Annotated in this window: 69 protein-coding genes and 3 tRNA genes (1 of these 72 cut by a window edge); 55 read left to right on the top strand and 17 right to left on the bottom strand. The window is 27.5% G+C overall.

Annotation, left to right across the window (positions count from 1 at the left end; translation table 11 throughout):
* The 33 genes in view from rpsL to H0H68_RS01890 are tightly spaced (at most 43 nt apart) and all read left to right on the top strand, a layout consistent with a single transcriptional unit that may run on beyond the window.
* Positions 1–145, top strand: the 3' portion of a protein-coding gene (rpsL, locus tag H0H68_RS02050) for a 30S ribosomal protein S12 (RefSeq protein ID WP_185853157.1). Its footprint begins 233 nt before the window's first position; only the last 145 of its 378 coding nucleotides appear in the window; its start codon lies off the left edge, out of view; its stop codon occupies positions 143–145.
* A 4-nt stretch (positions 146–149) separates the two neighbouring features.
* A complete protein-coding gene (rpsG, locus tag H0H68_RS02045) occupies positions 150–626 on the top strand; it encodes a 30S ribosomal protein S7 (protein ID WP_185853156.1) in 477 nt (158 codons plus the stop codon).
* Between the two features lie 9 nt (positions 627–635).
* Complete coding sequence (gene fusA / locus H0H68_RS02040; protein ID WP_185853155.1) at positions 636–2,741, top strand: elongation factor G; 2,106 nt, start codon at positions 636–638, stop codon at positions 2,739–2,741.
* A gap of 5 nt (positions 2,742–2,746) precedes the next feature.
* A complete protein-coding gene (gene rpsJ / locus H0H68_RS02035; RefSeq protein WP_012840772.1) occupies positions 2,747–3,052 on the top strand; it encodes a 30S ribosomal protein S10 in 306 nt (101 codons plus the stop codon).
* A 5-nt stretch (positions 3,053–3,057) separates the two neighbouring features.
* Entirely contained in the window at positions 3,058–3,690 is a 633-nt protein-coding gene (gene rplC, locus H0H68_RS02030; protein WP_185853154.1) for a 50S ribosomal protein L3, read from the top strand.
* Complete coding sequence (rplD, locus tag H0H68_RS02025) at positions 3,681–4,310, top strand: 50S ribosomal protein L4 (protein ID WP_185853153.1); 630 nt, start codon at positions 3,681–3,683, stop codon at positions 4,308–4,310. The genes rplC and rplD overlap by 10 nt, the downstream gene beginning before the upstream one ends.
* A gap of 4 nt (positions 4,311–4,314) precedes the next feature.
* On the top strand, positions 4,315–4,605 hold the full coding sequence (gene rplW / locus H0H68_RS02020) for a 50S ribosomal protein L23 (RefSeq protein WP_185853152.1): 291 nt from the start codon (positions 4,315–4,317) through the stop codon (positions 4,603–4,605).
* Positions 4,605–5,429 carry a 50S ribosomal protein L2 gene (gene rplB / locus H0H68_RS02015; protein ID WP_185853151.1) on the top strand — a complete coding sequence of 275 codons (825 nt, stop codon included), beginning with the start codon at positions 4,605–4,607 and terminating at the stop codon, positions 5,427–5,429. The genes rplW and rplB overlap by 1 nt, the downstream gene beginning before the upstream one ends.
* A gap of 11 nt (positions 5,430–5,440) precedes the next feature.
* Positions 5,441–5,725, top strand: a complete 285-nt coding sequence (rpsS, locus tag H0H68_RS02010) for a 30S ribosomal protein S19 (protein ID WP_185853150.1) — start codon at positions 5,441–5,443, stop codon at positions 5,723–5,725.
* Positions 5,726–5,732: 7 nt separating this feature from the next.
* A complete protein-coding gene (gene rplV, locus H0H68_RS02005; RefSeq protein WP_185853149.1) occupies positions 5,733–6,101 on the top strand; it encodes a 50S ribosomal protein L22 in 369 nt (122 codons plus the stop codon).
* A 7-nt stretch (positions 6,102–6,108) separates the two neighbouring features.
* Positions 6,109–6,801 (top strand): 30S ribosomal protein S3, encoded by a 693-nt coding sequence (gene rpsC / locus H0H68_RS02000; RefSeq protein WP_185853148.1) that lies wholly within the window; start codon positions 6,109–6,111, stop codon positions 6,799–6,801.
* An 18-nt stretch (positions 6,802–6,819) separates the two neighbouring features.
* The gene (gene rplP, locus H0H68_RS01995) at positions 6,820–7,239 is read left to right on the top strand and encodes a 50S ribosomal protein L16 (RefSeq protein ID WP_185853147.1); all 420 of its coding nucleotides are present in this window, start codon (positions 6,820–6,822) and stop codon (positions 7,237–7,239) included.
* Complete coding sequence (rpmC, locus tag H0H68_RS01990) at positions 7,236–7,436, top strand: 50S ribosomal protein L29 (RefSeq protein ID WP_185853146.1); 201 nt, start codon at positions 7,236–7,238, stop codon at positions 7,434–7,436. The genes rplP and rpmC overlap by 4 nt, the downstream gene beginning before the upstream one ends.
* Complete coding sequence (gene rpsQ / locus H0H68_RS01985; RefSeq protein ID WP_185853145.1) at positions 7,420–7,698, top strand: 30S ribosomal protein S17; 279 nt, start codon at positions 7,420–7,422, stop codon at positions 7,696–7,698. Before rpmC ends, rpsQ begins: the two co-directional genes overlap by 17 nt.
* A 9-nt stretch (positions 7,699–7,707) precedes the next feature.
* Complete coding sequence (gene rplN, locus H0H68_RS01980; RefSeq protein WP_185853144.1) at positions 7,708–8,079, top strand: 50S ribosomal protein L14; 372 nt, start codon at positions 7,708–7,710, stop codon at positions 8,077–8,079.
* 2 nt (positions 8,080–8,081) lie between these two features.
* A complete protein-coding gene (gene rplX / locus H0H68_RS01975; RefSeq protein WP_185853143.1) occupies positions 8,082–8,333 on the top strand; it encodes a 50S ribosomal protein L24 in 252 nt (83 codons plus the stop codon).
* Complete coding sequence (rplE, locus tag H0H68_RS01970) at positions 8,317–8,877, top strand: 50S ribosomal protein L5 (RefSeq protein ID WP_185853142.1); 561 nt, start codon at positions 8,317–8,319, stop codon at positions 8,875–8,877. Before rplX ends, rplE begins: the two co-directional genes overlap by 17 nt.
* On the top strand, positions 8,870–9,139 hold the full coding sequence (gene rpsN, locus H0H68_RS01965) for a 30S ribosomal protein S14 (RefSeq protein ID WP_185853141.1): 270 nt from the start codon (positions 8,870–8,872) through the stop codon (positions 9,137–9,139). The genes rplE and rpsN overlap by 8 nt, the downstream gene beginning before the upstream one ends.
* 9 nt (positions 9,140–9,148) lie before the next feature.
* Positions 9,149–9,538, top strand: coding sequence for a 30S ribosomal protein S8 (gene rpsH, locus H0H68_RS01960; RefSeq protein ID WP_317168035.1), 390 nt, complete (start codon positions 9,149–9,151; stop codon positions 9,536–9,538).
* Between the two features lie 15 nt (positions 9,539–9,553).
* The gene (rplF, locus tag H0H68_RS01955; protein ID WP_185853140.1) at positions 9,554–10,105 is read left to right on the top strand and encodes a 50S ribosomal protein L6; all 552 of its coding nucleotides are present in this window, start codon (positions 9,554–9,556) and stop codon (positions 10,103–10,105) included.
* A 12-nt stretch (positions 10,106–10,117) separates the two neighbouring features.
* Positions 10,118–10,441 carry a 50S ribosomal protein L18 gene (rplR, locus tag H0H68_RS01950; RefSeq protein WP_185853139.1) on the top strand — a complete coding sequence of 108 codons (324 nt, stop codon included), beginning with the start codon at positions 10,118–10,120 and terminating at the stop codon, positions 10,439–10,441.
* 18 nt (positions 10,442–10,459) lie between these two features.
* Positions 10,460–10,966, top strand: a complete 507-nt coding sequence (gene rpsE, locus H0H68_RS01945; RefSeq protein ID WP_185853138.1) for a 30S ribosomal protein S5 — start codon at positions 10,460–10,462, stop codon at positions 10,964–10,966.
* 13 nt (positions 10,967–10,979) lie between these two features.
* Complete coding sequence (gene rplO, locus H0H68_RS01940) at positions 10,980–11,432, top strand: 50S ribosomal protein L15 (RefSeq protein WP_185853636.1); 453 nt, start codon at positions 10,980–10,982, stop codon at positions 11,430–11,432.
* Positions 11,433–11,444: 12 nt separating this feature from the next.
* Positions 11,445–12,836 carry a preprotein translocase subunit SecY gene (gene secY, locus H0H68_RS01935; protein WP_185853137.1) on the top strand — a complete coding sequence of 464 codons (1,392 nt, stop codon included), beginning with the start codon at positions 11,445–11,447 and terminating at the stop codon, positions 12,834–12,836.
* A 43-nt stretch (positions 12,837–12,879) separates the two neighbouring features.
* Positions 12,880–13,095, top strand: a complete 216-nt coding sequence (gene infA / locus H0H68_RS01930) for a translation initiation factor IF-1 (RefSeq protein WP_014726678.1) — start codon at positions 12,880–12,882, stop codon at positions 13,093–13,095.
* 14 nt (positions 13,096–13,109) lie between these two features.
* Positions 13,110–13,226 (top strand): 50S ribosomal protein L36, encoded by a 117-nt coding sequence (rpmJ, locus tag H0H68_RS01925; RefSeq protein ID WP_185853136.1) that lies wholly within the window; start codon positions 13,110–13,112, stop codon positions 13,224–13,226.
* A gap of 3 nt (positions 13,227–13,229) precedes the next feature.
* Entirely contained in the window at positions 13,230–13,610 is a 381-nt protein-coding gene (gene rpsM / locus H0H68_RS01920) for a 30S ribosomal protein S13 (RefSeq protein ID WP_185853135.1), read from the top strand.
* 13 nt (positions 13,611–13,623) lie between these two features.
* Positions 13,624–14,010 (top strand): 30S ribosomal protein S11, encoded by a 387-nt coding sequence (rpsK, locus tag H0H68_RS01915; RefSeq protein ID WP_185853134.1) that lies wholly within the window; start codon positions 13,624–13,626, stop codon positions 14,008–14,010.
* Positions 14,011–14,033: 23 nt separating this feature from the next.
* A complete protein-coding gene (rpsD, locus tag H0H68_RS01910; protein WP_185853133.1) occupies positions 14,034–14,642 on the top strand; it encodes a 30S ribosomal protein S4 in 609 nt (202 codons plus the stop codon).
* Between the two features lie 40 nt (positions 14,643–14,682).
* Positions 14,683–15,684 (top strand): DNA-directed RNA polymerase subunit alpha, encoded by a 1,002-nt coding sequence (locus H0H68_RS01905; protein WP_185853132.1) that lies wholly within the window; start codon positions 14,683–14,685, stop codon positions 15,682–15,684.
* On the top strand, positions 15,685–16,107 hold the full coding sequence (gene rplQ, locus H0H68_RS01900) for a 50S ribosomal protein L17 (RefSeq protein WP_185853131.1): 423 nt from the start codon (positions 15,685–15,687) through the stop codon (positions 16,105–16,107).
* 11 nt (positions 16,108–16,118) lie between these two features.
* The gene (gene eno, locus H0H68_RS01895) at positions 16,119–17,405 is read left to right on the top strand and encodes a phosphopyruvate hydratase (protein WP_185853130.1); all 1,287 of its coding nucleotides are present in this window, start codon (positions 16,119–16,121) and stop codon (positions 17,403–17,405) included.
* Between the two features lie 34 nt (positions 17,406–17,439).
* On the top strand, positions 17,440–18,708 hold the full coding sequence (locus tag H0H68_RS01890) for an SLC13 family permease (RefSeq protein ID WP_185853129.1): 1,269 nt from the start codon (positions 17,440–17,442) through the stop codon (positions 18,706–18,708).
* On the opposite strand, the gene H0H68_RS01885 is transcribed toward H0H68_RS01890, so the two are convergent.
* Positions 18,682–19,146, bottom strand: a complete 465-nt coding sequence (locus H0H68_RS01885) for a hypothetical protein (RefSeq protein WP_238783935.1) — start codon at positions 19,144–19,146, stop codon at positions 18,682–18,684. The two genes, H0H68_RS01890 and H0H68_RS01885, sit on opposite strands and share 27 nt — an antisense overlap.
* A gap of 21 nt (positions 19,147–19,167) precedes the next feature.
* On the opposite strand from H0H68_RS01885, the gene menB reads away from it, so the two are divergent.
* From menB to H0H68_RS01860, 5 genes are all read left to right on the top strand, one after another.
* Positions 19,168–19,998, top strand: coding sequence for a 1,4-dihydroxy-2-naphthoyl-CoA synthase (menB, locus tag H0H68_RS01880; protein WP_185853128.1), 831 nt, complete (start codon positions 19,168–19,170; stop codon positions 19,996–19,998).
* Entirely contained in the window at positions 19,995–20,900 is a 906-nt protein-coding gene (gene menA / locus H0H68_RS01875) for a 1,4-dihydroxy-2-naphthoate octaprenyltransferase (RefSeq protein WP_185853127.1), read from the top strand. The genes menB and menA overlap by 4 nt, the downstream gene beginning before the upstream one ends.
* A gap of 5 nt (positions 20,901–20,905) precedes the next feature.
* Positions 20,906–21,601, top strand: coding sequence for a metal-dependent hydrolase (locus H0H68_RS01870; protein WP_185853126.1), 696 nt, complete (start codon positions 20,906–20,908; stop codon positions 21,599–21,601).
* Between the two features lie 104 nt (positions 21,602–21,705).
* A complete protein-coding gene (locus tag H0H68_RS01865) occupies positions 21,706–22,686 on the top strand; it encodes an enolase C-terminal domain-like protein (RefSeq protein ID WP_317168021.1) in 981 nt (326 codons plus the stop codon).
* The gene (locus tag H0H68_RS01860; RefSeq protein WP_238783933.1) at positions 22,665–23,750 is read left to right on the top strand and encodes an acyl-CoA synthetase family protein; all 1,086 of its coding nucleotides are present in this window, start codon (positions 22,665–22,667) and stop codon (positions 23,748–23,750) included. The genes H0H68_RS01865 and H0H68_RS01860 overlap by 22 nt, the downstream gene beginning before the upstream one ends.
* A gap of 9 nt (positions 23,751–23,759) precedes the next feature.
* Here the strand turns inward: H0H68_RS01860 and H0H68_RS01855 are convergent, their stop codons facing one another.
* Positions 23,760–24,989 (bottom strand): NADP-dependent isocitrate dehydrogenase, encoded by a 1,230-nt coding sequence (locus tag H0H68_RS01855; protein WP_185853632.1) that lies wholly within the window; start codon positions 24,987–24,989, stop codon positions 23,760–23,762.
* Between the two features lie 158 nt (positions 24,990–25,147).
* Here H0H68_RS01855 and H0H68_RS01850 point away from each other — a divergent pair, with 158 nt between their 5' ends.
* Genes H0H68_RS01850 through H0H68_RS01810 form a run of 9 tightly spaced genes read left to right on the top strand, consistent with a single transcriptional unit; the run spans position 25,148 to position 35,535 of the window.
* A complete protein-coding gene (locus H0H68_RS01850; protein ID WP_185853125.1) occupies positions 25,148–25,882 on the top strand; it encodes a phosphoadenylyl-sulfate reductase in 735 nt (244 codons plus the stop codon).
* Positions 25,883–25,916: 34 nt separating this feature from the next.
* A complete protein-coding gene (gene cysD / locus H0H68_RS01845; RefSeq protein ID WP_185853124.1) occupies positions 25,917–26,825 on the top strand; it encodes a sulfate adenylyltransferase subunit CysD in 909 nt (302 codons plus the stop codon).
* Between the two features lie 10 nt (positions 26,826–26,835).
* The gene (locus H0H68_RS01840; RefSeq protein WP_185853123.1) at positions 26,836–28,089 is read left to right on the top strand and encodes a sulfate adenylyltransferase subunit 1; all 1,254 of its coding nucleotides are present in this window, start codon (positions 26,836–26,838) and stop codon (positions 28,087–28,089) included.
* A 14-nt stretch (positions 28,090–28,103) separates the two neighbouring features.
* Positions 28,104–28,928: a serine O-acetyltransferase gene (locus H0H68_RS01835; RefSeq protein ID WP_185853122.1), complete on the top strand. Its 825-nt coding sequence runs from the start codon at positions 28,104–28,106 to the stop codon at positions 28,926–28,928.
* Between the two features lie 21 nt (positions 28,929–28,949).
* Positions 28,950–29,861, top strand: a complete 912-nt coding sequence (gene cysK / locus H0H68_RS01830) for a cysteine synthase A (protein WP_185853121.1) — start codon at positions 28,950–28,952, stop codon at positions 29,859–29,861.
* Entirely contained in the window at positions 29,858–30,649 is a 792-nt protein-coding gene (cobA, locus tag H0H68_RS01825) for a uroporphyrinogen-III C-methyltransferase (RefSeq protein WP_185853120.1), read from the top strand. Before cysK ends, cobA begins: the two co-directional genes overlap by 4 nt.
* 40 nt (positions 30,650–30,689) lie before the next feature.
* Entirely contained in the window at positions 30,690–32,357 is a 1,668-nt protein-coding gene (locus H0H68_RS01820) for a diflavin oxidoreductase (protein WP_185853631.1), read from the top strand.
* A gap of 31 nt (positions 32,358–32,388) precedes the next feature.
* Positions 32,389–34,062 (top strand): NADPH-dependent assimilatory sulfite reductase hemoprotein subunit, encoded by a 1,674-nt coding sequence (locus H0H68_RS01815; protein WP_185853119.1) that lies wholly within the window; start codon positions 32,389–32,391, stop codon positions 34,060–34,062.
* A gap of 9 nt (positions 34,063–34,071) precedes the next feature.
* On the top strand, positions 34,072–35,535 hold the full coding sequence (locus H0H68_RS01810; protein WP_185853118.1) for a TSUP family transporter: 1,464 nt from the start codon (positions 34,072–34,074) through the stop codon (positions 35,533–35,535).
* Here H0H68_RS01810 and H0H68_RS01805 read toward each other — a convergent pair.
* From H0H68_RS01805 to H0H68_RS01795, 3 genes are read right to left on the bottom strand one after another with little or no spacing between them, the layout of a single operon-like run.
* The gene (locus tag H0H68_RS01805; RefSeq protein ID WP_185853117.1) at positions 35,532–36,485 is read right to left on the bottom strand and encodes a 2-hydroxyacid dehydrogenase; all 954 of its coding nucleotides are present in this window, start codon (positions 36,483–36,485) and stop codon (positions 35,532–35,534) included. The two genes, H0H68_RS01810 and H0H68_RS01805, sit on opposite strands and share 4 nt — an antisense overlap.
* A 3-nt stretch (positions 36,486–36,488) precedes the next feature.
* On the bottom strand, positions 36,489–38,783 hold the full coding sequence (locus H0H68_RS01800) for a transglycosylase domain-containing protein (RefSeq protein WP_185853116.1): 2,295 nt from the start codon (positions 38,781–38,783) through the stop codon (positions 36,489–36,491).
* Between the two features lie 37 nt (positions 38,784–38,820).
* Positions 38,821–39,879, bottom strand: a complete 1,059-nt coding sequence (locus tag H0H68_RS01795; RefSeq protein WP_185853115.1) for a PSP1 domain-containing protein — start codon at positions 39,877–39,879, stop codon at positions 38,821–38,823.
* A gap of 69 nt (positions 39,880–39,948) precedes the next feature.
* On the opposite strand from H0H68_RS01795, the gene coaD reads away from it, so the two are divergent.
* Positions 39,949–40,434 (top strand): pantetheine-phosphate adenylyltransferase, encoded by a 486-nt coding sequence (gene coaD, locus H0H68_RS01790; protein ID WP_185853114.1) that lies wholly within the window; start codon positions 39,949–39,951, stop codon positions 40,432–40,434.
* A 7-nt stretch (positions 40,435–40,441) separates the two neighbouring features.
* Here the strand turns inward: coaD and rnr are convergent, their stop codons facing one another.
* Positions 40,442–42,436 carry a ribonuclease R gene (rnr, locus tag H0H68_RS01785; RefSeq protein ID WP_185853113.1) on the bottom strand — a complete coding sequence of 665 codons (1,995 nt, stop codon included), beginning with the start codon at positions 42,434–42,436 and terminating at the stop codon, positions 40,442–40,444.
* Between the two features lie 187 nt (positions 42,437–42,623).
* On the opposite strand from rnr, the gene H0H68_RS01780 reads away from it, so the two are divergent.
* Both H0H68_RS01780 and glmS read left to right on the top strand, forming a co-directional pair.
* Complete coding sequence (locus tag H0H68_RS01780; protein ID WP_185853112.1) at positions 42,624–43,442, top strand: glycogen/starch synthase; 819 nt, start codon at positions 42,624–42,626, stop codon at positions 43,440–43,442.
* A 43-nt stretch (positions 43,443–43,485) separates the two neighbouring features.
* The gene (gene glmS / locus H0H68_RS01775; RefSeq protein WP_185853111.1) at positions 43,486–45,336 is read left to right on the top strand and encodes a glutamine--fructose-6-phosphate transaminase (isomerizing); all 1,851 of its coding nucleotides are present in this window, start codon (positions 43,486–43,488) and stop codon (positions 45,334–45,336) included.
* Between the two features lie 153 nt (positions 45,337–45,489).
* On the opposite strand, the gene H0H68_RS01770 is transcribed toward glmS, so the two are convergent.
* From H0H68_RS01770 to H0H68_RS01750, 5 genes are all read right to left on the bottom strand, one after another.
* A complete protein-coding gene (locus tag H0H68_RS01770) occupies positions 45,490–46,242 on the bottom strand; it encodes a uroporphyrinogen-III synthase (protein ID WP_185853110.1) in 753 nt (250 codons plus the stop codon).
* 103 nt (positions 46,243–46,345) lie between these two features.
* Positions 46,346–46,416, bottom strand: a tRNA-Cys gene (locus tag H0H68_RS01765).
* Between the two features lie 10 nt (positions 46,417–46,426).
* On the bottom strand, positions 46,427–46,783 hold the full coding sequence (gene folB / locus H0H68_RS01760; protein ID WP_185853109.1) for a dihydroneopterin aldolase: 357 nt from the start codon (positions 46,781–46,783) through the stop codon (positions 46,427–46,429).
* Complete coding sequence (locus H0H68_RS01755; protein WP_185853108.1) at positions 46,776–47,402, bottom strand: superoxide dismutase; 627 nt, start codon at positions 47,400–47,402, stop codon at positions 46,776–46,778. The genes folB and H0H68_RS01755 overlap by 8 nt, the downstream gene beginning before the upstream one ends.
* 64 nt (positions 47,403–47,466) lie before the next feature.
* Positions 47,467–48,693: a phosphoglycerate kinase gene (locus H0H68_RS01750; RefSeq protein ID WP_185853107.1), complete on the bottom strand. Its 1,227-nt coding sequence runs from the start codon at positions 48,691–48,693 to the stop codon at positions 47,467–47,469.
* A gap of 101 nt (positions 48,694–48,794) precedes the next feature.
* On the opposite strand from H0H68_RS01750, the gene H0H68_RS01745 reads away from it, so the two are divergent.
* From H0H68_RS01745 to H0H68_RS01735, 3 genes are all read left to right on the top strand, one after another.
* Positions 48,795–49,232, top strand: a complete 438-nt coding sequence (locus H0H68_RS01745) for an RpiB/LacA/LacB family sugar-phosphate isomerase (RefSeq protein WP_185853106.1) — start codon at positions 48,795–48,797, stop codon at positions 49,230–49,232.
* Positions 49,223–49,296 (top strand) — tRNA-Asn (locus H0H68_RS01740). The genes H0H68_RS01745 and H0H68_RS01740 overlap by 10 nt, the downstream gene beginning before the upstream one ends.
* Before the next feature lie 10 nt (positions 49,297–49,306).
* Positions 49,307–49,381: transfer RNA gene (locus tag H0H68_RS01735), tRNA-Pro, on the top strand.
* Here H0H68_RS01735 and gmk read toward each other — a convergent pair.
* Positions 49,363–49,953 (bottom strand): guanylate kinase, encoded by a 591-nt coding sequence (gene gmk / locus H0H68_RS01730; RefSeq protein ID WP_185853105.1) that lies wholly within the window; start codon positions 49,951–49,953, stop codon positions 49,363–49,365. The genes H0H68_RS01735 and gmk overlap by 19 nt on opposite strands.
* A 71-nt stretch (positions 49,954–50,024) precedes the next feature.
* On the opposite strand from gmk, the gene H0H68_RS01725 reads away from it, so the two are divergent.
* Positions 50,025–51,017 carry an aspartate-semialdehyde dehydrogenase gene (locus H0H68_RS01725; RefSeq protein WP_185853630.1) on the top strand — a complete coding sequence of 331 codons (993 nt, stop codon included), beginning with the start codon at positions 50,025–50,027 and terminating at the stop codon, positions 51,015–51,017.
* On the opposite strand, the gene rsmI is transcribed toward H0H68_RS01725, so the two are convergent.
* The gene (gene rsmI, locus H0H68_RS01720; RefSeq protein WP_185853104.1) at positions 51,014–51,679 is read right to left on the bottom strand and encodes a 16S rRNA (cytidine(1402)-2'-O)-methyltransferase; all 666 of its coding nucleotides are present in this window, start codon (positions 51,677–51,679) and stop codon (positions 51,014–51,016) included. The two genes, H0H68_RS01725 and rsmI, sit on opposite strands and share 4 nt — an antisense overlap.
* 271 nt (positions 51,680–51,950) lie before the next feature.
* On the opposite strand from rsmI, the gene H0H68_RS01715 reads away from it, so the two are divergent.
* Positions 51,951–52,373: a hypothetical protein gene (locus H0H68_RS01715; RefSeq protein WP_185853103.1), complete on the top strand. Its 423-nt coding sequence runs from the start codon at positions 51,951–51,953 to the stop codon at positions 52,371–52,373.
* Positions 52,374–52,383: 10 nt separating this feature from the next.
* Here the strand turns inward: H0H68_RS01715 and H0H68_RS03220 are convergent, their stop codons facing one another.
* The 4 genes from H0H68_RS03220 to queA are packed head-to-tail and all read right to left on the bottom strand — an operon-like array spanning position 52,384 to position 56,565.
* Entirely contained in the window at positions 52,384–54,273 is a 1,890-nt protein-coding gene (locus H0H68_RS03220; protein WP_394366747.1) for a DNA topoisomerase, read from the bottom strand.
* Between the two features lie 38 nt (positions 54,274–54,311).
* Positions 54,312–54,500 (bottom strand): toprim domain-containing protein, encoded by a 189-nt coding sequence (locus H0H68_RS03215; protein WP_394366737.1) that lies wholly within the window; start codon positions 54,498–54,500, stop codon positions 54,312–54,314.
* Positions 54,501–54,515: 15 nt separating this feature from the next.
* A complete protein-coding gene (locus H0H68_RS01705; protein WP_185853102.1) occupies positions 54,516–55,493 on the bottom strand; it encodes a polyprenyl synthetase family protein in 978 nt (325 codons plus the stop codon).
* A 28-nt stretch (positions 55,494–55,521) separates the two neighbouring features.
* Entirely contained in the window at positions 55,522–56,565 is a 1,044-nt protein-coding gene (queA, locus tag H0H68_RS01700) for a tRNA preQ1(34) S-adenosylmethionine ribosyltransferase-isomerase QueA (protein ID WP_185853101.1), read from the bottom strand.
* Positions 56,566–56,666: the final 101 nt, after the last annotated feature.

The following is a 56,666-nucleotide window of genomic DNA, read 5'->3' as shown; positions in this document are numbered from 1 at the left end:
AATCGTATTAGTTAAAGGAGGTAGAGTGAAAGATTTGCCAGGAGTAAAGTATAAAATCGTGCGAGGCGCTCGTGATACAGCTGGAGTGAGTGGGAGAAAAAAAAGCAGAAGTAAATATGGAGCTAAAATAACTAAAAAAGGTTGAATTAATGAGAAAAGTGAAAAAAAAAGCGAAAATATATTTGCCAGACCCAAAATTCAATGATGCACTTGTTGCACGTTTTGTTAATCATTTAATGAAAAATGGAAAAAAAAACGTGGCATATAAAATATTTTATAATGCTATGCAAAAAATAGATTTAATAAAAGAAAAAGAAGAAAAATCAGCATTAGAAATATGGAAAGAGGGATTAAAAAATGTAACGCCTCATGTAGAAGTAAGAAGTCGACGGATGGGTGGATCAAATATACAAGTTCCGGTTCCTATTTCTTCTAATAGTAAAATAACAAAAGCAATGAAATTGTTGATATCTTGCGCATCTATTAGAAACGAGAAAACTATGGCAAATAAATTAGCTTCTGAAATATGGGATGCTTTCCAAGAACAAGGAGAAGCTATTAAAAGGAAAGAAAACATTCACAAAATGGCAGAAGCCAATAAAGCCTTTTCGCATTTTAGATTTTAGTTATTTATTATGGAAAAAGACTTAAGGTATACAAGAAATATAGGAATTGCGGCACATATTGATGCAGGAAAAACGACTACCACAGAAAGAATTTTGTTTTATACAGGAATTAATCATAAGATAGGAGAAGTTCACGATGGAGCTGCCACTATGGATTGGATGCAACAAGAGCAAGAACGTGGAATAACTATAACTTCAGCAGCTACATGTTGCGAATGGATATATAATAATAAAAAATATCAGATTAATATTATAGATACTCCCGGCCATGTAGATTTTACTGTAGAAGTAGAACGATCAATGAGAGTTTTGGATGGGATGGTCGTTTTATTCAGTGCGGTTGATGGTGTTGAGCCTCAATCTGAAACTGTGTGGAGACAAGCGGATAAATACGGAATACCTAGGATAGCTTTTGTCAATAAAATGGATAGACAAGGAGCTGATTTTTTTCATGTTTGTTCTCAAATAAAAAAAATTTTAGGAGCTAATTCAGTTCCGTTGCAACTTCCTATTGGAAGTGGAGATAACTTTATAGGAGTAGTAGATTTGATAGCGAGTAAAGCTATAATATGGGATGAAAAAAATTATGGTATGACGTATCAAAAGCATCCTATTCCAGAAGAAATGAAAAGTCTAGTTAATGATTACCACAATCAACTTATTGAAACTTTATCCGAACATGATGATGTCATAATGGAAAAGTTTTTGTACGATAATTATACTATATCAGAAGATGATATTATTCATTCTTTGCAAAAGAATACAATAAAAATGAAAGTAATTCCTATTCTATGTGGTTCTTCTTTTAAAAATAAAGGAGTACAGGCTATATTAGATTCTATATGCAGATACTTGCCTTCTCCTCTAGAAGTTAAAGACATAGTAGGGACTCACCCTATTAGTCAAAAACAAGAGATAAGAAAACCCAATGAAAATGAGCCTTTTTCTGCTTTAGCATTCAAAATAGCAAGTGATCCTTTTGTAGGCCGTCTAGCTTTTTTCAGGGTTTATTCTGGAAAAATAGAATCCGGATCTTATAGTTTTAATGCAAGATCTGGTAATAAAGAACGCATTTCTAGAATATATCAAATGCATGCAAATAAACAAAATCCAATAGAAAAAATTGGAGCTGGAGATATAGCTGCTGTAGTCGGTTTTAAAGATATTAAAACAGGTGATACTTTATGTGATGAAAAATATCCAATTTTATTAGAAAATATATTGTTTCCTGATCCAGTTATTGGTTTAGCTATTGAACCTAAATTCAAGTCTGATATTGATAAAATGACTTTTGCTTTATCTAAATTAATGGAAGAAGATCCTACTTTTCAAGTTAGAACAGATCATTATACAGGTCAAACAATTATTTCAGGAATGGGAGAACTCCATTTGGAAGTCATTGTAGATCGGATGAAAAGAGAATTCAAAGTTGAAGTCAACCAAGGAAAACCTCAAGTAGAGTATAAAGAAGCTCTAACAGATTTGGTAAAACATCGAGAAATTTATAAAAAACAAACAGGAGGTAGAGGAAAATATGCGGATATATTGTTTAGATTAGAACCTGGAAATATAGGAAAATCTGGATTGGTATTTATTAATAAAGTCAAAGGAGGAAATATCCCAAAAGAATACATTCCTTCTATAGAAAAGGGATGTAAAGAAATGATGAAAAATGGACCTTTATCTGGATATGAAATAGATAGTGCCAAAGTAACTATTTTAGATGGATCTTATCATTCTGTTGATTCAGATCAACTTTCTTTCGAAATAGCAGGTAAATTAGGTTTTAAGGAAGCAGCTAAAAAAGCTAAGCCTGTTTTGTTAGAACCAATTATGAAATTAGAAGTAATTGTTCCAGAAGAAAACATGGGGGAAGTAATAGGAGATTTGAATCGCAGAAGAGGAATAGTTCAAAATATGAACACTCGAAATAATATAAAGGTAATTCAAGCTTTAGTTCCATTATCTGAAATGTTTGGATATGTAACAGTTCTACGAACACTTTCTTCTGGAAGGGGAACTTCTGTTATGGAATTTTCTCATTACGATACGGTTCCTGCTAATGTAGTAGATGGTATTATTATAGAAAACCGTAATAAGAAAACAAAAAAATAAGTGCTATGGGTCATGATATAAAAATTAAATTAAAATCTTATGATTATAATTTGTTAGATAAATCAGCTGAAAGAATTGTTAATTCGGTGCTTCCTACTGGAGTTGTGTTGAATGGACCTGTCCCTTTACCTACTGAAAAAAAAATATTTACAGTATTACGTTCTCCACATGTAAACAAAAAATCAAGAGAACAATTCTTTCTCCCTACTCATAAAAGACTTTTACAAATTCATAATGCCTCATCTAAAACAGTAGATGCATTGATGAAACTAGAGTTGCCCAGTGGAGTTGAAGCGGAAATAAAAGTGTAAAAAAAATGTCTGGATTAATAGGAAAAAATATAGGGATGACAAGTCTTTTCATGGAAGATGGAAAAAATGTTCCTTGTACTGTTGTACAAGTAGATCCTTGTTATGTAATCCAAATAAAAACAATAGAAAACGATGGTTATTTTTCTGTTCAATTTGGAGTTGATGAAAAAAAAATTAAAAGAACTAATAAACCTTTGTTAGGTCATTTTAAGAAAGCTGGATTATCTCCGAAAAAAAAACTATTAGAATTTAAAGGTAATTCAATTTCTAATTTTACTTTGGGAAGTAAAGTTACTGTAGATTTTTTTCGAGAAGGGGAGTTAGTTCATATCAAAGGGATTTCTAAAGGAAAAGGATTTCAAGGAGTGGTTAAAAGACATAATTTTTCAGGTGTAGGAGAAAGGACTCATGGTCAACATAATCGCTTAAGAGCTCCGGGATCAATAGGTGCTGGGTCTGATCCTTCGCGTGTTTTTAAAGGAAAGAAAATGGCCGGAAAAATGGGAAAAAAAAGTGTAACCATTAAAAACTTAAAAATACTGAAAATAGATGCTCATCAAAATTTGATAATTTTGAAAGGATCAGTTCCAGGAAATAAAAATTCATATTTGATGATTAATAAAAAAAAATGGAATTAAGAGTTTTAGATATCAATGGAAATTTGACTGAAAAAAAAGTAGAATTTAATGAAAAATTTTTTTCTAAAAAATCTTATGATCATTCTATGTATTTAGAAGTAAAGAGATATTTGTTTGCCCAACGTCAAGGAACGCATAAATCCAAAGAAAGAGGGGAAGTATCCGGAAGTACTAGAAAATTACATAGACAAAAGGGAACAGGAGGTTCTAGAAAAGGAGACATTAAGAACCCTATTTTTAGAGGAGGAGGAAGAGTATTTGGCCCCAAACCAAGAAAATATTCAATTAAATTAAATAAAAATACAAAAAATAGGGTAAAAAAATTCATTATTGAACAAAAACTAATACAAAATAGAATCAAAATTGTAGAAAATATTGAATTGAATATTCCAAAAACAAAATTTATTTCAGAATTATTAAAATCCCTACAGTTAAAAAATAAAAAATTATTAATGGTACTTGGAGAAAAAAATAAAAATTTATATTTATCATCTCGTAATTTAGAAAAATTTAAACTATTAAATGTGAATGAACTGGATTGTTTTTCTCTATTAAATTTTCCATATATTGTTTTTTCTGAAAATTCAATAAAAAAAATTCACGAATTTTTGTCTATATAAAATTATGATTTTGATTAAACCTTTTGTTACAGAAAAATTAACCAAAAAAGATAAAAATAATTGTTATGCTTTATCTGTAGATGTAAATTGTAATAAAATTCAAATCAAGAAAGAAATTAAAAAAAAGTTTGGAATTTCTGTAAAAAATATTAGAACTATGATTTATCCCAGAAAAGATAAATCAAAATACACTAAAAAAGGATTTCTTTATGGAAAAACTAGTAAAATGAAAAAAGCTGTTATTCAACTTGAAGAAAATCAGAAAATTGATTTTATCAATAAAAAAGAAGTCTAATGTCAATCAGAAAATTAAAACCTATTACACCTGGTCAACGTTTCAGAATAGTAAATTGTTTTGATCAAATAACAAATCATAATCCTGAAAAAACTTTAGTTAAAGGAAAATGTAAGTCTGGAGGACGAAATAATACTGGACGAATGACTATACGCTATTCTGGAGGTGGTCATAAAAGAAAGTATAGAATAATTGATTTCAAAAGAAGAAAATTTGGAATTCATGCTGTTATAAAATCTATAGAATACGATCCAAATCGATCTTCTTTTATCGCCTTGCTTCATTACAAAGATGGAGAAAAGAGATATATTGTAGCTATGGATGGATTTAAAATAGGTCAAAAAGTTATTTCTGGTAAAAATGTACCTTTTCATATAGGAAATTCTACTTTTTTGAGTGAAATACCATTAGGTACTAATGTGTCTTGTATAGAACTTAGGCCTGGTCAGGGTGCAAAAATAGCTAGAACTGCAGGTTCTTTTGCTCAATTGTTCGCAAAAGATAAAAAATATGCTACAATTAAACTTCCATCTGGAGAAATGAGAACAATTATGACGACTTGCATGGCAACAATTGGAGTTGTTTCTAATCTTGATCATCAATTAGAAACGTATGGTAAAGCAGGAAAAAAAAGACATTTTGGAAGAAGGCCTAGAACTAGAGGAGTGGCAATGAATCCTGTCGATCATCCAATGGGAGGGGGAGAAGGAAAAGCTTCTGGAGGGATACCTAGAAGTAGAACAGGAAAGCCATCTAAAGGTTTTAGAACTCGTTCTAAAAAAAGATATTCTAATAAATATATTTTACAAAGAAGAAAAAAATAAATTTTTTTATTATGGCAAGATCTTTAAAGAAAGGCCCATATGTATCTCTAAAGTTGCATAAAAAAGTATTGATCAACCTAAAATCAGAAAAAAAAACTGTTATTAAAACTTGGTCCAGACCGTCTACTATTTTACCGGATTTTGTTGGACAAACATTTGCTGTTCATAATGGAAAACAATTTGTCAGTGTATATGTTACTGAAAATATGATTGGACATAAATTGGGAGAATTTGCTCCAACTCGCACTTTTAGAGGACATTCTGGATCCAAAAATAAATTGAAAGTGAAAAATTAAAAACACAATGAAACAAGAAACTGGTGTAGCTTCAGCTTCTTTGAAAAGAGTGAGAACCTCTCCAAGAAAGATGAGAATGGTAGTAAATTTAATTCGAAATAAAGAAATCCAAAGTGCTTTAGATATATTAACATATAGTCATAAAAGAAGAATATCTATTTTTTTAAAGAAATTACTTCTTTCTTTATTGTCTAATTGGAAAAAAAAGTATGATGAATCTTATTCTAAAAAAGAATATTTATATATAAAGGAAATTAGAGTTAATCAAGGAAAAACCTTAAAAAGGTTACGTCCTGTCCCTCAAGGGAGAGGGCACAGGATCCGAAAAAGGTCAAGTAATGTTGTAGTTTTTTTAGAAAAAAGAAAAGAAATGTGATTTTTATATGGGACAAAAAACAAATCCAATTGTTAACCGTCTTGGAATCATTACAGGATGGCAATCTAGCTGGTGCAATAATTATAAAGATAGAATACAGGAAGATTTTAAAGTAAGAAGATATATAGAAGCCAGATTACCAAAAGGTATAGTTTCTCGTATTTTCATTGAAAGAACTTTAAAATTTATTACTATTACTATTCGTACATCGCGACCAGCTCTTGTTATAGGAAAAGGAGGAGATGAAGTAGATACGATTAGAAAAGAATTAAAAAAACTTACTAAAAAAGAAGTTCAAATTAATATATCAGAAGTTAAACGTCCTGAATTAGATGCACCATTAGTAGCTAAAAGTTTAGTAAGACAATTAGAAAATCGAATATCTTATAAAAAAGCAATTAAATTATCTATCCTTTCTGCTATGAGAATGAATGCTCAAGGGATAAGGGTTCAGATTTCAGGCAGACTCAATGGCTCAGAAATGGCTAGATGTGAAACCTATAAAGAAGGTAGAATTTCTCTCGGAACTTTTCGTGCTGATGTCGATTATCATATGGCAGTAGCTCATACTGTTTATGGAAGTATAGGGATTAAAGTATGGATTATGAAAGGAGAAGTGTATGGAAAAAGAGAATTATCTCCTTTATTAGGAATACAAAAAAAACAAAGAGGAAATAAACTCTCTCACAGAAAAAAATAAATAGGACATATTTTAACCATGTTGCAACCAAAAAAAACAAAATATAAAAAAAAACAAAAAGGAAGAATTCGTGGAAATTCAAAAAAAGGAATTTTTCTTTCCAGAGGTTTGTATGGGATAAAAGCTTTAGAAAGCGCTTGGATTACTTCAAGGCAATTAGAAGCAGCACGAGTAGCTGCTACAAGGTATATGAAAAGAGAGGGTAAACTATGGATTAATATATTTCCAGATAAACCTGCTACTAAAAAACCACAAGAAGTACGTATGGGAAAAGGAAAAGGTCCTGTTGAATTTTGGGTTTCTGTTGTTAAACCCGGAAGAATTTTGTTCGAAATCGATGGAGTGGAAATGAATGAGGCTAAAGAAGCTTTAAGACTAGCTGCCCAAAAGCTTCCTATTAAAATGAAATTTATTTTTTCTAATGAAGTTAAATTATGAAAGATTCAGATATCAAAATTTTATCAATTGATGATTTGATTCAAGAAATTAAAGTTCTTGAAAATAATTATCAAAATGTAAAGTTTTACCATTCTGTAAGAATAAATAAAAATCCTATGATAATCAGAATTATGAGAAGAAAAATTGCTAAATTGAAAACGGAATTAAATAAAAAAATAAATGGCAGGAGAAGATAAAAAATCCATTATTCGGAATAGGAGAAAACAAAAACAAGGAACTGTCATAAGTGATAAAATGGATAAAACAATTGTAGTGTCTGAAGTAAAAAAAATAAAACACAGATATTATGGGAAAAGTGTAATAAAGAAAAAAAAATACATGGTTCATGATGAAAAAAATATTTCTAAAAATGGAGACAAAGTTAGTATTATGGAAATGCGTCCTATAAGCAGAAAAAAATGTTGGAGATTAGTATCCATATTAGAAAAATCCAAATAATATTTTTTTATGTTGCAACAAGAGTCTATTTGTAAAGTATCGGATAATACAGGAGCTAAAGAAGCGTTGATTATTAGAGTATTAGGTGGAACCAAAAAAAGATATGCTTCTCTAGGGGATTCTATAGTTGTTACTATAAAAATAGCTGTCCCCGGAGGAGGGACAGTTAAAAAAGGACAAGTATCTAAAGCTGTGGTTATTAGAACGAAAAATAGAACAAAAAGAAAAGATGGATCTTATATAAGTTTTGATGATAATGCCTGTGTTTTAATTAATGCCTCTGGTGAAATGATAGGAACAAGGGTTTTTGGTCCTGTAGCAAGAGAACTTAGAGAAAAAGAATACATGAAAATTATATCTTTAGCACAAGAAGTTTTGTGATTATGACAAGAATAAAAAAAGAAGATAAGGTATTGGTTTTATCAGGAAATCATAAAGGAAATGAAGGAATTGTTTTAAAAGTTGTTCCTAAAAAAAATAAAGTTATTGTACGTGGTTTGAATATAGTAAAAAGACATTCAAAACCCAGTATGAAAAATCCTAAAGGAGGAATCATAGAAAAAGAAGCTCTCATCCATATATCTAATTTAAAAAAAGTGGTGAAAGAAAAAGAAAAGAATGATTTATCAATCTAGATTGCAAAAATTATATAAGAAAGAAATAGTACCGGGGTTAATAAAAAAATTCGGATATAAATCTATTATGGAAGTTCCTAGATTAAAAAAAATTTTGATCCATCAAGGAGTTGGATTATCTGTTATAGATAAAAAAATGATAGATTTTTCTATAAAAGAAATAACAGACATAACAGGACAAAAAGCTGTTTTTTGTTATTCTAAACATGATGAGTCCGGGTTTAAACTCAGAAAAGGAATGCCTATAGGAGTAAAAGTAACTTTGCGTAGAATAAAAATGTTTGAATTCTTAGAAAGACTTATTGTTGTCTCTCTCCCCAGAGTAAGAGATTTTAATGGAGTAAAAGAAAGTAGTTTTGATGGTCGTGGAAATTACAATATGGGAATCACAGAACAAGTTATTTTTCCTGAAATAAATATTGATAAAATTAAAAAAAATATGGGAATGAATATTACATTCGTTACTTCTGCTAAGAATGATGTAGAAGCTAAAAGCCTTTTGTCTTTTTTCGGGATCCCTTTTAAAAATAAAAAAAATGGCTAAGGAGTCAGTTAAAGCAAGACAAAAAAAAAGAGAAAAGATGGTAATGAAATATGCAAATAAAAGAAGAATTTTAAAAAAATCCAAAAATTATGAATTATTGCAAAAATTACCTAGAGATGCATCTCCCGTACGTTTAAGAAATAGATGTTCTATATCTGGAAGATGCAGAGGATATATGCGCCAATTTGGTGTTTCTCGTATTGTTTTTAGAAATTTAGTTTCTCAGGGACTTATACCTGGTGTTAAAAAAGCTAGTTGGTAGATTAAAATAATTTGTATGGATCCAATTGCCGATTTCTTAACTAGAATTAGAAATGCTAGTTTAGCAAAACATGAACTTTTAGAAGTGACTTCTTCTAAAATAAAAAAAGAAATTGCTAGTGTTTTGTTAGAAAATGGATATATTTTAGGTTACAAGATAGAAAAGAATAAAAAAACTATTAAAATAGCTTTGAAATACTATCAAGAAAAAACTTCTGTTATTCAACAAATAATCAGAATAAGCAAACCAGGGCTTAGAAAATATTGTAAATATAAAAATTTACCTCGTGTATTAAATGGATTAGGAATTGCTATAATTTCCACTTCTAATGGAGTAATAACAGATAAACAAGCAAGAATAAAAAGAATAGGGGGAGAAATTTTGTGTTATGTGTATTAATAAATAATTTTCAAAATGTCTAGAATTGGAAAGAAACCTATTTTTATTCCGGAAAATGTAGATGTAAAAATACTTGATAATAAAATATTAGTAAAAGGAATTTTAGGATCTTTGAGTCAAGAAATTTCTAATAAACTGCAATTGAATCTGCATAAAAATCAATTAATAATTATTAGGAATCAAAAGGATAAGGATAAAGACTCTAAATCTTTGCATGGATTGTATCGTGTTTTAATTAACAATATGATTATAGGTGTGACAAAAGGATTTATAAAAGAATTAGAATTAGTAGGAATTGGATACAGAGCTACTTATAACGAAAATATTTTGGATTTAAATTTAGGTTTTTCTCATAATATTATGATGCAAATCCCTGAAGAAGTTCATATAAATATAAAATCGGAAAAAGGAAAAAATTCTATTCTGATTTTAAAATCTCATGATAAACAACTTTTGGGAATGATAGCTGCTAAAATTAGATCTTTTAGAGTACCAGATCCTTATAAAGGTAAAGGAATTAGATATTTAAAAGAAAAAGTTCGTAAAAAAGCAGGAAAATCAGCTTAATTTTTAACAAAAATGAAAAAAAAAAAATCAAGAAGAGTTTTTGGAGAATCAGGCAGACCTAGAATTTCTGTTTTTAGAAGTAACAAAGAAATTTATGCACAGATCATAGATGATGAAATTGGGAAAACTTTGGTTTCATCATCATCAAAAGAAAAAATATTTCGTCATTTTCAAAAAACAAAAATAGAATTGTCTAGTGAAGTAGGTAAATTATTAGGAAATAGAGCTAAAAAATTGAAAATAAAAAAATTAGTTTTTGATAAAGGAAGATATTTATATCATGGAAGAGTGAAATCTTTAGCTGAAGGAATTAGAGAGGTGGGGTTGGAATTTTAGATAAAAAATTGTGATAGAATGTCTGATAAAAAAAAATATACAGGATTAGAATTAAAGGAAAAATTAGTTGGTGTCACAAGAGTATGTAAAGTGACTAAAGGAAGAAGATATTTTAGTTTTAGTGCTATTGTTATTAAAGGAAATGAGAATGGAATAGTTGGTTATGGTTTTGGAAAATCCAAGGAGGCACCTGATGCTATTCACAAAGCTGGAGAACAAGCTAAAAGAAATCTTTGTAAAGTTTGCATCTCTAATGGAACAATTCCTCATGAACAAGAAGCTAAATATGGAGGTGCCCGTGTTCTTCTTCGACCAGCTTCTGATGGAACTGGAATTATAGCAGGAGGACCTTTAAAAGCTGTTCTTGAAGCTTCAGGGTTGAGAAATGTTTTGTCAAAATCCAAAGGATCCTCTAATCATCATAATATTATTAAAGCTACTATTAAAGCTTTGAGTAAAATGAGGGATGTTCACATTATTGCAAAACAGAGAGGAATCACCATCAAAAAAGTATATAATGGATGAAAAAAATATTTCAATAGATATCAATCGATTATCTCCAAAAAATGGATCCAATAAAAAAAAATTAAGATTGGGAAGAGGTCAAGGATCTGGGAAAGGTGGAACTTGTGGGCGAGGACATAAAGGTGCAAAATCACGATCTGGATTTTCCAAAAAAAGAGGGTTTGAAGGAGGACAAATGCCTCTTCAAAGAAGAATCCCTAAATTTGGATTCAGAAGACATTTTTTGAGAAAGAAATTTTCTTTGATTAATTTAGATACAATTCAAAATTGTGTAAATCGAGGAAAAATTAAAGATTTTGTTGATCAAGAAGTTTTATTAAAAAATAATTTGGCAAGAAAAAATAATCTTATCAAGATATTGGGTAGGGGGGAACTACGTTCTTCATTAAAAATATATGCATCTAAATTTAGCAAAAAAGCTTTGTTATCTATTAAAAAAACAGGAGGGGAAGCTTTATCTATATGATAAAAAATTATTATGGATAATTTTTTAACATTTTTTCATAACATTTGGAATATTAAAGAATTACGAAGAAAAATAATAATAACTCTGAGTTTATTATTGGTATATCGTTTTGGTGCTTATGTCCCACTTCCAGGAATTAATCCTTTGGGAATTAGTGATTTTATGGAAAAATTTAATTCAGGATCTAAAGGATTAATGCAAATATTATCCTCTTTTACTGGAGGTGCTTTTAATCGTGCTTCAGTTTTAGCTTTAGGGATTATGCCTTATATATCTGCTTCTATTATTATTCAATTAATGTGCATTATTATTCCCTACTTACAAAAATTGCAAAGAGATGGAGAAAGTGGAAGAAAACAAATTAGTTTCATCACAAGATGGTTGACTGTAGGAATATGTTTAATACAAGCGCCTGTATATCTCGTTTCTTTAACTCAGCAATTTATTCCTTTTTCATCCAATTCTTCTGTTAATACTTATTTAATTGACATAAGTACTTTTTATGGAAAAAGTATGTTTTGGATTATAGGAATAACAATTTTGACATCTGGAACTTTATTTACTATGTGGTTAGGAGATAAAATTACAGATAAGGGAATAGGAAATGGAATATCCTTAATAATTATGTCCGGAATAATAGCACGTTTACCAGATGCTATAGCTAAAGAAATTTTTAGAAAATTGGAAATTGGAAATGGAGGATTAATAGTATTATTTCTCGAATTTTTATTATGGTTATTGGTCATTTTATTTTCCATTGTAATTATTCAAGCCATTAGAAAAATTCCGGTTCAATATGTTTCCCATTATAAATCTTTAGGATTAGGATCTCAATTAATTCACAAAAAACATCAGTATCTACCGCTTAAAATGACTGCTGCTGGGGTTATGCCTATTATATTTTCTCAAGCTATAATGCTTTTTCCCTTAACTTTTTCTGATTATGTAAAAAATGTCAAAATTAAGAATTTTTTTCATCTTTTTCAAGATATTTATGGTTTTTGGTACAATTTGACTATTTCTGTATTGGTAATAGTGTTTACTTTTTTTTATACAGCCATTACCATTCCAGTAAATCAAATGGCTGATGATTTGAAAAGAAATGGAGGTCACATTCCAAGAATTAAACCCGGAAAAGAAACTGCCGAATACATAGATAGTGTTTTGTCTAAAATAACGTTACCCGGAGCTATTTTGTTAGCTTTAATAGCTATTTTACCATCTATAGTTTTTCGAATAGGAATAACTCAAAATTTTGCATTGTTTTATGGAGGAACTTCATTGTTAATTGTAGTAGGAGTTATTTTGGATATTTCACAACAAGTGAATATTCATTTATTAAATTATCATTATGATGGATTGATGATGATGAAAAATCGTAGTGGTAGATATACTAGATTATAATTTTTTTTGTATATTATTTTATAACTAAAATTAATTATTTATTATGGCTAAACAGAAGCATATTGAAGTTGATGGGACCATTATAGAATCGTCTCCAAATGCAATGTTTCGTGTTGAATTGGAAAACGGATGTATTGTTAAAGCTCATATATCCGGTAAAATGAGAATGCATTATATAAAAATATTACCAGGAGATAAAGTGAGGTTAGAAATGTCTTCTTATGATTTAGAAAGAGGTAGAATTACTTATAGATATTAATCAAAATTTATATTATGAAAGTCAGAGCTTCTTTAAAAAAAAGAACTGAGAATTGTAAGATAGTTAGACGTAAAGGACGTTTGCGGATTATTAATAAAAAAAATCCTAGATTTAAACAGAAACAGGGTTAATATATGGCTGTTCGAATTTCAGGAGTGGATATTCCTATATCTAAAAGAGGATTGATAGGTCTTACTTGTCTATATGGGATAGGAAGGAGTTTATCTAAAATAATCTTGCATTCTGTTGGCATAGATGAAAGTAAAAAAGTAAAAAATTGGTCTGATGATGACATTAGTAAAATTAGAAAATATATATCTAATAATGTAAAAATTGAAGGAGAATTAAGGTCTGATATTCAGATCAATATTAAACGATTGATGGACATTGGTTGTTATATAGGGACAAGACATAGAAAAGGATTGCCACTAAGAGGTCAAAAAACAAAAAATAATTGCAGAACTAGAAAGGGAAGAAAAAAAACTGTAGCAAATAAAAAGAAAGTTACAAAGTGATAAAATAATCTTTATGGCAAAATCATCATTTGGTAAAAAAAGATCAGTAGTTGTTGATCCTTTGGGAGAGGCTCATATTCAATCCACTTTTAATAATATTATTATAACGTTAACAAATAAAAAAGGGGAGGTTATAGCATGGTCTTCTGCTGGTAAAATGAATTTTAAGGGATCTAAGAAAAACACACCATATGCAGCTCAAATGGCCGCAGAAAATGTAGCAAAAGAAGCTATCAACGCTGGAATCAAAAAAGTAGAAGTAAAAGTGAAGGGGCCTGGAGCTGGTAGAGATGCAGCTATACGAGCTTTGAGTAATTCTGGAATTGTGGTAACAATGATAAAAGATATAACTCCATTGCCACATAATGGTTGTCGTCCTCCTAAAAGAAGAAGAGTTTAATGTCTCAATACTTATAAGAAATTATGGCAAAATATATAGGACCTAAAACTAAAATTTCTAGAAGATTTGGTGAATGCATTTATGGAGAAGATAAATATTTTGAAAGAAGAAAGTATCCATCTGGGCAACATGGGAATAGTCGTCGCAGAGTAAAACGTTCAGAATATTTCATACAGTTGATAGAAAAACAAAAAGCAAAATATACTTATGGTATATTAGAACATCAATTTGAAAGATTATTTTTTGAAGCTGCAAGAAAAAAAGGAATTACTGGAGAATTGTTATTGCAAGGATGTGAAAGTCGTCTAGACAACATAGTTTTTAGACTCAAATTTGCGCCATCTCGATCTTCTGCACGTCAGATTGTTTCGCATAGGCATATTGTTGTGAACGATCATATAGTTAATATTCCATCTTTTAGATTAAAACCAGGAGATAAAATACAAGTAAAAGAAAAATCTAAAAAACATCCAGTTATATTAGATTCTATCCAAAAAAAATCAGGACCATTGGTAGAATGGTTAATTTTGGATGAGAAAAATATGTTTGGTATATTTAGAGTGATACCGAAAAGAACACAAATTCCTGAAAATATTAAAGAACAACTTATTGTTGAATTATATTCAAAATAATAGAAGTTAATCATACATTCATTATATTATATTATTATATATGGCTATTCTAGATTTTGTTAAACCTGATAGAATTGCAATGTCTGAGTTTTCAGATAATAAAGGTGTTTTTCATTTAAGACCCTTAGAACCTGGATATGGAATAACTTTGGGAAATGCATTGAGAAGAGTATTATTAGGATCTTTGAAAGGTTTTGCGGTTACTTCTATTCGGATTAAAGGAGTTAAATATGAATTCTCTACTATAGAAGGGGTAGTTGAAGATGTGACTGAAATAGTTTTAAATTTCAAAAAAATTCGTTTAAAACGAAAAGTTCCAGAAGTTCATAAAGAAATAGTTAATGCATCTATTCATCATGGTAAACAGATAACGGGAGTAATTCTAAATAAATTTATTTCTGGATTTCAAATTTTAAACGATGATTTGATTATTTGTAATAAAGACGAATCTGTTACATTGGAAATCAGTTTCACAATTGAAGAAGGAAGAGGCTATGTCCCTGCAGAAGAAAATAAGAGTAATAATAATGATTTGATCGGAACAATTCCTATAGATTCTATTTATACTCCTATTAGAAATGTAAAATATACAATAGAAAATTGTCGTGTTGGTCAAAAAACTGATTACGAGAATCTTTCATTAGAAATTAAAACAGATGGTTCTATTTGTCCGAAATCAGCTTTAATGGAAGCGTCTAAAATATTAATTCAATATTTTTCTATTTTCTCTTATGAAAAAATAGGAAAAAAGAAACAAGAAGAAATTAATAAAGATAAAAAATATGACGAAGAGTTTTTACGAATGCGTACTTTGTTAAAATCTAGGTTAAGTGATATGGATCTATCTGTTCGTACAAAAAATTGTTTAAAGTCTGCTTCTATAGAAACTATAGCAGACTTGGTCTGTTGTAATAGAAATAACATGTTAAAAATGAGGAATTTTGGTAAAAAATCCTTAGATGAGTTGGAAAGTAAAATGAAAGAAAAAGGATTATATTTTGGAATGGACATATCAGAATATAGATTAAAGAATAAAGAATAGATGAATCATAGAAATAAGAATAATCATTTAGGAAGAAAATATGGACATCGAAAATCTGTTCTTTCTAATCTTGCTTCTTCTTTGATTAAGGAAAAAAGGATTTTTACGACTTTAGCCAAAGCTAAAGCTTTAAAAAAATATGTTGAACCTATTATTAGAAAATCCAAAATTCACACTACACATTCCAAAAGAAATATTTTTTCGTATCTAAAAGATAAAACTGCAGTTTCAGAGTTATTTAAAAATATTTTTGATAAAGTTCGTATTCGTCCTGGTGGATATACTAGAATTATAAAAACAGGATTTCGTATTGGAGATCAAGCATCTCTTTCTTTTATTGAATTAGTAGATTTTAATGAGATTTACACATCTAAAAAAATAATAAAAAAGTCTGTAAGACGCAGTAGAAAAAAAACAGACTAAAAAAATGAACAATGAGTAAAATTAAAAGCATTCAGGCCAGACAAATATTAGATTCAAGAGGAAATCCTACTGTGGAAGTAGATGTAATAACAGAAAAAAATGTGTGTGGACGTGCTTCTGTTCCATCTGGAGCTTCAAAAGGAGAACATGAAGCTTTTGAATTACGTGATGATCAAAAAAATATTTTCTTTGGAAAGGGAGTTTTGAAAGCTGTTCAGAATGTTAATAGCATTATTGCTCCTGAATTAATTGGAAAATCTATTTTTAATCAAGTTCATATTGATAAATTAATGTTAGAATTAGATGGAACAGTTAACAAAAAAAGACTGGGAGCTAATTCAATTTTAGCTATATCATTAGCAGTGGCAAGAGCTGCTTCTAATGAGCTTAAAATTCCTCTTTATAAATATGTAGGAGGAGTTTATACAAATGTTTTACCTACTCCTTTAATTAATATAGTAAACGGAGGAAGACACTCTAATGCTCCTATAGCTTTTCAAGAATTTATGATAGTTCCTGTTAAGTCTAATACTTTTATGGAATCACTTCAAATGGGACATAAGGTTTTTTATAAATTAAAAGATCTTTTACATCAAAAAGGATTGTCTACAAGTGTTGGTGACGAAGGAGGTTTTTCTCCTAATTTTGATGGAGTAGAAGATGTTTTAGATCATATATTAGAAGCTATACATATGGCGAATTATGAACCTTATGATCAAATAGGAATAGCTATAGATTGTGCTGCTTCTGAATTTTATAAAGATAATCAATACGACTATTCTAAATTTGAAAAAAAAACGGAAAATTCAGAAAAATCTAAGGAAGAACATGTTCATTATTTATCCTATTTAATTAAAAAATATCCAATTATATCTATTGAAGATGGGATGGATCAAAATGATTGGGAAGGATGGAAATTATTAACGGATGAAATGGGAGATAAGATTCAATTAGTAGGAGATGATCTTTTTGTTACTCAAGTCCGTAAACTAAATGAAGGAATCAAAAATAGAATAGCAAATTCTATTCTTATAAAAGTTAATCAAGCAGGAACATTAACAGAAACAATTGAAACGATTAATTTGGCTAAAAAGAACAAGTATAAAAATATAATATCTCATCGTTCTGGAGAAACAGAGGATTCTTTTATAGCAGATTTTTCTGTTGCATTTAATATTGAACAAATTAAAACCGGTTCTATTTGTCGTTCTGAAAGAATTTCAAAATATAATCAATTATTACGCATTGAAGAAACGCTTGGTCAATATTCTTTTTATTCAGGATGGAATCAGATATAAATAAAATATTCCATCAATGATTAATTAAGAATCAATGGTCATTTTAATTTTTATACTTGGATATTTATTCATTACTCTTGAAAACTTATTTTCTTTAAATAAAGTTATTCCATCTATTCTGATGGCTACTACTTGTTGGTCATTAATTATGTTATTCAATCTTCCTGTTTATGAATTTGGTCAACATTTAATAATTAAAAAGGATCCCAAATATTTGTTATTGCTTCATTTAGGAAAAGCTTCTGAAATTGTTTTTTTTCTTATTGGGGCTATGTCTATTATTGCTGTGATTGAAAGATTTTCTGGATTTGAAGCTTTGAGAGAATTATTTTACACGAATACAAAACGTAGATTTTTGTGGATAATGAGTTTAGCTTCTTTTTTGTTATCTGCTATAATAGATAATCTAACAGCAACTATTGTTTTAATTTCTCTTCTTAGAAAAACAGTTTCTAATTATAAAGAACGTTTATATTATTTGGGATCAGTTGTAATATCTGCTAACGCAGGAGGAGTTTGGTCTCCAATTGGGGATATAACCACAACAATGTTATGGATTTCTAACAAAGTAACGACTATACATCTTGTTAAAAAAATATTTATTCCATCTATATTATGCATGTTTATTTCCACTTTAATAGCATCTTGTATGCCAGTTTTTAATGGAACTTTTCAAGTTAAAAAAAATGAATTATCAAAAGATAATATCAATAAAGGTTTTTTCATGTTGAAAGTAGGTCTATTTTTAATGTTACTTGTTCCTATTTTCAAAACTATAACGGGAGTACCTCCATACATGGGCATGATGTTTTCTCTTGGTATTCTTCTTTGTGTAGTGAAAAAATATAAATCAGAGTCTGTTTTATCTATAGATGATATTTTTAGAAAGTTGGATTTTTCTAGTATTTTGTTTTTTCTGGGGATTTTACTTTCAGTTTCTTCTTTAGAATCTTTGGGAAAATTATATAGTTTATCTCATTGGATTAATGAGACTGTTTCTACATGGAAAATTACAACTTTTATATTTGGATTGATTTCTTCTATTATAGATAATGTCCCTTTGGTCGCTGCTACTATAGCCATGTTTTCTTATCCAATTGATCATGATTTATGGCATTTTATAGCTTATGTTTCTGGTACAGGTGGAAGCATTTTTCTTATAGGCTCTGCTGCAGGAGTGGCTGCTATGGGAATGGAAAAAATAGATTTTTTTTGGTATTTGAAAAAAATCAGTTGGATAGCTTTGATTGGCTACATATCCGGATTTATTTATTTATTAATTTATCCATTTTTTTCTTTGTAAGAATTCTATAAAGTTTCCTCCTAAATACGAAAAAGGAAAAAAAAGTGGAAGTATTACTATTTTAAACCATAAGGGGAATGGATAGAAAAATACATGAAATAATGCTATAAAAAATAAAATAAATCCAGTTAATATAGCGTAAGCTTTTTTTGCGTTTTGTGCAAAAAAAGCAGTTATTGTTCCTCCTAATAAGGCACTAAAAGCATAGAAAAAAATTAGAACTAAAAAAAATTCAGCAGGAGCTTCAACAAAAATGTGTTTTAATTTTTTTAACGGAATGGATTCAATTTTAATAAACCATTTTTTTATGAATTTAATAGCAGAAAGTATTTCTATGAAACCTATCATTACTCCTATTGATACTGAGAATATATTACGATACATAGCATAATTAAAGTATTTTTTTTTGTTATTTTGTAAAAATGTAAAAATAAACATCAATTTTTAATTTATTTTGTTATGAATTCTACCTTGGAGATAAATTGGATTCCAATCAAAAAATATGAAGATATTTTATTTCTTTTTTGGAAGGGAGTTTCTAAAATAGAAATAAACAGACCATGGTGTCATAATGCATTTCGTGTAGAAACAGTAAATGAAATGATAGATGCTGTAGATATATGTAGTAATAGAAAAGATATAGATATATTAATCTTAACGGGGTCTGGAGATAAATCTTTTTGTTCTGGAGGGGATCAAACGACAAGAGGATTGGGTGGTTATTTAGGAAAAGATGGAACTACGAGATTGAATATTTTAGATTTTTATAAAAAAATAAGAGAAATTCCTAAACCTGTTATAGCTATGGTGAATGGTTATGCTGTAGGAGGAGGACATGTATTACATGTAGTTTGTGATTTAACTATTGCATCTGATAATGCTATTTTTAGTCAAGTTGGTCCTAAGGTAGGTTCTTTTGATGGAGGATTTGGATGTTCTTATTTAGCTCGTCATATAGGTCAAAAGAGAACACGGGAAATGTGGTTTTTATGTAAAGAATACACGGCTAAAGAAGCTTTAGAAATGGGATTGATCAATAAAGTTGTGAGTCAAAAAAAATTAGAAGAAGAAACTATAAAATGGTGCAAAATAATACAAAAGAGAAGCCCCATGTGTTTAAGGATGATCAAGCGTTGTTTAAATGCGGAATTAGATGGACAACATGGATTGATGCAGTTAGCAGGGGATGCTACTTTAATGTTTTATTTGATGGAAGAATCTCAGGAAGGAAAGAAAGCTTTTTTAGAAAAGAGAGATCCTAATTTTAAAAAATTTACAAGGTTTTTATGAAATTGAAATACTGGATCTATGCAGCCCGTTTTCATACTTTACCTTTGTCCTTTTCTGGAATAACTTTAAGTTTTCTTATATCTAAGTCTAGAGTAAATGTTAATTTTAATGTATATATTTTATGTGTTCTTACAGCTTTATTATTGCAAATACTGGCTAATTTTTCAAATGATTATGGAGATAGCATAACAGGAATTGATAATTTTAAACGTATAGGTCCTAAAAGAACAATTCAATCTGGTTTTCTTTCTTTATTGGAGATGAAAAAAGCTATTTATCTTCTTTCCGTATTGTCTTTTTTATCAGGATTTTTATTACTTTATCAAAGTATTCCGTTTAAAAAGATTTTTGTTTTTTTATTCTATTTTATAGGAATTCTTGTTTGTATTTATAGTTCTATAAAGTATTCTATTGGACCTTCTCCTTATGGATACATAGTAGGAATGGGGGATTTATTTGTTTTCATTTTTTTTGGTCTTCTTTCGGTAGAAGGAAGTTATTTTTTATATACACAGACTCTACAAATGGATATGTTTTTATTATCTTCATCTATGGGTTTGTTAAGTGTAGCTGTTTTAAATATTAATAATATGAGAGATCTAGATAATGATTGTGAAAACGGTAAATATACTATGGCAGGATGGTTGGGAATAAAACGTGCGAAATTATATCATATGATTTCCATATTTACTTCAGTTTTTTTAGGAGGTTTTTTTATTTTTTTGAATCAAAAAACTATTTACCAGTGGCTTATTTTTATATTAGTCGTTATTTTTTTGATTTTTCATGTAAAAAGAATCTTTTTTTTAAAGGATAAAAAATTATTCAATTTAGAGTTAAAAAGACTAGTTTTAATTACTTTTTTGTATGGATTAAGTATAGGTATTAGCAATTTTTTATAAATATTATGAAAATCACTTTTTTTTCTCATAGCACATGTATATTAGAAATACATGATAAATGTTTATTAATAGATCCATTTTTTTCTGGAAATCCTGTTTTTCAAAATATAAATTTTTTGGAACATATTAATCATTTAAGAAAAGTAGATTATATGTTGTTAACTCATGCTCATTATGATCACGTATGTGATGTAGAATTTTTTTCACAAAAATTTAATAATGTTTTAGTTATTTCTAATTATGAAATTTCTAATTATTTTGAAAAGAAAGGAATTAAAACATATGGCATGAATTATGGTTCTTTCATTTCTTTTTCTTTTGGTAAATTAAAATATGTTTGGGCAGCTCATTCTAGTGTATTTAATGATGGAACTTATGGAGGAAATCCTGGTGGTTTTCTGTTACATACAGATGAGGGAAATTTATATATATCGGGAGATACATCTTTGACGAGTGAAATGCATATTATTCCTAATTTTGGAAAACTAAAACTTTCTATTTTACCGATAGGAGGTAGATATACGATGGATATAGAGGAAGCGATTATGGCCTCAGATTTTCTGAAATGCAAAAAAATATTAGGAGTTCATTATAATACTTTTGAAGAAATTCAAATTAATAAAGATGAAGCAAAAAAAAAGTTTTATAAAAAAGGGAAAGAACTGATTCTTTTAGAAATGGGAGAAACTATATTTATTTAAATGGATAAAATAAATTTTTTTTTAAAAAAAAAACTTTCTTCTTTAGAAGAAGAATATTTAATTCTAACAGAATATTTAATTATAATACTATTTGGTTTATTATTTTGAAACAAAATAATAAAATAGGAATAGGAGAATGTAATCCGATATTGGAAAAATCAGTTTCAAAAAATTTCAATTATTTTAAAAATGAATTAGAAAATCTTTCCAAAAAGGTAGTTTCTTTGAAAAAAACAGAAGTACATTATTATCGTAAGTATATTTCATATTCATCCATATTTTTTGGATTAGAACAAGCTTTTTTAAGTTTAAAAAACAAATTCCCTATATTATATGATTCTGAATTTACTCATGGAAAAAAAGGGATATCTATAAATGCTTTGATATGGCTTCATTCCAAAAAAAAAGATGATTTAATAAAAGAAATAGAAAAAAAAATTATTAAAGGGTTTTCATTTATAAAAATGAAAATTAGTGCTGATTTATTCGATTATCAATATTTAATTTTAAAAAAAATAAAAGAAAAATATCCGTCTATAAAAATACGTGTAGATGCAAACGGTTGTTTTGAAGATTCCAAAAAAGCTTTGTCTTGTTTAAATAAACTTTATGATTTAAATATAGTTCATTCAATGGAACAGCCAATATTATCTGGAAATTGGAAAAAGATGTCAGAAATCTGTCAAAAATCAAAATTGCCTGTAGCATTAGATGAAGAATTAGAAGGAATTTATGAATTAAAAGATAAAAAAAGATTATTGGATGTTATTCATCCTAAATATGTGGTCTTAAAGCCTAGCATAAATGGAGGATTTTATGGATCTAAAGAATGGATATTAGAAGCTAACAAAAGAAAAATTAAATGGTGGATTAGTTCTTCTTTAGAAAGCAATATTGGAATTAATGCTGTAGCTCAATGGACTTTTATGATGAAAAAAAAATATGAAAATCAAAATATTTATTCTCATGTTCATGGATTAAATACAGGAGTTTTGTATGTGAATAACTGGAGTTCTCCTTTAGAAATTAAAAAAGGTTCTATTTGGTATAACCCATCCATGAAATGGGAAACATCATTCTTTTAATAAATGAAAAAAAAATGTGGATAGATTTTTCTTCTAAAAAAACATTGACTGGTTCTTATTATAATTCTTGCAAAGAAAATTGTCAGTGGAAAAATGCTATTTTTTCTTTTTTAAAGAAATGGTATGATAATGAATCTGTATTATCCGTTTCAACTTCAGGAACAACAGCTTATCCTAAAACAATATTTTTGAAAAAAAAGCATATGTTTGAAAGAGCTATAAAAACTGTAGAATTTTTAAAACTAAAAAATAAAGGAGTTAGAGGCTTGTTATGTTTGTCTCCAGATTTTATAGCAGCTAAAATGTTTTTAGTTCGTGCTATTATTTTTAAGTGGAAAATCTATTGTGTCCCTCCATCATCTAATCCTCTGATAAATATCAAAGAATATTTTGATATTACATCAATGGTTCCCATGCAAGTTTTTTTTAGTTTGAGATATTTAGAATATATTAAAATTATTTTAATAGGAGGATGTTCCATTTCCAATTTTTTAGAAAAAAAATTGCAAAATATTTCAACTATTTGTTATGCTACTTATGGGATGACAGAAACATTAGGTCATATAGCTCTAAGAAAAATTAATGGTTCAAATAAATCTACTTTTTATAAATCATTTCAAGATCTACATTTGAGTGTAGATGAAAGAAATTGTTTAGGAATTTTATCTTCATATTTTATGGATTCTTTTATACAAACAAATGATATAGTTCATATGATGTCTAGTGATACATTTTACTGGAAAGGAAGATATGATAATGTAATCAATAGTGGAGGAATAAAAATTATTCCTGAATTAATAGAAAAGTACATAAGTTCTTTTATCCCTTTTCATAAACGATTTTTTATATCTTCAATTCCAGATAAAATTTTTTGGGAAAAAATAGTATTAATTATCGAGGGTTCTCCTTTCCCATTCAAACTTCCAGAATTTCTTTTTAATGGAAAAAATAAATTTTTCAAACCAAAAAATATTTTCTTTGTTCCTCATTTTATAGAAAATTCACTTGGAAAATTTAGACGAAAAGAAATAATGAAAAAATTAATTCAAAAAATAAAAATATAAAAATTTGTATTACATTTTTTTATCGAAAAAAATTTTTAATTCTTTAAAAAAAGTTTTGGTATCTAAATAATTTTTTTTGTTGTTATATTCACTTCCATAAACTAATTGAAATAAATCTTTGGTCATTTTTCCGGATTCTATAAAATCTAGACATGTTTTTTCCATTTTTTCAGAAAAATATTTTAAATCCAGATTTTTATCTAAAAAAGCACGATGTTTAAGGCCTCTAGTCCAAGAAAAAATAGAAGCAATAGGATTGGTAGAAGTTTTTTGTCCTTTTTGATGTAATCTATAATGTCGAGTTATAGTTCCATGAGCAGCTTCAGATTCTAAAGTTTTTCCATCTGGAGTAAGTAAAACTGAAGTCATCATTCCTAATGAACCAAATCCTTGGGCAATGCAATCAGATTGGACATCTCCATCATAATTTTTACAAGCCCATATAAATCCTCCATTTGATTTGATAGCTTTTGCTATCATGTCGTCTATTAAACGATGTTCATAAGTAATTTTTAGTTCTTCAAATTTTGATTTAAATTCACTGTCATATAGATCTTGGAAAATTTTCTTATATTTTCCATCATATTCTTTAAGAATAGTATTCTTGGTAGAAAGAAACAAAGGCCATTTTTTATATATTGAATAATTAAAACAAGAACGAGCAAATCTACATATGGATTGATCTGTGTTGTACATTCCCATAGCAATTCCAGGGCCCATAAAATGATGGATTTCAAATTTTTTTATTTTACTTTTATTGTTATCTGGAAGAAAATAAATATACAATTTTCCTTTTTCCTCAATTATAAAATCTATTGCTTCATATTGGTCTGCATAAGCATGCCGGGCTATGCATATGGGTTTTTTCCAATTTGAAATTGGACGAGGAATGTTATTAGCTATGATAGGTTCTCTGAATACGGTTCCATTAATAATGTTCCGTATAGTTCCATTTGGGGATTTCCACATTTTTTTTAAATGAAATTCTTTTATCCTATCTTCATCCGGTGTTATTGTTGCACATTTAATTCCAACATTATATTTTTTGATGGCATAAGCAGCTTCTATGGTAATTTGATCATTGGTAAGATTTCTATTTTTGATTCCTAGATCAAAATAAATAATATCTATATCTAGATAAGGAAAAATAAAATATTTTTTAATGTATTCCCATATAACTCTGGCCATTTCATCTCCATCAATTTCTACTATAGGATTATTAACTTTAATTTTTTTCATGAAATTATAAAATTTTTTAAACAAAATAATATTACATGTTTTTAGCAAAATAATAAATAAATCTAAAGAAATTCTTATCTTTGTGTAAGAAGAATGTTTAGATTTATCTTCCATCCCTTTGAATGATTCGAAGGGTTTTTTTGTTTTTATGGTAATGAATGAAAAATATGAAATGGAAAGTTTCATCACAAGAATGTTTATCTGATCTTTCAAAAGAAATCAAATCCACTTCTGTAGAGGATAAATTAAGAACTTTTTCAAATTTATTTCCAGGAAAAATAGTTTTTTCTACAAGTTTTAATATTGAGGATCAATTGATTTCTCATTTCATTTTATCAAATAAAATTCCCATAAAAATATTCACTTTAGATACAGGAAGGCTGTTTGAAGAAACTTATAAAGTTTGGGAAGATACAAATAAATTTTATGGATATTCTATTTCTGCTTATTATCCTAATCAAGATAAATTAGAGGAATTTTTATCAGAAAATGGACCAAATTCATTTTATGATAATGTAAAAAATAGAATAAAATGTTGTTTTTTACGTAAAGTAGAGCCCCTAAAAAAAGCCTTACAAGGAAACTTTGTATGGGTCACTGGATTACGTGCAGAACATTCTATGGAAAGAAAAAAACTGAATTATTTGGAATGGGATTCAAAATATCATTTGATTAAATATCATCCTCTTTATAATTGGAAATTAGAAACCATAGAAAAAATAGTCAAAAAACACAAAATTCCTTATAATTCTTTATACGACAAAGGTTTTTTAAGTATAGGATGTGCTCCATGTACTCGTTCCGTTAGATTTGGTGAGAGTTACCGAAGTGGACGTTGGTGGTGGGAGAATGATTCTATAAAAAAAGAATGTGGATTACATATTAAAAAGTAAAAAATTCGTAAAAAATGACATAAAATGGATAAACATGAAAACTTATTATTTAAATTACTTAGAAGAATTAGAATCAGAATCCATTCACATTTATAGAGAAGTAGCAGGACAGTTTGATAAACCGTGTTTATTATTTTCTGGAGGAAAAGACTCTATTTTGTTAGTTCATTTAGCCTTAAGAGCTTTTAGACCTGGGAAAATACCATTTCCTTTAGTTCATATTGATACTGGATATAATTTTCCTGAAACATTAGAATTTAGAGATTGTTTAGTAAAAGAAATTAAAGAAGAAATTATTATACGAAAAGTAGAAGATACTATAGTTCAAAGAAATTTATCTGAGCCTAAAGGCCGATTTCCCAATAGGAATATTTTGCAATCTTATACCCTAATAGATACTATTGAAGAATTTCAATTTGAGGCATGTATTGGAGGAGGACGTAGAGATGAAGAAAAAGCAAGATCTAAAGAAAGAATTTTTTCTATTAGAAATGAATTTGGATCCTGGGATCCTAAACTGCAAAGACCTGAATTATGGAATATTTATAATGGAAAAATACATGAAGGAGAAAATGTGAGAGTTTTTCCAATTAGTAATTGGACAGAACTCGATGTATGGAATTATATAAAAAAAGAAAATATTTCACTACCTTCCATTTATTTTTCGCATGAAAGAAAAGCTATTAATATTCGAGGAAAATGGATGGCTATATCTGATTTGATTAAACCTAATCCTGATGAAGTTGTCCACATTAAAAAATTACGTTATAGAACTATAGGAGATATGACTTGTACTGCCGCTATAGAATCAATGTCTACTAATGTCGAACAAATAATTCAAGAACTTTTAGACACAAAAATAAGTGAAAGAGGTCAAACCAGAATAGACGATTCTTTATCTGAGACAGCTATGGAAGATAGAAAAAAACAAGGATATTTTTAAAAAATTCATAATGGATACTTTAAGATTTATGACATCAGGAAGCGTGGATAATGGGAAAAGCACTCTGATTGGACGCTTATTGTACGACAGTCATTCCATACTTGTGGACCAATTATCTATTGTCACAGACAAAAGTATAAAAAAACATGGAAAAAATCAAAAAGAGAAAATCGATTTATCTCTATTTACTGATGGATTACGAGCCGAGAGAGAACAAGGAATAACTATTGATGTTGCTTATAAATATTTTTCTACATCTAAGAGAAAATTTATTATAGCTGATGCTCCAGGACATATTCAATACACCAGAAATATGGTCACAGGAGCCTCTCATGTGGATTTGGCTATTATCTTAATTGATGCATGTCATGGAGTAGTAGAACAAACACAAAGACATTCTTTAATTCTTGGGATGCTCAATATTCCAAAAATTATACTTGCTATTAACAAAATGGATTTAATTAATTATGATGATCGTATTTATAAAGCGATTATTAGTCAGTATCAAGTCACTGCTCGTAGAGTCGGTTTAAAGGACGTATACATGATTCCAATTAGTGCAAAAAATGGAGATAATGTAGTAGATAAATCATCTCATATGAAATGGTATTCTGGTCCAAGTCTTCTTTCTTTATTGGAAAATGTTGTTATTCAAAGAAAAACCTATTTAGAAGCTTCTAGATTTCCTGTTCAATATGTCATTTGTTCCAATCATAAGCATAATCCATCTCGTGGATATGCTGGAAAAATTATTAGTGGAATATATAAAGTTGGAGATGAAGTAATTATTTATCCTTCTATGAATCATACATTTATAAAAAAAATGGAAAAAAACGGATTAAGAATAGAGGAAGGTTTTTCTCCCCAAAGTATAGTTATGTATTTAAAAGATGAAATAGATGTTTCTCGTGGATATCTTATAGTGAAAAAAGATGATGATCTTCCTATTTTTTCTCAAGAATTTGAGATGATTCTTTGTTGGATGTCAAATAAACCATTAAAAATGGGAGATAAATACTTATTTCAAATTCACAGTTTTCAAGTTCCAGTTCGGATAAAAAATATTTCTTATCGTATAGATGTGAATACTTTAAAAAGAGAAAATACACCAGATTATGCTGGATTGAATGATTTAGTCAAAGTAAAAGTAAAAACATCTGTACCAGTTCCGCACGATTCTTATAAAAAAATAAAAGAAAATGGAGCTTGTATTTTAATAGATGAAACAAGTTATTCTACAGTGTCTGCTTGCATGATTCAATAAATTTAATTAAATAAATGTTAGATTTTTTAAATACTATATTTGAAAATAACAAAAAAAGAGATCCTTTTCCTAATAAAAAAAAATCTGAAAAATTTGTAGAAGCTTTATTCAATTTTCTGTTTACTTCTGATCGACATATTTTACAAAATGTAGTTTATTTCAAAGAAAATTATAAAAAATTAAAAAATTTTTTATACGAAATTTTTATTGAATTGAATATTGATCAGAAAAATTCCGATAATCTTTCTAGAAAATTTTTTGAAGAACTTCCCAATATTTATCAAACATTAATAAAAGATGCTTATGCTATTTTTGAATCTGATCCAGCTGCAACAGTTATAGAAGAAATTTTTATTTCTTATCCTGGTTTTTTTGCCACTGCATTATACAGAATAGCACATCAATTCTGGATTCAGAAAATTCCAATTATTCCAAGATTGATTACAGAATATGCACACAGTAAAACCGGAGTAGATATTCATGCATCTGCAGAAATAGGGAATGCCTTTGCAATTGATCATGGAACAGGAATCGTTATAGGTTCCAGTACAAAAATAGGTAATAAAGTTAAAATATATCAAGGAGTTACTTTGGGAGCTATCCATGTGGATAAAAAATTATCGAATCAAAAGCGTCATCCTACTATAGAAGATCAAGTTACTATTTATGCGGGTGCTACGATTTTAGGAGGAGAAACCATAGTAGGTCATGATAGTGTAATTGGAGGAAATGTTTGGTTAACACAAAGTGTTCCTCCTTTTTCTATAGTATATCAAAAAAGCGAAATAAAAATGAGAAATAATAGTCCTTTTCCTGATCCTATTAATTTTATGATATAATAAAAAAAAAAGAAATGAAAAATGAAAGTTGATAGCATTTTAAAAACTATTGGAAATACACCTCATGTTCGTCTTAATAAATTATACCCCAATCACCAAGTCTGGATAAAATTAGAAAAAAATAATCCAGGAGGAAGTATAAAAGATAGAATTGCATTATCTATGATAGAAGATGCTGAAAAAAAAGGAATCCTTCATAAAGGAGATCTAATCATAGAACCTACTTCTGGAAATACAGGTATAGGATTAGCTATGGTTTGTGCTGTGAAAGATTATCGTCTTATTTTAGTCATGCCAGAATCTATGAGTATTGAAAGAAGAAAATTATTTTCTATTTTTGGGGCTAAATTTGTCTTGACTCCAAGAGAAGAAGGGATGAAGGGAGCCATTCAAAAAGCAGAAGAACTAATTGATACAATTCCTAATTCCTGGATGCCTAAACAATTTGATAATATATCTAACCCCAATATTCATAAAAATACAACAGCAAAGGAAATCACAGATGCTTTTCCTGAAGGAATAGATTATTTTATTACAGGAGTTGGAACTGGAGGACATATTACAGGAATAGGAGAAGTATTAAAAAATAAATATCCAAATATAAAAATTTTTTCTGTGGAACCTTTGGAATCTCCAGTGATATTTGGAGGAGAAGCCAATTCGCATTTTTTACAAGGATTAGGTGCAGGTTTTATTCCTTCCATTTTGAATGTCAAAATATTAGATGGAACTTTTTTAGTTTCTAAGGAAGAAGCTTTTACTTTTGTTCGTAAAATAGCAAAACAAGAAGGGATTCTTGTTGGAATTTCTACAGGCGCAGTTTTATCTGCTATAGATCAACAATTATCTAAGTTTTCTGAAAAATCCATAATATTGACGTTTAATTATGATACTGGAGAAAGATACTTGTCAGTTGATAATCTTTTTTTATGATAACAAAAAAAGTAATTTTTATTTCAGCAGGACCAGGAGATCCTGATTTGATTACTATAAAAGCTCTGAATCATTTAAAAAAATCAGAAATAGTATTGGTAGATCGTCTTGTAAGTCCTGAAATCATTAAAAAATATTCTAACTATAAAAGAAAATTCATTTTTGTAGGGAAAAATTCCATAAAAAAAACTGCTTTTTCTCAAAAAAAAATCAACAAAATATTAATTCACTATGCTTTGAAAGGAAAATATGTGGTTAGATTAAAAGGAGGAGATGTTTCTATTTTTTCCAATATTATGGACGAATTAATGGAATTAAAAAAATATGATATTCCTTACGAAATCATTCCGGGTGTAACATCTGCTGTTGGTGCTGCTGCTTATGCTGGAATACCTCTTACAGCAAGAGGTTATGCCTCTTCTGTACGTTTTATTACTCTTCATAATCCAGATTCTATCAATTTTAATCAGTGGATAGATTTCATAAAAACTCAAGATACTTTAGTTTTTTATATGTGTATTCAAAAATTATATGAAATATTTGATAGATTGACAAAAAATAAAAATTTTTTTTATATGAATAAATTAGTAGCTATAATAGAACAAGCTACTACTCCTATGCAAAGAGTCTATACAAGTAACCTTTATAATTGTAAAAATTTAATAAAGGAAAAAAATCATTTCATGTCTCCCTCTTTAGTCATTGTAGGTAAAATTGTGGTTTTACATCATTATTTCAAATGGTTTTTTAATTCTAATGTTTTAGATAAAAAAAATTATTTTGAGTGATTGAGTGATATTAATATTTTCTTTTCTAAAATTGAATCAAATGTTATCTGAATCAAATAACAAAACATTTTTTAAGTTAATCAAAGAATCCTCTCTAGAAGAGATTATTTGGATGTGTGGCTATATGTCTGGATTCGTGTCTTCTAATACTAAAAAATCTTCTTTAAATAATAAAAAAGAGAAAAAAATTACGTTAGTTTATGGGACAGAAACAGGTAATGCAAAAAATTTAGCTTTTGACATTTATCAAAAAGCAAAAAATAAAAAATTACAAATGAAATTGATAAGTTTAGATCAATATCGTTTGCAAGATTTGGAAAAAGAAGATTATTTATTCATAATAATTAGTACACATGGAGAAGGAGAACCTCCTTCTTCTGCAAAATCTTTTTTTGATTTTATTCATAAAAATTCAGATTTTAAGATTAATCATTTAAAATATAGTGTATTGGCTTTAGGAGATAAATCTTATTCTCATTTTTGTAAAGCAGGAGTGGATGTAGATAAACGTTTACATAATATAGGAGCAGTAAGAATCATTCCATTGCATAAATGTGATGTTGATTATGAAGAAGAAGCAGATAAATGGTTTTTAGAAATTTTGAATTTTTTTCAAAAAAAAAAATATGAACAAAATACAGAAAATAGAAGGGAAAAAATATGTGGAAAAGTTTTGAATAATATACTTTTAAGTGATAAAGAAAGAGGCTCTAATAAAGAAATTCATCATATTGAAATTTCTGTTCAAAATGAGATAAAATATCTTCCGGGAGATTCTATAGGAGTGTTCCCTGAAAATTCTTCAAATAAAATACATGATATTATAGAATGGATTTTAAAAAATAGAAAAAATGAAGAATATAAATATAAAGAAGAAATATTTAATTTTTTAAAAAAAAAATTAAATATTTTTCATCTATCAGATAATTTTTTAAGAAAATATTCCCTTTTATCTGAAAGGGAATATATTCCTTTTAATCGAAAATGGAAACTGATTGATCTTTTAAAAGAATTCCCTATAAAAAAGGAATTTTCGTTAAGAGACCTAATAAAAATAATGGAACCTATCAAACCAAGATTGTATTCCATTTCTTCTTCTCCTAAAGTTCATTATAATGAAATACATATTACTGTATCTCGTCATCGTTTTCAATTGAATGGAGAAACTGTATATGGTCATTGCTCTGATTTTTTATCTAAATTAAAAGAAGGAGATGAATTAGATTTTTTTATTTATAGAAACCAATTGTTTAGATTACCAAAAAATTCTAAAAAAGACATAATTCTTATTGGAGCTGGGACTGGAATAGCTCCTTTTCGTTCTTTTTTATATGAAAGAGAAGCAATGGAAGCTACAGGAAAAAATTGGTTATTTTTTGGAGATCAACATTTTTATACTGATTTTTTGTATCAGACAGAAATTCAAAATTGGAAAAAGAAAGGAGTTCTTAATCATGTCAGTCTCTCTTTTTCTAGAGATCAAGAAAAAAAAATATATATCCAAGATAAAATATGGAAAAATCGAATAGAATTTTTTTCATGGATTAAAAATGGAGCATTCATCTATGTTTGTGGAAAAAAAAATCCTATGAGTATAGATGTTGAAAAAATGATTTTTCGTGTAATAGACGAAGTAGGAGAATGTGACCCAGAATTTTTTATAAAAAAAATGAAAAAAGATGGAAGATATTTGAAAGACGTATACTAAAAAAATCGATGAAAAATTAAATTTTGTAGACATGAAAATATCTCGTATAACAAAAGAAGAAAAAATAAAAAAAGAAAGCATAGGACTTAGGGGAACTCTTATAGATAGTTTACAGGACGAATTATCTGGAAGTATTTATGATGAAGATCAGGTAGTTATTAAATTTCATGGTTTATATCAACAAGATGATAGAGATATAAGAGAAGAGAGATCGAAAAAAAAACTGGAACGATTATATTCTTTTATGATACGTCTCAGAATACCAGGTGGTATTATCAATCATAAACAATGGATAGCTATTCATAATATTTCAGAAGAAAATTCAACTGGAGTCATCAAAATAACAACTAGACAAACAATTCAATTACACGGATTGATAAAATCCAAGATAAAACCAACCATTCAATTTTTTAATATTCATAAATTAGATTCTATTGCTACATGTGGAGATGTTAATAGAAATGTGGTATGCAGTACCTATATAGATAGTAAATACTCTCGTGAAGAAATTTTGAATTATGCTACTAAAATTAGCAATATGTTACTTCCTAAAACGAGGGCTTACTATGAAATTTGGTTAGATGAAAAAAAAATATATGAAAAAAAAGAGGAAAAAGATCCTCTTTACAAGGAAACTTATTTACCTAGAAAATTCAAAATTGCTATAGCAATTCCTCCTAATAATGATGTCGATGTTTTTGCTAATGATGTTGGATTAATTGCTATTTTTGACAAAAATTCTAAAATTTTAAAAGGTTTTAACATCTCTGTTGGAGGTGGATTATCTACTACTCATGGTAATTCTAGAACTTATTCAAGGTTAGGAACTGTAATTGGTTTTTCTGATTCTGAAGATCAAATACTAAAAATAATATATGAAATTTTAACTATTCAACGTGATTATGGAAATAGAAGCGATCGTAAATTAGCCCGTTTAAAATATACTATAGATAATTATGGTATAAATTGGTTTAAAAAAGAATTAGAAAATAGAATTGGATTTTCTTTACAAAAAGAAAATCCTTTTATTTTTACAGAAAGACGTGATTATTTTGGGTGGATTCAAGATCATAAAGAATCATGGAATTATACATTTTTTGTAGAAAATGGATTGATTTTTGATGATGAAAACTTGAAATTAAAATCGGCCTTACTCAAGATAGCGAAACATGAAATATGTAGTTTTTCATTCACTTGTAATCAAAATTTGACATTAACTCATATTGATGAAAAAAATAAAAATAAAATACAGTCTATTCTTCGAGAATATGGAATTCATGATTACATGAACGGCTTATCTTCTATAAGAAAAAATTCTATGGCTTGTGTAGCGCTAAACACATGTCCTTTAGCCTTAGCAGAAGGACAACGTTATTTGCCTAGTTTGATATCTAAAATAGAAATTATTTTAAAAAAATATAAATTAGAAAAAGAAGATATAATTATTCGCATGACCGGATGTCCTAATGGTTGTTCTCGTCCCTATTTAGCTGAAATAGGATTGATAGGAGTTTCTTATGGAAGATACAATCTTTATTTAGGAGCTAATCATGAGGGGACACGTCTGAATAAACTTTATAAAAAGAATATGGATGAATCTTCTATTTTAAAAGAACTTGACCAAATTTTTGCTTGTTTTCAAGAAGAAAAGTTTTCAGAAGAAAGATTTGGAAATTTTTCTATCAGAAAAAAATGGGTTGTTTAATAATTTATAATGATCAATAAAGAGAACAATAAATTATTTCCTGTTTTTTTACATTTAGATAAACTTTCTCTTTTAATTGTTGGTGGAGGAAAAACTGCTTTAGAAAAATTAAACACTGTATTAAAAAATAATCCTGATACAAAAATTAATTTAATAGCTGATCAAATAGATCAAGAAATTTATCAAATAGCTAAATTGTTTAGTTTTATCAAATTAACTAAGAAATTTTATTTTTTTTCTGATTTAGAAAATGTGGATGTTGTATTTATTGCTGTAAATAATCCTATTTTAAGTGAAGAAATCAAAAAAGATGCAAGAAAAATGCATAAGTTAGTTAATGTTCCTGATGTTCCTGATCTTTGTGATTTTTATATGGGGTCTATTGTTCAAAAAGGAAATTTAAAGATAGCTATTTCTACTAACGGGAAGTCTCCTACAATAGCTAAACGTTTGAAAGAAATTTTTATAGATGTGTTCCCCCATGAACTAGATGACGTGTTGATAAATATGTGTGAAATACGAAAAAAATTAAAAGGAAATTTTGAATATAAAGTGAAAATGCTCAATTTAATAACTGAAAAATGGTTGATCGAAAAAACCCCAAAAAAGAAATTACAAAAAAATTTAATAAAGTATTTGCCTTTTATAATAGGATTTATTATTGCTCTCAGTTACTTTTTACATGTTTTAACAAGAAGTATTTTTTTTCAAAAAATATTGAATCATTTTAATCAAAGTTTTTTATATTTAATGTTTACTGGTTTTTTTGCACAACTAGTCGATGGAGCTATAGGAATGGGTTATGGACTAACTTGTACGACAATATTACTTTCTTTGGGGATCCCTCTCCCTTCAATCAGTGCTAGTATACATACTGCAGAGATATTTTCTAGCGGAATATCTGGATTAAGTCATTATAAAATGGGTAATGTAAACAAAAAATTATTTAAAATATTACTTATTCCAGGAATTATAGGTTCTATTGCTGGAGCTTTTTTGCTTGCTAAATTCGGAGAATCTTACGCTTTTTATATTAAACCCATGTTAGCTTCTTATACTTTTTTTTTGGGAGTGAAAATTTTGTTAAAAACATGGAAAAAGGATCACAAAAAAACTAAGAAAATAGGATGTCTTGCAGGATGTGGAGGTTTTTTAGATTCTTTTGTTGGTGGAGGATGGGGTCCTTTTGTTACTAGCACTTTAATATCAAAGGGAAGAACTCCAAAATATGTTATAGGATCGGTAAGTTTATCTGAATTTTTTGTAACTCTTTCGAGTACTTTAACTTTTTTTTCTTTATTAGGAATTAACTACTGGAGAATAGTTTTTGGATTAGTTTTTGGAGGATTATTTGCTGCTCCTTTAGCAGCAAAAATATCCGGTAAACTACCTATAAAAATAATGTGTTTCTCTATAGGAATTTTGGTAATTATTTGGAGTGTGAGGATTTTGTATAATTGTTTTTTCAATTAAGAGTTAAGTTTTTTGTTTAATAAAATAATTTTTTCAACAATTTTTTTATCCATCTTGGATTTAGATTCTTGAGTCCATCCAGCAACATGTGGAGTGAATACTACTTTATTAGAATGAATTAGATCAAAGAAACTTTTAGGAAGTTTATGATGATGAAAAATATTTTCAAAAGAAAAATTTTCATATTCTAATACATCTAAACAGGCTCCAGATATTTTTCCGTTTTTTAATGCTTTAACCAAATGGCTTGTTAGAATACATCTTCCACGAGAAGTATTTATTAAATAAAAAGGCTTGTAAAACTTTTTGATAAAATCATAATTAATCATTCCTTTTGTTTCTTTTGTATAAGGTACATGCAAACTAATTATGTCTGATTTTTGAAAAATTGTACTCATGTCGACTTGCTTTGCATAAAGATCACCGATTTGAGGTAAAATATCATAACATAATATTCTAGCAGCATCAAATCCTGAAAGTTTTTTTGCAAAAGCTTTTCCAGTATTCCCATATCCAATAATGCCTATTGTTTTTCCCATGATTTCCATTCCCCTATTATTTTCTCTATCCCATTTTCCTTTTTTGATTTGTTGATGGGAGGGAATGATGTGGTTCATGAGACATAAAAGCATTCCTATAGCATGTTCTGCTACAGCATCTTTATTTCCTTCTGGAGAAGAAATCAGAGTAATCCCTCTTTTCAAAGAATAATCTTTGTCTATGTTTTCTATTCCAGATCCAATTCTAGCTATAAATTTTAAGTTTTTAGCTTTTTTAATAAATTTTTTATCTATTATTAATCTGCTTCTTAAAATGATTCCGTCATATACAGATATATCAATTTTATCGGTTGAATCATAATAATTTTCATCACAAAGAAATCCTTCTTTTTTTAGTTTGTGTATAATAAAAGGATGATTTTTATCTAAAACTAATATTCTTTTGATCATATATCATTTATCGTAATCTTTATTATTTTCATTATTTAAATTTTCATCAATATCTATAATTTCTTTCAAAGAGTTTTTGTTTTCTTTTTCTTCAATAAAATTTTTTTCTTCTTTGAACACATGATTTTCCTCACATCGATCCCAATTATATTGATAATTTTTAGGTTTATGAAAAAATAATTGATCATTATAAATCAGATTAATATCTTCATATAAACTTTTCATATAATAGGCCCATATGGGCAAAGCCATATTGGCTCCCTGCCCCAATTTAATATTCTCGAAATGAGAAAATCTATCTTCCCACCCAACCCAAACTCCAGTAGTTAAATTTGGGACCATGCCGATAAACCATCCATCTGAGTTTTCATTAGTTGTACCAGTTTTTCCAGCTATGTCTCCTGTAATATTGTATTTATATAATCTTTTGGCTGTTCCATATTTTACAACTCCTTGCATTAGTTTTAACATAATATATGCTACATCTTCACTAAAAACTTGTCTTCTGCTAAGATCTATATTTTCTTTGATTAAATTGCCGTTTTCATCCTCTATTTTAACTAAAAGACTGGGTTTAACGTAAAAGCCAGAATTAGTAAATGTATTGAATGCGGCTGTCATTTCATATAATGTTAGATCTGCAGAACCAAGAGCTATAGATGGGTGTTCAGGAATCATAGATTTTATTCCCATTTTTTTTGCTAAACGAATTACTGGCCCTGGAGTTATTTGTGATATCAAACGGGCTGAAATCGTATTCACAGACAAAGCTAAACCATCTTTTAATGTGAGTGTCCCTCCATATTTTCCATTAGAATTTCTAGGACTCCATTTTCCTAAATGAAATTTTTCATTTGAAATTTTTGTACAAGGATTATAATGCAATTCATTAATAGCAGTAGCATATAAAATGGGTTTGAAAACAGAACCAACTTGACGTTGTGTTTGTGCTACATGATCATATTGAAAATAATTAAAATCTATTCCGCCTACCCATGCTTTTATAAATCCAGTAGATGGTTCTATAGATAACAAACCTGCTTGAATAATACTTTTTTGATAACGAATAAAATCCCATGGAGACATTGATACTTTTTTTGTTCCATTCCAAGTAAACAATTTTATTGATTGTGGTTTTTGAAATTTATCTAAAATTTCCTCTTCTGCTAATCCTTTTTGTTTTAAATCTTGGTAAAGAGAGGTTCTATGCATAGCAGATATTAATATTCTTTTTGTTTTTTCTTGAGATATATTCAAAAATGGAGCATTTTTGTTTTTTTTTTGAAAATGATTGAATAAAATTTGCAATCCACTGAGATGTTTTTTGACAGCTTTTTCTGCATAATCTTGCATTCTGGCATCAATAGATGTATATATTTTTAATCCACTGGAATAAAGATTAAGTTTTTGTCCAGTTTTATTTTCATGTTCATCTAAAGCTTCTTGAATTTCTTTTTTTAAAAATTCACCATAATAAGTAAGCAATTCAAAATCTTTTTTTTGTATTTTAAAATTAATTTTTACAGGTTTTTCCAATTCCTTTTTATATCTATGTGCATGCAAAAAATTATATTTTCTCATTTGAAATAAAACCAAATTTCTTTGTTTTTTTGCCCTTTTAGGATAATTTTTAGGATTATATAAAGAAGGATTTTCTAACATTCCAACCAGTGTAGCACATTCTCCTAAATTAAGTTCAGAAACTTTTTTATTGAAATAAGTGTGAGCGGCTGTTTCTATTCCTTTTGCATTATATAAAAAATCAAATTTATTATAATACATCGTAATAATTTCTTCTTTAGTATAACGTTTTTCCAATTCAATAGCCATGACCCATTCTAAAAGTTTTTGATGAATCCTTTGTAGTTTGTTTTTTGCAGATGGTCCTGTAAAAAGAAGTTTTGCTAGTTGCTGAGATATAGTACTTCCACCTCCTCTTTTTCCGAGTGAAAGAATCGCTCTAAGAAGAGATTTAGCATCAATTCCAGAATGATATTTAAAACGAATATCTTCTTTTGCTATTAAAGCATAAACAAGATCTTTCGGAAGTTGTTTATAAGTAATTAAAGTTCTATTTTCGGAAAAAAATCTTCCCAAAAGGATTCCATTAGAGTCATATACCTCTGATCCTACTTCCATAGCAGGGTTTTCTATATCTTTAGTACTAGGTAAAGCCCCCAAATAACCTTTACAAGCTGCATAAAAAATTACGAATATAATACTTATCCCTATAAAAAATAAAAACCAAAAATAAAAAATAAGTATACTAAAATAAGATTTTATACTTTTTTTATACACGAAAAAAAATTATTTTTCATTAGCATATAATAAATAATTATATAGACAAATCTTTAAATGTTAATTCGGTTTTATGAATGGTATTAATTGTTGATAACTCCTCTAGAGGAGGAGCTATTTGATTTTTCTTATTTTTTTCTAAAATTTCTTTAATTTTTCTTACTTCTATTCTAAACCAAGTATTTGGATTTTTAATGTAAGAAAACCACATTCTTTTTTTGAAAACATCAATTTTCATACATTGAGCAATTCCTTTTTCTGTGTGTATTTTATTGTTAAAATCCGGAAAATCTTTTAAAGAAGTTAAATAGGCATCTAATTCATAGTTAAGACAACATTTTAACTTACTACATTGCCCAGTTAGTTTTTGAATATTTATGGAAAGTTGTTGATATCTTGCAGAATTAGTAGTAACACTTTTAAAGTTTTTTAACCAAGTAGAACAACAAAGTTCGCGACCACAAGAACCGATCCCTCCAATTTTTGCTGCTTCTTGTCTATATCCTATTTGACGCATTTCTATACGTGTGTTAAAATGTAATGCTAATTCTTTAATTAATTTTCTAAAATCTACTCTATTTTCAGCTGTATAATAAAAAGTAGCTTTTTCTCCATCTCCTTGATATTCAATATCACTGATTTTCATAGGAAGATTTAAAGTTTTTGCAATTTTTTTAGCCTTTGAAAGAGTTGAAAATTCTTTTTTTCTGAAAGATCTCCAAATGTTGATTTCTTGATATGTTGATTTTCTGTATATTTTTTTTAAAATATCTATATTTTTATTTCTTATTTGTAATTTGACCAATTCTCCAGTTAAAATTACTGTCCCTATATCATATCCTATTCCGGATTTAGATTCTACAGTAACAATGTCTCCTTTGCAAAGAGATATTTTTTCTTGATTCAGAAAAAATTCTTTTCTGTCGTTTTTAAATTGTATTTCTACAACATCATGTTTATGATATCCAAAAGGAGATTGAATGTTAGATAACCAATCTAATACATTCAGTTTTTGGCATTGTTTTTTTATAAAAATCTTTTTTTTAAAAGAATTTTCACATTTATTTTTTAAACAATTAGAACATGATTTATTCATTATCCTAATAACTTTTTTTTAATAAAAAATTAAATTATATATAAATATATGTGATCTAAAAAAATTATTATGAATAACAATGAAAAAGTAGCTGTATTTCCTGGTTCTTTTGATCCTATAACTTTGGGTCATTATGATATTATTATTAGAGCTTTAAATTTATTTGATAAAATTATTATAGCTGTTGGAAAAAATTTGGAAAAAAAAAATATGTTTTCTCTTTTGAAGAGAAAAAAATGGATTAGAAAAACTTTTTTGGATTTTTCCCAGAAACATAAAATAGAAATCGATTCATTTAACGGATTAACCATTTCTTTTTGTACAAAAAAAAAAGCTAAATTTTTATTAAGAGGAATTAGAAATCAATTTGATTTTGAATTTGAAAAAGATATATTGTTTGCTAATAAAAAATTAGACAAAACGGATCTTATTGAAACTGTTTATCTTCTTTCTTCTTATGAAAATTCTCATATTTGTTCTTATATTGTGAGAGATATTATGAAAAATGGAGGGGATTATACCATATTTGTTCCTTCTTCCGTGAGAATAGAATGAACTCATTTCATTTCACTCTAGTGTTTTTTTCAATGATATTTTGATTGTCAATCCAATCAAGGATAATTTGTTTTTTTTCCATATTAACATCTATTAGTTTCACTTTTACTTTGTCCCCTAAATGATAAACTTTTCTTTTTTTTTTTCCAACTATACTATAATTATTCGAATTTAGAATATAATAATCTTCTTTAATATCACATAATCGTACCATTCCTTCTGTTTGAAATAATAGTAGTTCAATGTAAACACTCCAATCAGTAAATCCAGTAATAATGCCATAAAACTCTTTTCCTAAAAATTTTTTGATATATTTTACTTGTATATATTTTAAAAAATCCCTTTCTGCATCTATAGCTAAACGTTCTTTATAACTGCAATGTTGGGATTGTTTTTCATAAAATTCCATTGTTTTTAGTTTCTCTGTATTTTCACTATTATGATTTAAATAATAGTGCAGTAAACGATGAGCTATGATATCTGAATATCTTCTTATAGGAGAAGTAAAATGAGTATAATAAAAAAAAGATAATCCATAATGTCCTATATTTTTGGTGGAATATTTGGCTTTACTCATAGCACGAAGAATTAAATTTTCAATCATATTTTGTTCTTGCTTCCCTTTAATTTTTTTTAATAAATAATTAATGGAATTTTTTAAATTTTTAAAATCTAAAAAGTAACCTAAAGGCTCTATAATTTCTTTTAGAAAAAAAATTTTTTGAAAATCTGGTTTATCGTGAACTCTGTAAATAAAAAGTCGATTAGAAGAATTCCCATTTAAATTTAAACTAACAAACTCTGAAATTTTTTGATTGGTCAATAACATAAATTCTTCTATTAACCGATGAGCATCATTATTTTTTTCTAAATGTAAAGAAATTGGGTTATTTTTTTCATCTAAATGAAATTTTATATCAACTTTTTCGAGATAGATAGATCCATTTTTTAATCTTTTTTTTGTTAATATTTTAGAAAACAAGAATAAGGTATGAATTTCTTCGTGAAAATCTCCTTTTTTTTTATCTATAATTTGTTGAACTTCTTCATATGTAAATCTTCTATCAGATCGTATAATTGTTTTACCAAGCCAACTTTTTAATATTTTTCCTTGACTATTCATATTAAAAATATAGGAAAAACACAATTTTTCTTCCTTAGGCTGCAAGGAACAAAGATCATTCGATAATATTTTTGGAAGCATAGGAATGACATATTCTATAAAATAAATAGATGTAGCACGTGAATATGCCTCTTTATCTAATAAGCTTCCTTCTTTTATATAATGAGAGACATCGGAGATATGAACACCTATTTCCCAAGTCTCATCATTTAACTTTCTAACTGATAGAGCATCGTCAAAATCTTTTGCATTTAAAGGATCTATAGTAAAAGTATTAATATTTCGTAGATCTCTTCTAATTTCTGTATCTGAAATTTTTCTTGAAGAAATTTTTTTAGCTTCATTTTCTAGTTCTTTGGAAAATTCATAGTGAATTCCATATTCTTCCAATAATGAAAAAATTTCAGTTTTGTATTCTCCAGATGGTCCGAATATCTTGATAATTTTTCCCAAAGGATTTTTGAGTTCTTTGGGCCATGATATGATTTGAACTAATACCTTATCATTGTGATGATATTTTTTCAATTTTTCATCATCTATTGGAATAAAGATATCTACATGAATACTATTGTTGTAGACTATAACTGACCCATATTTAGAGTTAGATTGAAGATTCATTTTTAATATTCCAATAAATTTTTTAGTTTTTCTTTTTATAATTTTTAATACCTCTCCTTCTATTTTTATTCCTTTTTTTTTATTCAATCTGATTTTCACTAAATCTCCTTCTAAAGCCCGGTTTATCTTATTTTTTGGAATAAAAATATCTTTCTGAAATTCTTCTATATTAACAAAAGCATATCCGCGGCTAGTAATATTAATGAATCCAGTAGCAAAATTATTACAATGTTTTTTTTTTATTTTTTTTTCTGATTTCATGATAATAAAACATGTCTATCTATAAATAAAGCTAAAAAATCTACAATCTACAAGATTTTATCTAAAAGAAATCGTTTTTCATTTTTATTATGAAATTTAGGTAATTTAGGTATTAGATATTATTTATTATATTTGCAATGATCCGTTTTTTTACTATATATATATCAAAATAAAAAATAACTCTAAGATGACAGGTAAACGTATATTATATGTTTCTTCAGACTTATTTCCTTTTTCTTCAGAGAACCCAATCTCTTTATCGGCTTTAAAAGCCACTAAGTTTATGCAATCAATAGGAAACGATGTACGTATATTTATGCCTCGTTTTGGAGTGATAAATGAAAGGAGACATCAATTACATGAAGTCATTCGTTTGTCAGGCATGAATTTAGTTATTAATGATATAGATCAACCATTATTGATAAAAGTTGCATCTATTCCTGATGCAAGGCTGCAAGTTTATTTCATAGATAATGAAGAATATTTTAAAAGGAAAGCTATATATGAAGATGAAAAAGGAAACTTTTTTCAAGATAATGACGAAAGAGCTTTGTTTTTCACAAAAGGTGTTTTAGAAACTGTAAAAAAATTAAATTGGAAACCTGATCTTATCCATATATATGGATGGATTAGTTCTTTTATACCTTTGTATATTAAAAATTTTTATAAAAATGATCCTGTGTATCAAAACGCAAAAATAGTTGTATCTATTTATAACAAACCTTTTAAAGGGATCCTAAATCAAGACATTATTAAAAAAATAAGATTTGATGGTATCAAATCTAAGAAATTAAAATTGTTGGAAAATCCGAATTATTTTAATTTGATCAAATTATGCATATATTTTTCGGATGCTATAATAAAAGGAGATCTTTCTTTTCCTCAAGAAATAGAAGATTATATAAAAATAAATAAATTGTTAGTATTAAAATATTATCCTGTAGAAAAGATAGAAACGGTTTATCAACAATTTTATAAAGAAACTGTTTTAGAACAAATAAATTAATTAATATTTTTCATAGATAAAACTTCTAATTTTATCAGTTAGAATGTGTGGTATAATTGGTTATTTGGGTTATAGAGAAGCTTATCCTATTCTCATTAACGGATTAAAAAAATTGGAATACCGAGGATATGACAGTTCTGGGATTGCCATATTTTATGATGATGGATATAGTTTGTGTAAAACTAAAGGAAGAGTTAGTGAACTGGAAAAAAAAATATCTTCTTACAAGATAAAAATAAGTGGAACAACTGGAATAGGTCATACGAGATGGGCTACACATGGAATTCCAGATGATTTGAATGCTCATCCTCATGTTTCTAATTCTAATGATCTGATTATGATTCATAACGGAATCATAGAAAATTATCATGCAATTAAAATCATTTTGTCAAAAAATGGTTTTAATTTTCAAAGTGAAACAGATACAGAGGTTCTTGTTAATTTGATTGAATATATTAAGAAAGAAAACAAATTATCTTTAGAAGAAGCTGTAAGAATTTCTTTAAATGAGATAGTAGGTGCTTATTCTATTGCTGTTGTGGATAAATCTCATCCAGAAACAATTATTATTGCGAAATTAGGAAGTCCTCTTGCGTTGGGTATTAATGATAAGGAATTTTTTATTGCATCTGATCCTATTCCTTTCATAGATTACACTAAAAATGCTATTTATTTAAAAGATGGAGAAATGGCTATTCTTAGAAAAGGTGAAGAATTAGATTTGAGGAAAATTGTAGATAATCATAAACTCAATCCAATTATTAAAAAACTTCAAATAAATTTGAAACAAATAGAAAAAGGAGAATATAAGTATTTTATGCTGAAAGAAATATATGAGCAGCCAAAAACAATTTTGGATACATTGCGTGGAAGATTATTAATTTCAGAAGGTATAATTTGTATTGATGGAATTGAATCTAATAAAGATATTTTTATTAATGCTAAATGTATAACTATAGTAGCATGTGGAACTTCATGGCATGCTAGTTTAATTGGGGAATATTTATTAGAAGAATTTGCTCGTATTCCAGTAGAAGTAGAGTATGCTTCCGAATTTAGGTATAGAAATCCTATTATAGAAAAAAAAGATGTAATTATTGTGATCTCTCAATCGGGAGAAACAGCCGATACTTTAGCTGCTTTAAAATTGGCAAAAACAAAAGGAGCTTTTGTTTTTGGTATTTGTAATGTAGTAGGATCATCCATAGCGAGAAATGTAGATGCAGGAGCTTATACTCATGCAGGTCCTGAAATTGGAGTGGCATCTACAAAATCTTTTACTGCACAAATCACAGTTCTTGTTTTATTGGCTTTGAAAATAGGAAAATACAGATCGGCTATAAATGATAATCGTTATCAATATTTGTGTCAGGAACTTGGATCAATTCCAGAAAAAGTAAATCATGCTTTAAAAATAGATGATTCTATAAGAGAAATTTCCAAAGTGTATCATAATGTAAATAATTTTCTTTATTTAGGTAGAGGGATTAACTTCCCAGTTGCTTTAGAGGGAGCTTTAAAACTAAAAGAAATATCCTATATTCATGCAGAAGGTTATCCTGCAGCAGAAATGAAACATGGACCTATAGCCTTGATTGATGAAAATATGCCAGTGATTATTATTGCAACAAGAAAAGGATGTTATAACAAAATAGTAGGAAATATTCAAGAGATTAAAGCTAGAAAAGGGAAAATAATAGCTATAGTTAATGAAGGAGATATTCAAGTAAATATGTTAGCTGATTACGTAATTAAAGTTCCAGAAATTTCCGAAGAACTTAGTCCGTTAGTTACTGTAATCCCTCTTCAATTGCTGGCTTATCAAATAGCTTATATCCGAGGAGAAAATGTTGATCAGCCAAGAAATTTAGCAAAATCAGTAACAGTGGAATAAACTTATCTTTTATTTCCTTTTTTTTCACTTCTGCTGCAGGATAACCTTTGAAAATAAATTGAATATTGATATATTTTCTAGACAAATTATTATCACGTATGGGCTATTTGGAACATGAGAGTGTAGATTAATCAGTTATCGAAAAATAACTATTCAATATTTTATTGTGTTCAGTTTTTTGATATATCTATCTAAAGCCATGGCCATAGAAGGTAATTCTGGAGTCGGAACTTTTATATCTATTTTTAATCCTGCTTTAGCAGCAGCATCTAAAGTATTTTTTCCGAAAGTAGCAATTTTTATACCATTCTGATCAAAATTAGGAAAATTTTCAAACAAAGATTTGATTTCTGCTGGACTAAAAAAAACTAAAATGTCATAACATATGTGTTTTAAATCAGATAAATCACTAGAAGTGGTTTTATATAATATAGCCCTTTTCCAAAAAATATTTATCTTATTCAACATATTTGGAATTTCTGGTTTTAAAATATCTGAAGAAGGCAAAAGAAATTTTTCTTTTGGATGTTTCTTTATATAAGGCAATATGTCTTGAAATGATTTATTTCCAATATAAATTTTTCTTTTTCTATAGACAATATACTTTTGCAAATAATAAGCAATTGTTTCTGTTTGACAGATATATTTCATAGAAATTGGAACTTTAAAACGCATAGATTCCGCTAATCTGAAATAATGATCTACAGATTTTTTACTTATAAAAAGTATCACGGTAAAATCAGAAAAATTGATTTTTTGTTTTCTTACATCATCAGATGATGCTCCTTTAACTTCTATAAAGGATCTAAAATCGATCTTGATATTTTTATTTTTACTGAGCTCTAAGTATGGAGTGTTTGAGCCGCCTGTGAGAGGTTGTGAAATAAGAATATTATTTATCTTCATCTCTATCTTTATCTCTTCAATAAGTTTTATTGATTTAAATTCGCAAATGTATGCAGAAAATTAATACAAAAAAAATTGTGATATAATTTCAAAAAAAAAGAAAAGGCACAGAGCGGAATCGAACCGCTATAAAAGGTTTTGCAGACCTCTGCCTTCCCACTCGGCCACAGTGCCAAAAAAAATTTTAATCATCTAAAATAACACAAACTCTATCTACGTCTCCTTGTAATGGAGGATTTTCTTTACAAACTTTTACTTTTATATGTTTGATCAAAAATTCTTTATATTCTTTTCTAATTCTTTGAATTATTCTTTGTGCTAAATGTTCTATCAATTTAGAGTTAATCTTCATTTCTTCTTTCACAATACAATACAAATGGACATAATCAATAGTTTTTGATAAATCATCATGAATGGAAGCTTGATTAAGATTTAATTCAATTTCTATGTTAGTCGTATAATGAGAACCGACATGCTCCTCTTCTGACATACATCCATGATATCCAAACAATCTAATATTTTCTAGGATTATTTTACCCATGAAAATTATTTACTACTTTATTATAATTTTCTTCTACTTTTTTCCAATTAATAATATTCCAAAAAGAAGAGATGTAGTCTAAACGACGGTTTTGATATTGCAGATAGTAAGCATGTTCCCAAACATCTAATCCTAATATTGGGATTCCTTCACAACCGATCCCAGACATTATAGGATTATCTTGATTGGCTGTAGAACAAATTGTCAATTGATTTTCTTTTATGCAACATAACCAAGCCCATCCTGAACCAAAACGATTAGATGCTGCAGTAGAAAATTGGTTTTTGAAAAGATCAAAAGAATTGAAATTTTTTCTAATAACTTCATTCAAAAATATACTTGGATCTGTATACTCTGAATGAGGAATTAATATTTTCCAAAAAAGATTATGATTATAAAAACCTCCACTATTATTGCGCACTGCCGGAGTTTCCATACAAGCTCTTCTCAGAATTTTTTCTATAGGAAGATTCATCATATCTGTTCCAGAAATAGCTTTATTCAAATTATCTGTATAAGAGGCATGATGTTTATTGTAATGGATTTCCATCGTTTTTCTATCTATGTAAGGTTCGAAATCCTTATATGAATAAGATAATTTTGGAAGTTTAAATGACATAATTTTTTTTCTTTTATTAATATGAGAAACACAAATATAATTAAAAACTTGATTTTTTATTATGTTATGTATTATTTATAACAGCTTTTATTCCAGGAAGTATTTTATTTTTCAAACTTTCTAACAAAGCCCCCCCTCCAGTAGACAAATAACTGATTTTATTATCACATCCTTCCATTTTTAATGAGGCTATAGAATCTCCACCTCCTACCAAAGAAAAGGCTCCTTTTTCAGTTGTTTTTGCAATTGCTTTTGCAATAGATCTGGTTCCTAAAGAAAAATTGGTTAATTCAAAAACTCCTACTGGTCCATTCCATAAAATGGTTTTTGATTTTTCTATAATATCACAAAAGTATTTTATAGAAAGAGGTCCTATATCCAAACCAGCCCATCCATCTGGAATAGAATCAATAGCTGAAACTTTAGTATTTGCTGTATTTTTAAATGAATCAGCAATAATAACGTCTTTTGGAAAAGATAAAATATTTTTTTTGTTTTTTTCTTGACATTTATCAAAAATCTTAAACAAGATTTTTTCAATTATTTTATTATCTTTTTCAAGAAGAGAGTTTCCTATTTTTCCCCCCTTTATTTTAATAAAAGGATAAGACATCCCTCCTCCTATTAATATATGATCTGCAAAATCAATAAGATTTTCAATTATTTCAATTTTAGAAGAAATTTTTGCTCCTCCTAATAAAACTGTAATCGGTTTTTCTCCTTTTCCTGATAAAAATTTGTTCAAAAATTGAATTTCTTTTTGCATAAGAAGTCCTATACATTTTTTTTTTCCAAAAAATTTAGGAAGAATAGTAATAGAAGTATGTAAACGATGAGAAACTCCAAAAGCATCATTTACATAAATATTTCCTAATTTTGATAATTCAAAAGCAAAATTTTCATTTTCTTCTTCTTCTTCTTTATAAAAACGAAGATTTTCCAATAATAAAATTTCACCGTTTTTTAATTCATTAATTTTTTTTTCTACATTTTTTCCTATACAATCCTCACAAAAATCTACAGTAAGTTTTAATTTTTTAGATAAAAAAGGAATTAAAAATTTTAAAGAATAAGTTTTAGAAGGTTTTCCATTAGGTCTTCCAAAATGAGAAATGAGAACTATTCTTCCTTTTTCAGAAAGAATTTTTTGAATAGTAGGAAGACTAAATTGAATACGTGTATCATCTGTTATTTGATAATATTTATCTACAGGAACATTAAAATCTACTCTTATTAATACTATTTGATTTTCGAAATCAAAATCATTAATAGTTTTTATATCCTCTATCATATATTTTATAAATGGTAAAAAAGTTCTGTTTACAAAGTTAATATTTCAATTTAAAATTTTTAAATGTATATTTATTTGCATGTTTTTTTGCAGAAAATTTTATGAAAATAGCAATAGGATCTGATCATACAGGAGTGTATTATAAATCCTTAATAAACGATCTTTTAACAAAAATAGGATACGAAATTAAAGATTTCGGATTTTCAAAATATGGAGAAAAAGTTGATTATCCTGATTTTATTCATCCTACAGCTGAATTTGTAGAAAATGGGAAGGCCGATTTTGGAATTATTATATGTGGAAGTGGAAATGGAGCAGCGATGACCGCCAATAAATATAAAAAAATTCGTGCTGCTTTGGTATGGAGAAAAGAAGTCGCTGTTTTAGCAAAAAAACATAATAATGCTAATATTATTAGTTTACCAGCACGTTTTTTAGATAAAAATGAAGTTTTGGAAATTATAAAAACATTTCTGAAAACTGATTTTGAAGGAGGAAGGCATAAAATCAGAATAAATAAAATACCATATCCTCAGTAGCTCAGTTGGTTAGAGCACCTGACTGTTAATCAGGGTGTCGCTGGTTCGAATCCAGCCTGAGGAGTTTTTCTTTTCGGGGTGTAGCTCAGATTGGTTAGAGTACACGTCTGGGGGGCGTGCGGTCGCTGGTTCAAGTCCAGTCACCCCGATTTTCATTGATAAAATTAGAGACTAATTGAATTGCTTTTTTTTTTGTTTGAAATAAATCTATGTTAAATAGAACAATGTCAAATAATTTTGCATAACTATTTTCTTTTTTTGCTTTATTTAAACGTGTATTTATTTGATTTTCTGATTGTTCAGAATTTCTCATTAAAAGTCTTTCTTTTAGGATTTTTATTGAATTAACCATAATAAATATAGATAAAGAATTATTTGGATATTGTTTTTTTAAACTTAATCCTCCTTTGATATCCACATCGAATAGAACATGTTTATTAGATTTCCAAATTTTTAAAATTTCGTCCTTTAAGGTTCCATAAAACAATTTAGGATAAACTTCTTCCCATTCTGCAAATTGACATTTTTTTATTTTAGAAATAAAAGTATTCATGGATATAAAATAATAATCTTTTCCATGTTTTTCATTATTTCGAATTGATCGTGTGGTACATGATACAGAAAATTTCAAATCTTGAAATTTTGAAAGTAAATAATGTGAAATAGTAGTTTTTCCAGATCCAGAAGGACCTGACAAAATGATCATTTTACCTTTTTTCATTATCTAATTAATTTACTAACTTTGTTTTTATAAAATGGAAAATTAAATTTTTATAGAAATTCAGTATGAGAATAAAACTAGGAATAGTAGGTGTCACAGGGTTAGTTGGACGTGTAATGGTAAATGTTTTAGAAAAAAGAAATTTTCCAGTGAAAGAATTATATCTTTCTGCTTCTGAAAAATCTGTAGGAAGAGAATTTTCTTTCAAGAAAAGAACGTATAAGGTTATTAGTTTACATGATTTATTGTTAGAAAAACCGAATATTGTTTTATTTTCAGCCGGTTCAAATATATCAAAAGAATGGGCTCCAAAATTTGCAAAAGTAGGATCAACTGTCATAGATAATTCTTCTGCGTGGAGAATGGATCCTGAAAAAAAATTAATTGTTCCTGAAATCAATGCTTCTTTTTTAGAAAAAAAAGATAATATTATTGCCAATCCTAACTGTTCTACAATACAATTGGTAATGGTTTTATTTCCATTGCACATAGAATACAAAATTCATAGAGTAGTAGTTTCTACTTACCAGTCAGTAACAGGAACAGGAAAAAAAGCTTTGGATCAATTGAATCAAGAAAAAGAAGGAAATACTATTCATAAAAAAGTATATCCGTATTCTATTTATCAAAATGTATTACCTTATTGTGATACTTTTACAGAAAATGGTTATACAATAGAGGAAATGAAACTCATCAAAGAAACAAAAAAAATAATAAACGATCAAAATATAGCTATTACAGCTACGGCTGCACGTGTTCCTGTTATAGGTGGGCACTCAGAAAGTGTAAATATTACATTTCAAAAAAAACCCAATATAGATCGTATTTATGAAATTTTATCTAAAACAAAAGGAGTAGTTGTTCAAGATAATCCACAAAAGAATATTTATCCTATGCCATTATATGCTTACGGAAAAGATGAAGTATTCGTTGGTAGAATACGAGAAGATTTTTCATTTCAAAATTCTATAAATATTTGGATAGTATCTGATAATCTTCGTAAAGGAGCCGCAACAAATGCCATTCAAATTGCAGAATATTTAATAAATAAAAAATATGTTTAGAAACTTTTTTCAATGATAATAGTGTATTCACCTAATATTTTTTCGATATTCTCATAATATAAAATGATTTTTTCTATATTTCCTCTTAATGTTTCTTGAAAGAATTTGGATATTTCTTTGCATATCACAATATTTCTTTTCAAACCGAAAAAATATTTTATATCGTTCAATGTTCGTAATAGTCTATAAGGGGATTCATATAATACAATAGTTCTATTTTCTTTAGATAGATTTTCTAATTTAATTTTTCTTTTTTTTTTGGGTAAAAAACCAATAAAAGTAAACTCATTAATAGAGAGACCTGAACTAACTAATGCTGGAATTAAAGCAGTGGAACCAGGTAAACATTCTACAGGAATAGAAGATCTTATGCAAGATTTAATCAATAAAAATCCTGGATCAGATATACCTGGTGTCCCAGCATTGGATATTAGTGCCAATTTTTTACCTTTTTTGATTTCTTTTATAAAATAAGGAATTATTTTATGTTCATTATGAATATGATATCTATTTGTTTGAGTTTTTATATTATAAAAGTCCAATAATTTTTTGGAAAATTTATAGTTTTCTACTAAAATAACGTCTACTTCTTTCAAGATTCGTAATCCTCTGAAAGTAAAATCTTCTAGATTTCCTATAGGAGTAGGAACAATATACAACATATTCAAATTTTAAATTTGAAAAAAATATGCGAAAAAAAGATATTACAAAAATAAAAATCCATAACTTTTGTTATGCACTTGTAAAATTTTTCAAAATTATAACATTTGCATCAAATTGATAAAGATTTTGAATTGAGTAATTTATTGCAATAAATTATATAAAACGCTTTTTTTTTAAAATTTCATCATCAAATAAAATAGTTAATAATTTGTATTCGTAATAAGAGTTTATGCATTAAAAGATTAATTAATGCTGATGAAATAAATAATAATGAGAGGTAAACAATACATATTTAGAAGTCGTTTAGCATCTGGAGATATCATATTTAAATATGATTTTAATGGATTTTTAAGAGAAGTTATTTTTCCTGAAAGACTTTCTTTATCACATTATGTATGGATTGGAAAATATTTACCTTATAATGAATCTATAATCAATAAAATGAGAAATTCAAGAGCTGCTTTTTCTATAGAGGAAATTCCTGCAGACTTATCTTTTGATCGTTTTTGGACAGATTATAAATATAAAGTAGGAAAGAAAAAAATGGCCGAAAATATATGGAATAGAATGTCTTTATCTGATAGAGTCAAAGCTTTATCTTATATTCCTAAGTATTTAGACCATGTTAGACGTACAGGACATGATCAAGCTTATCCAACAACTTATTTAAATCAAAGATACTTTGATAGTTAAAATTTCAAGATTAAGTTAGATCAACTTTTCTGTTTTCAATTATAATTTTAATAGCTTGTTCTAATTCTAAATTAGATGAGTTAAAAAATATTTTTTCTTCAATTGGAATAGATTTTTTTTTATGTTTAATAAAAATATTGTATTTATTTATTTTCAATAAAATTTCTTCTTCTTCAAAAAAACCTAAAGATTTAGGCAATTCAAGAATTTTTAAAGCTTCTGAAAGTGAAATCGTATTTATCTTTTGACTGTTTAATAAAGGAGAAAATTTAGGTTTATCTTTATTTTTAAATTCACCCATTTGAACAACTGGTCCATATCTGGCAATTTTAGCAAATACTTTTTTATTTGATTTAGGATCTATTCCTAGAAAACGTTCTTTATGAATAATTTTATCTACATATTCTTTAACATGTTGTATTTTTTTATAAAATTCATCATAAAAATTTTTAAGAATCTCAATCCAAGACTGTTTCCCTTGAGCTATATCATCAAAACTTTTTTCTAAATTTGCTGTAAAATCATAATTTACTATTTCTCCAAAATTTTTTTTCAAAAAATTAGTGGTCAAAACACCTATTTCTGTAGGGACAAATTTATTTTTTTCTATTTCAGTAATTTTTTCATTTTTTTCAGTTATAGAATTTTCTTTCAGAATAAAACTTTTACGTGTTTCTATTTTTTTTATAATTTTTTGTATGTTTACATAATTTCTTTTCTGAATAGTAGATATGATAGGAACATAAGTAGAAGGTCTTCCTATCCCTAGTTTTTCCAATTTCTTTACTAAAGAGGCTTCATTGTATCTGTATAGAGAAGTTGGAATAATTTGTTTTGCTATAATTTCTCTTTTTTGTAGAAAAGAGCCTTCTCTCATTTCTAAAATATTAGATTTTTCTTTTTTATCTTGATTTGTAATTTTCATAAATCCATCAATCAAAACTGTTTTTTTTGTCCAAATAAAAAAATATTCCAAATGAGGAGATTGAATATAAAAATTTTTCTTTTCAATAACAGAATCTGTCATTTGTCCCATTATAGTACGTTCCCATATAAGTTGATAAAGACGTTTTTGAAAAATATCTAGAGATTCCAAATAATTTTCATCAACATGATTGATAATAGTAGGATGGATAGATTCGTGAGCTTCTTGAGAAAATTTTTTTCTTTTGAAAAATTCTTTTATGGATAGATACTTTTCACCATATAAAGAAAGTATATAATTTTTTATTTCCAATAAAATATCTTTTGACAAACTTGTGCTATCCGTACGGATATATGTAATAAATCCTTTTTCGTATAATTTTTGCGCTAAAAACATAGTCTTTGATATAGAATAGTTTAATCTTTTACAAGCTTCTTGTTGCAAAGAAGAAGTTGTAAATGGTGGAGGAGGATTTTTTTTTTCACATTCGATAACAATTTTATTTACTAGAAAAGTACTATTGATACATGATGACATAATGCTTATCATTTCATTTTTATCTTCAATTTTCTTTTCTAATTTTGCATTGAAAACCATTTTTTGTTCGTTTGTAAAAACTCCATATATTTGATAAGTAGGTACGGAAATAAAATTCTGAATCTTTTGTTCTCGTTCGACTACAAGTTTGACGGCCGCAGATTGAACTCTACCTGCAGAAAGACCTTTTTTAACTTTTTCCCATAAAATAGGAGATAGTTGAAATCCTACCAGCCTGTCTAAAATTCGTCTTGCTTGTTGAGCATAAACTAAATTGTAATTAATCGATCTTGGTTTTTTTATAGCATGAAAAATTGCTTTCTTTGTAATTTCATGAAAAACTATTCTTCTATATCTTCTATCGGGAATATTAAATGTTTTATAAATTTGATAAGCAATAGCTTCTCCTTCACGATCTTCATCCGAAGCTAACCAAATGATTTTGTAGTTTTTTATTAATACTTTAAGATTTTGAACTATTTTTTTTTTTTAGATAAAATTACGTAATTAGGTTTGAAATTTTCTTTTATCTGAACTCCTATTTCTTTTTCTGGAAGATCTATGATATGTCCATAACTAGACACTACATGATAATTTTTTCCCAAAAATGTTTGTATAGTATGAGCTTTGGTTGGAGATTCTACAATAACTAAATTTTCTTTCATTTATTTAAGGAATTTTTACTGATTTCTTTCAATAATAAAATTAATCATTATTTTTAATGCTTCTTTAATAGCTCCTTCTGGATAATTTTCCAAAATTTTTAGTGCATCATTACGGAATTTTATCATTTTTTGAGTAGCATATTCTAATCCTCCGTATTTTTTTATGCAATTAATTATTTGATGTTTTTTTTTTTCATCATAATTTTTAATGGAATTTAATATCCATTTTTGATCTTCTTTAGAAGCTTTTCGAATAGTGTAAATAAGTGGAAGTGTTATTTTTTTTTCTCTTAAATCAATTCCTATAGGTTTTCCTGTAAAATTATTACTTTTTTCTTCATAATCAAATAAATCATCTTTTATTTGAAAAGCAATTCCAGCAAAAATTCCAAATTTTCTCATTTTTAATGCTGTTTTTTCATCTGCATTCACTGAACGTGCTCCACATTCACAAGAAGCAGCTATCAAACTTGCAGTCTTATGATAAATAATTTGATTATAAATTTTTTCGGTAATATCTAGTTTTTTAGATTTTTCCATTTGCAATAATTCTCCTTCACTCATATCTTTAACAGTTTTGCAAATTATCTTAAGAAGATCGTAATAATTGTTATCTGTTGCTAACAAAAGACTTTTAGAAAGTAAGTAATCTCCTATTAAAACAGCTGTTTTGTTTTTCCATATGGCATTAATAGAAAAAGAGCCACGACGAAGAGAACTATTATCTATAACATCATCGTGAACAAGAGTGGCTGTATGTATTAACTCTATTAAGCAAGCAGTATGATATGTTTTTTTTTGTATTTTCCCCAACATTTTAGCTATCAGGAAAACAAATATAGGACGAATTAGTTTTCCTTTTCTATGAATGAGATAATGAGTTATTTTATCTATGAGAGTAATATTGCTTTTGATTACATTGACAAATTGTTTTTCAAATTCTTTTATTTCTTTTTTTATAGGAATTTTTACTTTTTCTAGAATTATTTTCATAATTTCATAATGAATCTTATGATTTAATTTATAAAATTAACATAGCATCTCCATAAGAATAAAATCTGTATTTTTCTTGAATTGCTATTTGATATGCTTTCATAATTAAATCAAAACCTGCAAAAGCGGCTGCCATCATGAGTAATGTTGATTTTGGCATGTGAAAATTTGTAATCATAGAATTAGCTATGCTAAAATTATAAGGAGGAAAAATGAATTTATTAGTCCATCCAGAAAAAGGATTTAAATTTTTATTAGAAGATACAGAGCTTTCTATAGCTCGCATAGAAGAGGTCCCTATAGCACAAACTCGTTTTTTTTTTTGTATTGTATGATTTATAACATTACATGTATCTTCGTTTATAAAACATTTCTCAGAATCCATTTTGTGTTTTGATATGTCTTCTACTTCTACAGGTAAAAAACTTCCCAATCCTAAATGTAAAGTTATTTCTACCAAATTTATTCCTTTTATTTCTAATTTTTTTAATAAATGTTTAGAAAAATGTAATCCTGCTGTTGGTGCTGCAACAGATCCTTCTTTTTTTGCATATACAGTTTGATAACGCTCTTCATCATTTTTTTCTGGTTGTCTATTAATATATTTTGGAAGAGGCGTTTTTCCTAATTCTTTTATTTTTTTTATAAGTTCTTTATGAGTTCCGTTAAAATGAAGTTGTAAAATTCTTCCTCTGGAAGTTGTATTATCTATAACTTCTCCTGTTAATCCATACCCAAAATTTAATTTATTTCCTACTCTTACTTTTCTTGCAGGATCAACTAAAACATCCCAAGTTCTATCTTTTGAATCTAATTCTCTAAGTAAGAAAACTTCTATTTTTGCTTCTGTTTTTTCTTTATTTCCAAATAATCTTGCAGGAAAAACTTTGGTATTATTAAGAATAAAAGTGTCTCCTTCGTCAAAATATTGATATAAATCTTTAAATGATTTATGTTCTATTTTTTTGTTTTTTCTATGGATTACCATTAATTTGGATTCATCTCTTTCTTGAGAAGGAAATTTGGCAAGAAGATTCAAAGGGGATTCAAAATCAAAGTCTGAAGTTCTCATACTAACTATAAGGTTATAGGTTATAAAGTTTAGGATTTATTATGCTTTTTTGTATAAAAATAGATTATTTTTTTCCCAAAAATATATATATTTTTTTTTTT

This window comes from Blattabacterium cuenoti, assembly GCF_014251555.1.
GTDB lineage: Bacteria > Bacteroidota > Bacteroidia > Flavobacteriales > Blattabacteriaceae > Blattabacterium > Blattabacterium cuenoti_P.
The sequence above is the reverse complement of the archived record's forward strand: the minus strand, read 5'-3'. Positions and strand labels throughout refer to the sequence as shown.

Bases quoted from the DNA above. Each gene is read 5' to 3' on its own strand.
- H0H68_RS01755 (WP_185853108.1), bottom strand. From the start codon at position 47,402: ATGTCATTTAAACTTCCAAAATTATCTTATTCATATAAGGATTTCGAA.
- H0H68_RS01850 (WP_185853125.1), top strand. From the start codon at position 25,148: ATGAAAAATATGAAATGGAAAGTTTCATCACAAGAATGTTTATCTGAT.
- H0H68_RS01750 (WP_185853107.1), bottom strand. From the start codon at position 48,693: ATGATAGAGGATATAAAAACTATTAATGATTTTGATTTCGAAAATCAA.
- H0H68_RS01770 (WP_185853110.1), bottom strand. From the start codon at position 46,242: ATGAAGATAAATAATATTCTTATTTCACAACCTCTCACAGGCGGCTCA.
- rplV (WP_185853149.1), top strand. From the start codon at position 5,733: ATGAAACAAGAAACTGGTGTAGCTTCAGCTTCTTTGAAAAGAGTGAGA.
- cobA (WP_185853120.1), top strand. From the start codon at position 29,858: ATGATAACAAAAAAAGTAATTTTTATTTCAGCAGGACCAGGAGATCCT.
- infA (WP_014726678.1), top strand. From the start codon at position 12,880: ATGGCTAAACAGAAGCATATTGAAGTTGATGGGACCATTATAGAATCG.
- rpsN (WP_185853141.1), top strand. From the start codon at position 8,870: ATGGCTAAGGAGTCAGTTAAAGCAAGACAAAAAAAAAGAGAAAAGATG.
- H0H68_RS01855 (WP_185853632.1), bottom strand. From the start codon at position 24,989: ATGAAAAAAATTAAAGTTAATAATCCTATAGTAGAAATTGATGGAGAT.
- H0H68_RS01870 (WP_185853126.1), top strand. From the start codon at position 20,906: ATGAAAATCACTTTTTTTTCTCATAGCACATGTATATTAGAAATACAT.
- H0H68_RS01905 (WP_185853132.1), top strand. From the start codon at position 14,683: ATGGCTATTCTAGATTTTGTTAAACCTGATAGAATTGCAATGTCTGAG.
- H0H68_RS01885 (WP_238783935.1), bottom strand. From the start codon at position 19,146: ATGTTTATTTTTACATTTTTACAAAATAACAAAAAAAAATACTTTAAT.
- gmk (WP_185853105.1), bottom strand. From the start codon at position 49,953: ATGAAAAAAGGTAAAATGATCATTTTGTCAGGTCCTTCTGGATCTGGA.
- rplQ (WP_185853131.1), top strand. From the start codon at position 15,685: ATGAATCATAGAAATAAGAATAATCATTTAGGAAGAAAATATGGACAT.
- rsmI (WP_185853104.1), bottom strand. From the start codon at position 51,679: ATGTTGTATATTGTTCCTACTCCTATAGGAAATCTAGAAGATTTTACT.
- cysD (WP_185853124.1), top strand. From the start codon at position 25,917: ATGAAAACTTATTATTTAAATTACTTAGAAGAATTAGAATCAGAATCC.
- fusA (WP_185853155.1), top strand. From the start codon at position 636: ATGGAAAAAGACTTAAGGTATACAAGAAATATAGGAATTGCGGCACAT.
- glmS (WP_185853111.1), top strand. From the start codon at position 43,486: ATGTGTGGTATAATTGGTTATTTGGGTTATAGAGAAGCTTATCCTATT.
- H0H68_RS01795 (WP_185853115.1), bottom strand. From the start codon at position 39,879: ATGAATAAATCATGTTCTAATTGTTTAAAAAATAAATGTGAAAATTCT.
- menA (WP_185853127.1), top strand. From the start codon at position 19,995: ATGAAATTGAAATACTGGATCTATGCAGCCCGTTTTCATACTTTACCT.
- rplE (WP_185853142.1), top strand. From the start codon at position 8,317: ATGATTTATCAATCTAGATTGCAAAAATTATATAAGAAAGAAATAGTA.
- rplF (WP_185853140.1), top strand. From the start codon at position 9,554: ATGTCTAGAATTGGAAAGAAACCTATTTTTATTCCGGAAAATGTAGAT.
- rnr (WP_185853113.1), bottom strand. From the start codon at position 42,436: ATGAAATCAGAAAAAAAAATAAAAAAAAAACATTGTAATAATTTTGCT.
- H0H68_RS01810 (WP_185853118.1), top strand. From the start codon at position 34,072: ATGATCAATAAAGAGAACAATAAATTATTTCCTGTTTTTTTACATTTA.
- rpsM (WP_185853135.1), top strand. From the start codon at position 13,230: ATGGCTGTTCGAATTTCAGGAGTGGATATTCCTATATCTAAAAGAGGA.
- coaD (WP_185853114.1), top strand. From the start codon at position 39,949: ATGAATAACAATGAAAAAGTAGCTGTATTTCCTGGTTCTTTTGATCCT.
- rpsD (WP_185853133.1), top strand. From the start codon at position 14,034: ATGGCAAAATATATAGGACCTAAAACTAAAATTTCTAGAAGATTTGGT.
- H0H68_RS03215 (WP_394366737.1), bottom strand. From the start codon at position 54,500: ATGAAAGAAAATTTAGTTATTGTAGAATCTCCAACCAAAGCTCATACT.
- rpmC (WP_185853146.1), top strand. From the start codon at position 7,236: ATGAAAGATTCAGATATCAAAATTTTATCAATTGATGATTTGATTCAA.
- rpsG (WP_185853156.1), top strand. From the start codon at position 150: ATGAGAAAAGTGAAAAAAAAAGCGAAAATATATTTGCCAGACCCAAAA.
- rplC (WP_185853154.1), top strand. From the start codon at position 3,058: ATGTCTGGATTAATAGGAAAAAATATAGGGATGACAAGTCTTTTCATG.
- rplR (WP_185853139.1), top strand. From the start codon at position 10,118: ATGAAAAAAAAAAAATCAAGAAGAGTTTTTGGAGAATCAGGCAGACCT.
- H0H68_RS01705 (WP_185853102.1), bottom strand. From the start codon at position 55,493: ATGAAAATAATTCTAGAAAAAGTAAAAATTCCTATAAAAAAAGAAATA.
- rplB (WP_185853151.1), top strand. From the start codon at position 4,605: ATGTCAATCAGAAAATTAAAACCTATTACACCTGGTCAACGTTTCAGA.
- rplD (WP_185853153.1), top strand. From the start codon at position 3,681: ATGGAATTAAGAGTTTTAGATATCAATGGAAATTTGACTGAAAAAAAA.
- H0H68_RS01745 (WP_185853106.1), top strand. From the start codon at position 48,795: ATGAAAATAGCAATAGGATCTGATCATACAGGAGTGTATTATAAATCC.
- rplN (WP_185853144.1), top strand. From the start codon at position 7,708: ATGTTGCAACAAGAGTCTATTTGTAAAGTATCGGATAATACAGGAGCT.
- folB (WP_185853109.1), bottom strand. From the start codon at position 46,783: ATGGGTAAAATAATCCTAGAAAATATTAGATTGTTTGGATATCATGGA.
- cysK (WP_185853121.1), top strand. From the start codon at position 28,950: ATGAAAGTTGATAGCATTTTAAAAACTATTGGAAATACACCTCATGTT.
- rpmJ (WP_185853136.1), top strand. From the start codon at position 13,110: ATGAAAGTCAGAGCTTCTTTAAAAAAAAGAACTGAGAATTGTAAGATA.
- rpsQ (WP_185853145.1), top strand. From the start codon at position 7,420: ATGGCAGGAGAAGATAAAAAATCCATTATTCGGAATAGGAGAAAACAA.
- rpsC (WP_185853148.1), top strand. From the start codon at position 6,109: ATGGGACAAAAAACAAATCCAATTGTTAACCGTCTTGGAATCATTACA.
- rpsS (WP_185853150.1), top strand. From the start codon at position 5,441: ATGGCAAGATCTTTAAAGAAAGGCCCATATGTATCTCTAAAGTTGCAT.
- rpsK (WP_185853134.1), top strand. From the start codon at position 13,624: ATGGCAAAATCATCATTTGGTAAAAAAAGATCAGTAGTTGTTGATCCT.
- menB (WP_185853128.1), top strand. From the start codon at position 19,168: ATGAATTCTACCTTGGAGATAAATTGGATTCCAATCAAAAAATATGAA.
- rpsJ (WP_012840772.1), top strand. From the start codon at position 2,747: ATGGGTCATGATATAAAAATTAAATTAAAATCTTATGATTATAATTTG.
- rpsE (WP_185853138.1), top strand. From the start codon at position 10,460: ATGTCTGATAAAAAAAAATATACAGGATTAGAATTAAAGGAAAAATTA.
- eno (WP_185853130.1), top strand. From the start codon at position 16,119: ATGAGTAAAATTAAAAGCATTCAGGCCAGACAAATATTAGATTCAAGA.
- H0H68_RS01820 (WP_185853631.1), top strand. From the start codon at position 30,690: ATGTTATCTGAATCAAATAACAAAACATTTTTTAAGTTAATCAAAGAA.
- rplP (WP_185853147.1), top strand. From the start codon at position 6,820: ATGTTGCAACCAAAAAAAACAAAATATAAAAAAAAACAAAAAGGAAGA.
- H0H68_RS01780 (WP_185853112.1), top strand. From the start codon at position 42,624: ATGACAGGTAAACGTATATTATATGTTTCTTCAGACTTATTTCCTTTT.
- H0H68_RS01890 (WP_185853129.1), top strand. From the start codon at position 17,440: ATGGTCATTTTAATTTTTATACTTGGATATTTATTCATTACTCTTGAA.
- H0H68_RS01715 (WP_185853103.1), top strand. From the start codon at position 51,951: ATGAGAGGTAAACAATACATATTTAGAAGTCGTTTAGCATCTGGAGAT.
- rplX (WP_185853143.1), top strand. From the start codon at position 8,082: ATGACAAGAATAAAAAAAGAAGATAAGGTATTGGTTTTATCAGGAAAT.
- queA (WP_185853101.1), bottom strand. From the start codon at position 56,565: ATGAGAACTTCAGACTTTGATTTTGAATCCCCTTTGAATCTTCTTGCC.
- H0H68_RS01835 (WP_185853122.1), top strand. From the start codon at position 28,104: ATGTTAGATTTTTTAAATACTATATTTGAAAATAACAAAAAAAGAGAT.
- rplW (WP_185853152.1), top strand. From the start codon at position 4,315: ATGATTTTGATTAAACCTTTTGTTACAGAAAAATTAACCAAAAAAGAT.
- H0H68_RS01840 (WP_185853123.1), top strand. From the start codon at position 26,836: ATGGATACTTTAAGATTTATGACATCAGGAAGCGTGGATAATGGGAAA.
- H0H68_RS01805 (WP_185853117.1), bottom strand. From the start codon at position 36,485: ATGATCAAAAGAATATTAGTTTTAGATAAAAATCATCCTTTTATTATA.
- secY (WP_185853137.1), top strand. From the start codon at position 11,445: ATGGATAATTTTTTAACATTTTTTCATAACATTTGGAATATTAAAGAA.
- H0H68_RS01815 (WP_185853119.1), top strand. From the start codon at position 32,389: ATGAAAATATCTCGTATAACAAAAGAAGAAAAAATAAAAAAAGAAAGC.
- H0H68_RS01860 (WP_238783933.1), top strand. From the start codon at position 22,665: ATGGGAAACATCATTCTTTTAATAAATGAAAAAAAAATGTGGATAGAT.